Below are 47,690 nucleotides of genomic sequence, written 5' to 3'. Positions count from 1 at the left end.
CGAGACGGCCCGTTGGTCAAGCGGTTAAGACACCGGCCTCTCACGCCGGTAACGCGGGTTCGATTCCCGCACGGGTCACCAGAGGTCATGACCGTCCATGGGGCGGTGGATGATATATACAGAGCCTTTACGGCAGGCGATGCGGAAGGGTACTTCCGTCGGTGAAATATGTCGTTTCCATAGCTGGTATTTATTACGCTGAGGTCCCACCTGTTCCCATCCCGAACACAGCAGTTAAGCTCAGTTGTGCCGACAATACTTGGCGGGTGACTGCCTGGAAAGATAGGTCTTTGCCAGCATAAAAAACTCCGCTGAAAGCGGAGTTTTTTTATTCTCTCCATGTCGAAAATGATAGAAAATTGTTGACACCCTATATATATTATGTTATCATAAGCATAATTTGTTTGAGGAGTGAGGATGATGGAAAACAATGCAGCTAAAAACAAAGGGATAGCCTCTCTGGTACTCGGAATCGTTTCTCTTGTTGTGCTCTGGTTTGGGTATGGTTCACTGATCGCAATGATTTTAAGTATCATTGGAATCGTTTTGGGTGTAGGTGCACGCAAGGAACTGGCCCCTGATCAGGGACGCGGATTGGCTACGGCCGGTATGGTTTGTTCAATTATTGCTCTTATTCTTTCCACGCTTTGGCTGCTTGCATGTGTAGTGTGTATTGGCGCAGTTGCTTCCATGGGAGCTACACTCGGTTAAAATCCTTTGTCTGATTGGTCACGGCGGGTATATAAAGCGGATTTGTCCGTCGGTTTTGTGATTCGATTTGCGATAAGGGATCTATTCAAAACAGGCCGCATAACCGGCCTGTTTTTCTTTTGAGGGAATATGAATGCTGCCATTTATCAGGATCTTTCAATATAACATTCCATCGTATTGGCTGATGTGTATGTTGGGCTTACTTGCCGCTATCATTCTTTTATACGCCAGGCGGGGCCGGTTTCAATTTGCATCAGACGATACTCTGCATATTGTTTTGCTTGGGGCGATCGGCGCAATGATTGGCGCGAAAACGCTCTATTTGATCACAATCATTCCGGAGCTGATACAGTTGGTTCCGCAAATCGATTGGTCATATCGGACGATAGAGCTGCTTTTTTCAGGTGGTTATGTATTTTACGGCGGCTTGATTGGGGGGCTTTTGGCGGCGGCAGCTTATTGCCGCCGTTATCGCCTCAGCCTGCGTACTGCCGCGGACTTTTATGCGCCCGCGCTTCCGCTTTTTCATGCGTTTGGACGTATCGGTTGTTTTTTGGCTGGCTGCTGTTGGGGAGTTGAGACGCCTTGGGGCGTCGCTTTTAAAGAGTCGCTGGCCGCCCCGAACAGTGTACCCTTGTTTCCAGTTCAGCTCGTGGAGGCGCTTTGTAATCTGGCGATCTGTGCGGCCTTACTTTTGTATGAACGCCGTGCCCGCGACCGGCAGCCAACAGGTGGCACTCTGATTCTTTATGCGGCGCTGTATGCCTGTGTCCGATTTATTTTGGAGTTTTGGCGCGGCGATGCCGTGCGAGGACATTTTTTATTCCTCTCAACCTCACAGTGGATTTCCATTTTGTTCCTATTTGGAATCGGTGTTTATTTTTGGAAAATCCTGCGCAGACGGCAGGTATAAAGCTTTCTATGCATTGCGTGCGTCTGCAAAGCATGGTATACTTTATATCGCATGAAAGTTTGTCTGATTTGATAGGAGTTGTATATGATAACAGTCACAAATGTAAGCCTGATGTTCGGCGGAACAAAGCTGTTCGCCAATGCGGATTTAAAGTTTATGCCGGGCAACTGCTATGGCATCATCGGCGCAAATGGTGCAGGAAAATCAACTTTTTTAAAAATTCTGTCCGGGGAGCTCGAACCGACCACCGGCGAAATTTCTATACCAAAAAAATGCCGTATGTCGGTGCTCAAGCAGGACCAATTCCAATATGACGAATATCCGGTCATCGATACCGTTATAATGGGTAATCCGCGTCTGTATGAAGTGATGAAGGAAAAAGACGCGCTTTACGAAAAGCCGGATTTTAACGACGAGGACGGCGCACGCGCCGCCGAGCTGGAAGGCGAGTTCGCCGAAATGAACGGGTGGGATGCGGAAAGCGATTCCGGACGCATTTTGCAGGGGCTTGGCATCGCGCCCGAATTATACGGTACGCCCATGGGCGAACTCAAAGGCGGCGACAAGGTCAAGGTTTTGCTGACGCAGGCATTGTTTGGCCAGCCAGATATTTTGCTGCTTGACGAGCCGACAAATAATCTCGACATCAAATCGATCGATTGGCTTGAGGATTTCCTGCTCGATTTTCCAGGGACCTTGATTGTTGTATCGCACGACCGCCATTTCCTCAACACCATCTGCACGCACATCGTTGATATCGATTTCAATCAGGTGCGTATGTATGTCGGCAACTATGATTTCTGGTATGAGTCGTCCAAGCTGATGCAGCAGATTATGAAGGATCAAAACAAACGCCGCGAGGACCAGATCAAGGATCTGCAAAACTTTATCGCACGCTTTTCAGCGAATAAATCGAAATCGAAACAGGCCACTTCGCGCCGCAAGCTGCTTGACAAGCTGACGGTCGATGAAATGCCGGTTTCGTCGCGGCGGTACCCGTGGGTCGCCTTCAAGCCCGACCGCGAGCCGGGCAAAGAGATCCTTGAGACGGACGGAATCACCATGACGATCGATGGCGTCAAAGTGCTTGACGGGGTGACATTTCGTGTCAACCGCGGAGATAAGATCGCGTTTGTGGGCGAGAACGAACAGGGTCAGACGGCGCTTTTCCGCATCCTGACGGAGGAGCTGAAGCCGGACGCCGGCACCTTTAAATGGGGACAGACAACCTCACAGGCTTATTTTCCAAAAGATAACTCCGCTTTCTTTAATGACAGCGAACTAACAATGCTGCAATGGTTCGCGCAGTATTCGCCCGACGATACGGAAACCTTTATGCGCGGCTTCCTTGGACGGATGCTCTTTTCCGGGGATGATGTATATAAGCCGGTCAAGGTGCTGTCCGGCGGCGAAAAGGTGCGCTGTATGCTTTCGCGCATGATGCTCACCGGCGCGAATGTACTGCTGCTTGACCAGCCGACAAATCACCTCGATCTGGAATCGATCACAGCCGTCAACAATGGTCTGACTGATTTTCCAGGGATTGTGCTGTTTACATCGCAGGACCATCAATTCATTGAGACGATTGCGAACCGGATCATTGAAATCCATATGGACGGAAGTATTACAGATCGTACAATGACATATGATGAATACAGAGAGTGGAAAAAAGAACAGGAGAATGTGAAATGAAACGATTGCTGACAGCTTTCATGGCCGCCTGCCTGTTCCTGACGGCAGGGTGCGGGGCAGGCACGGCGCCTGCGCCGTCCGAGGCCGCGCCGTCCGCCGCGGCTTCCAGTATGGGTGAAACCGCTTCCTCAGGCGCTGTGGACGCCGCTTCGCAGCCAGCCGGTGCGGAGGATACTCTTCCGGACGTGGGCACTACGATTGAGATCGATGATTCCCAGGCCCCGGCGGCATCCTGGCAGACGCAGACCTTTACAAGTGGCCCGTTCACCTTTGAGATTCCGGCCGGCTGGAAGGAATACGGCGAAATGGGTTCGTATACCGCCATGTTCTTTACGGATGCGTCCGCGGATATCGCGTCGCAGCCGTCAAATGTGGTTGTTGAGATCATGCCGACCGAGCCGCAGGAGGGCGTCGATTATGCCGACCCTGCTGTCCAGGACAGCTTTTTTGAATATATCGAAGCGGACTATTTGCCGCCGCGCAGCCCCGAAAACGTGGCCTACTCCGTTTGGAATGGAGCGGCCAGCACAACTTATGTCGTTTCATTTGACCGCACCGCGGACGATGGACGCACTGCGCATCAGACGGCATACTTTCTCATGGGGCTGCGTTTCCCGGTGATTGTCTATGCAACGGATTTTGGCGAGGGGATGACGCCTTCCGTCGACGATATTGCCCGCCGGGTCGCTGCGACCTTCCGCATTGACGAGAGCTTTACACTGCCGCAGGCATAGAGGCAGGCCGATTCATAAAAATAGCCCCGCGCCGCCGCATTTGCGGCGGCGCGGGGCTATGCTGTCAAAAAAGCGAACTCACAGGCAATGAACCTGCCAGCCGCCGTCCGGGCCGATGCTGCGCATGGCTTCAGCGACGGCGTCGAGATCTGCGAGGGAAAAACGGACGGAAATGCCGCAGGAGGCCGTTATGGAACGCGGCGTGGGCATCATCGCGATGGGGAAAGCTTCCCGCAGGCGGCGTTCGGCCTGCATGGCCAGATGTGTCGATTCAAAAGCGATGACGCCGTAGCCGGTCACAGGGAGATCACCTTGCCGGCCTGCTTCATACGCTCGACGATCTCATACATGTTGCTGACTGTGCCGACCTGGAGCTGTTCGGCAAGATGGTAGAAATTCAGGCAGGTACCGCATACAAGGATTTCAACGCCTTTGGTCAACAGCTCCCGCAGGTGCTCCACAATCTGCTCGTTGTGCACGGGAAGCTTTACGCCGCCGTTCATAAACAGGATAGAGGCGGGCAGATCGGCCGACTGTGTGAGCGTGTAAAAAAACATCTTCATAAGCGAGGCGCCAAGCTCCGGGTCGCCGTCGCCAATGATCTCGCGCCCGACAAATACGGACCACTTTCCCGAAGGCAGCCCCTGGCTGATCACTGCGTCGGCCGCAGCGCACGGCTCGCAGGGAGCCTTTGTAAAATCGATGGAAAAGACGCCGCCGCCGCTTTGCACAGTGGTCCGAAACCCCTGGCTGTCCGCCAGCCGCTGAAGGTTTTCAACGGCGGTCGCGTTGTCCACTTCGATGGTAAAGGCGGTCAGGCCGCCGTCGATCTCCTTTTTGGCCATAACGACCGGAATCGGGCAGTTTTTTCCTTTGGCGTCAATGATTCGATTCATATTCATTATCTCCATTTCACCGCCGCGCGCACGGATTTTATCAGACTTTTACATTCCCGCCGCCCGCGCGTTTGATCCGGCGGCGGGGCCGGGCGATTCTGGTTCCTATTGTACCCCAACGGGCGCGGATTTTCAACCGCTGCATACAAAGAGCGCCATTTTCCCCTATGCAACACCAGGGAAATGGTGTATACTTGGTCTGTTGGAAACGTAGTCCCGCAGGGGGCTTTTACAAGGAGCGATCCAGATGAATATACTTGTTGTGGGATGCGGCAAGGTCGGCTCGCAGCTTTCAAATATTTTATCAAGCATGGGGCACGATACTGCTGTCATCGATCCGGACTCCGCAAGCTTTGAGCGGCTGTCCGATGATTTCAGAGGCTATACCGTGGCCGGCGTGCCGATCGACCAGACGGTGCTGCGCAGGGGCGGTATTGAGGCGTGCGACGCGGTAGCCGCGGTTACGGAGGACGACAATACAAATGTGATGGTCTGTCAGCTTGCGCGTGAGGTATTCCATGTGCCGCGCGTGCTGGCGCGCGTTTTTGACCCAAAGCGCGGCGATGTGTTTTCACAGTTCGGACTGCCGACCGTCTGCCCGACAAACCTGTCGGTTGACGCAATTTATGCGATGCTGACAGGCCAGGATCAGATTAAAAATGTATATCTTGATTCGGCCACCGTCTCTTTTGACGCCAGGCAGCCGGAGGCTAAACAGGTGGGTATGACGCTTGGAGCGCTTTGCAGCGCCGGCGATGCGCGCCATGTTCTGTTCGGGCTGCTGCATGAGGACGGAAATCTCACATTGGCGTATGCGCGGTCGCAGGAGCCGGTCGGGCCACATGACCGGCTCCTGTACGCAAGGGTAATCGACTGACAGGGAGGCGTGTTTTTGGATGCAAATCATTGTTGTGGGCGGCGGCAAGGTGGGTTACTATCTCTCCAAGACGCTGCTGGAGCATGGCCACAGGCCGCACATCATTGAGAAAAACCGCGCTCTGTGCACGCGGATCGCTGACGATCTGGACGTTGCGGTGATTTGCGGCGACGGCAGCACGCTCGACGTGTTGGAAAGCGCCGGCGCCAAGGATGCGGACGCGCTGATTGCGGTTACCGGGCGCGACCAGGACAACCTGGTCGCCTGCCAGCTCGCAAAGCAGCTTTTCCATATCCGGCGCACGGTGGCGCGCATCAATAATCCCAAAAACGCGGCGGTCATGAAACAGCTTGGCGTGGATATCCCGATTTCCGCGACGGATAATATCGCGCGCCTTTTGGAGCGCGAGGTGGACGCGGCCGCCATCCGGCAGCTCATGCCGCTCAACCGCGGGGAGGCGTCGCTGTCCGAGCTGCAAATCCCGCCGGATTACCGGCGCAGCGGCGCGCGCCTTTCCGAGCTTGATCTGCCTGAGGAATCGGTGATTGTATCCATTTCACGCGACGGCCGGTTGATCATCCCGCGTGGCAACGCGCAGGTGCTTTCGGGCGACCGCCTGCTTGTCGTCTGTACAGATACGGCGGTGCGCGAATTGATGCACAAATTTGATCTTGAGCAGCCCTCATGAACAGCCGGCTTGAAACGGTCATGCGCGGTATGGCGTTCGACGAATGGGGCGTCTGCCGCTTTCACGATGTGCTGCCGCTGCTTCCCGTGCGCTCAAAAGCGCGTATCCCGCAGGGGGCGCGCAGCGTGATTGTCGTTCTGTTTGGATATTATATAGGCGATTTTCCAGGCCGCAATATATCCTATTATGCAATTGCCGATGATTATCACACCGTCCTGCGCGCCGCGCTGGAGGCGGCCGCGGACAGGCTCCGCGCGCTGTATGCGGGCGAACAGTTCGTGCCGTTTGTCGACGCGTCGCCGGTGGTGGAGGTGCGGGCCGCCTGCCTGGCCGGGCTTGGCGATATCGGGATGAACGGTCAGCTGCTCAACCGGACGTATGCGAGCCGGTGTTTTATCGGTGAAATCGTAACAACAGCGGCGCTTGAGCCGTCCCGGCGCGCAGCGCCGCTCTGTACGCGCTGCGGCCGCTGTATCGCGGCCTGTCCGACGGGCGCGCTGCGCCCGGACGGCTTTGACCGGGCGCTTTGCCGCTCGCACATCACGCAAAAAAAGGGCGTGCTGACCGATTGGGAGCGCGCGCAGATCCGCGACGGCGGTTTTGTATGGGGCTGCGACCGGTGCACCGACGCGTGTCCGGTAAACCGTCAGGCTCAGAAAAGCCGTGTGCCCGCGTTTTATGAGCATCCCGAACCGGTTGTGCACGCCGGCAACGCGGCCCGCCTGTGCAGGGAAAAGGCGTATGGCTGGCGCGGGACGCCGGTGCTCCTGCGCAATTTAAAGATTATTTGCGGAGAGGAACAGGACGGCATAGACACAGGCGCCCGGGCCGCCCTGCGGGCAGACGTAAACAAACAGGGTGAGGACGGCCGCTGTCAGAAAGGTTGAAACAATATGGAGATTTTGACGCCGGAGCAGTACGGCGAGTTTGAAGCGTTTGTATCAGCGCATCCGCAGGGATGCTTTACACAAAGCGTCAATTGGCAGAAGGTAAAAAACAATTGGGGGTATGAGGCGGTTGTATCGCGCGCGGCCGACGGGACAATCCAGGGCGCCGTATCCGTGCTGGTACAGAAAATCCCGCTGATCGGCACGTCGTTTCTGTACGCGCCGCGCGGACCTGTGTGCGACCTGCATGACCGGGCTGTGCTGGCCGATCTGAAGGCCGGCGTCGATGCGCTCGCGAAAAAGCATAAGGCCCATGCGTTTAAAATGGACCCGGATGTTTTAATGGGCGATGAGCAGTTTATCAGGATCGCAAAGGACATGGGGTTTGTGCAGAGCTATGGCCCGGACGGCTTCGAAGGCATTCAGGCGCGCTTTAATTACCGGCTGTATCTGAACGGGCGCACAGAGGACGAGCTGTTTGCAAATCTGACGCAGGGGACGCGGCGCAAGGTGCGCATCGCAATCAAAAATGACGTGCAGGTGCGTCCGGTAGGGCCGGAATACCTCGATGAATTTGTACGCATTATGCGCGTAACCGGCGCGCGCGACGGCTTTAATGTGCGTCCCCAGGCGTATTTTGAACGGATGCTTGACGCGCTCGGGGAGCATGTGCGGCTGTATATGGGCTTTTATCAGGGAACGCCCGTCTGCGGCGCTGTGACGACGAATTATGCGGGAAAATGCTGCTATGTATACGGCGCGTCGGACAACGTCCACCGCGACGTTATGCCAAATTACCTGATGCAGTGGGAAATGATCAAATGGGCTGTTCAGACAGGCTGTGAGGTATATGATTTCCAGGGCGTTTCGGGCGATTTGGAGGGCGGACATATGGCGGGGCTTTATCAGTTTAAACGCGGCTTTAACGGTCAGCTCGACGAATTGGCCGGCGAATTCGATTACACGTATAAACCAGTCAAAGCAAAACTGGTCGATCATGCAATCAACCTGAACGGCAAACTTGGGCTGCTCAAAAAGAAGCTGCGCCGCTCATGAATACGCCGCTGTACGACGCCGTGCGGCTGTATATTGAGCAGGACCGCACACGCTTTCACATGCCCGGACATAAGGGACAGGGATTCCCGCCGTTTTCAGAAATCCTGCCCTGGGATATCACCGAGGTAGCGGGCGCGGACAGCCTGTTTCACGCCGACGGTGCGATCGATGCGTTTGAACGCATTGCCGCGCAGGTTTACGGTGCACGGCGCACGCTGCTTTGCGCGGGCGGTGCGACGCTCTGTATCCAGACGATGCTGGCGCTTGCGTGTGGCGCCGGCGGGACTGTGGTCATGGGCAGAAACCTGCACCGCGCCGCAATCAACGCGGCGGCCCTGCTCGATCTGGCGCCGGTATGGGTTATGCCTGACAACAGCGCCGGGGCCTGGTTTTCCGGGCGGTATACGCCCCAGGCGATTGAAACGGCTTTGGCCGCGCACCCGGAGGCTGCGGCCGTTTATATCACGTCGCCCGACTACTTTGGCGTTATGAGCGATGTGGCTGCAATTTCAGCGGTGTGTCGTGCGCGCGGCGTACCGCTGTTGGTGGACAATGCACATGGGGCGCATCTGCGCTTTTTGCCGGAGCGATACGGAAACATGCATCCGATCGAGTGCGGCGCTTCGATGTGCGCCGACAGCCTGCATAAGACGCTGCCGGCGATGACAGGCGGCGCGCTGCTGCATATCTCACAGGAGCAGTTTGCCGGGGACGCAAAGCGCATGATGTCGGTGTTTGGATCGACAAGCCCAAGCTATCCGATTATGCTTTCCTGTGAACGGGCCGTGGCTTATGCGGCTGACGGCGCGGCCGGGGAAGGATTTGAACGGACGGCGCGCGCTTTTGACGCGCTGCGCTGTTTTGCGCTGCAAAAGGGGTTTGCTTTACCGCTCGGCCTATCCGATCCGGCAAAGCTGTCGCTCTGTTTCGGGGCGCGCGGCGATCAGGCCGGGGAATTCGGCGCGCATCTGCGTTCCTATGGCGTGGAGCCGGAATATATCAGTGAGAACGCCTGCGTATTGATGGCGAATGGAGAGAATACCGCCCGCGATTTTGAGCGGCTGCGCGCCGCTCTTGACGGCCTGCGGCCGCCGGTGGGACGCGCCGCGCCGCCTGCGGCGCCAAAGCTGCCCGAACGGGCGCTTTCGGTGCGCGCGGCGCTGTTTTCCCCACACGAACAGGTTCCTGTGGAAAACTGTGCGGGCCGCATCGCTGCATGCGATTGCTCCCCCTGCCCGCCCGGCGTCCCGGTCGTTATGCCGGGCGAGCGCATCGACGGCGATATCGCCGCGGCCCTGCGGCGCTACGGCGCCCGCACCGTCCGCGTCCTCCCGCTTTTTTGAAACTTACCTTTTTTGAAAAAAAGGTAAGCCAAAAAACTTTCCGGCCTTTTTGAAAAAAGGCCTCGGCGAAAAACTTCCCACCTTTTTTGAAAAAAAGGTGGGCCAAAAAACTTTAGTCGGCTGTGCCGCGAACAGTGGGGCAGGTTTCAGTATTTTTACAGGCTGTGCCGCGAACAGTGGGGCAGGTTTCAGTATTTTTACAGGCTGCGCCGCGAACAGTGGGGCGGGCGCTGCGTTTATACAGGCTGCGCCGCGAACGGCGGTGTGGGCGGTTCCTGCTTTGATCTAATCTGAATGCGCTTTTGACAAGTCCTGCTTGACGACGCAAAAGGGTTGGATTTCGACGCGGCTTATGCTATAATAACCGCAGAGCGGTTATTATACGTTTTATGGCCAGGGCGATACGCGGGCGTGGCCCGCTGCCGCCCCGATGGCCAATTATACCATGCCGCTTTGCGGACATGCTATAATATGCGCAGTGCAAACGGAAAAGCCGTTTGCGGCCGCCGGACGGCGGCAACCACCCGCGCCATATGCGGCGGGCCGATCGATTGGAGGGCGACTGTATGAAGTTGATTTTTGCGATCGTTTCAAACGATGATAGTTCGCGTGTATCCAAGGAACTGACAAAAAATAAATACTCGGTCACAAAGCTGGCGACAACCGGCGGCTTTTTGATGGCGGGCAATACGACATTTTTGATCGGTACCGACGACGACCGTGTCGACGATGTGATCCGTATCATTGGGATGCATTCCAAAAAGCGCACGCAGATGGTGCCGTCCTCGGCTTCGTACGGCGTGGGCATGTACACCTCGTTCCCAGTGGAGGTACAAGTCGGCGGCGCGACGGTTTTTGTAACAAATATTGAACGGTTTGAAAAGCTCTGATGCAAAAGTTGCTTTATAACCGTCGGGCCAACGCCGTGCTGTCCGGGCTGGCGGCTGGCGGCCGGTTTCCGCACGCGCTGCTGCTTGAAGGGCCGGCTGGCTGCGGCAAAAAAACAGCCGCTGCTCTGATCGCGCAGGAACGGCTGTGTACCGGCGCGCCGCGCCCGTGCGGCGTCTGTCCCGGCTGTGTAAAGGTTGAGAAAAGCGTTCATCCGGACGTGCGCTTTTATACCGTGCCGGAGGGGAAAAAGGAATTCCCCGTCGAGCTTGCGCGCGATATCCGTCAGGATGCATATATCGCGCCAAATGAGGGCGCGTGCAAGCTTTATATTGTCGACCAGGCGCATACGATGAATGCTTCGGCGCAAAACGCGCTTTTAAAGATCATTGAGGAGCCGCCTGCCGGCGTTTACTTTATCTTGCTGTGTGAAAACCGGGCGCAGATGCTTCCGACCATTCTGTCGCGCGTTGTATCGGTTGAGCTTGAAACGCCCTCGCCCGACGAATGCGCCGAGGCGCTCGCCGTGCTTGAGCCTGACGTACCCGAGCAGCAGCGGCGCGCGGCTGCTGCTGGAGCTGCCGGGAATATCGGGCAGGCGCGCGCGCTTTTAAAAACAGCAAAGCCCTCGAAGGCTGCGGCTGACGCGCGGCTGCTGCGTGAGGCGCTGGTGTTCGGCGACCGCTACGCGGCGCTGCGCATCCTGGCGGCATACGATAAGGATCGCGCCGCGCTCGGCCAGACATTGGCGCTGCTGCGCGAGGAGTTTGCCCAGGTGGCGCTTGGCCGTGAAACGGATGCGCGCTATTTTAACCGCATTTCACTGGGCCAGGCTGTCGCCGCTGCGCAGATCGTACAGACCGCGCGGGTCCGTGCTGAACGCAATACAGGCGTGTCCCTATTGTGCGCGTGTATGATTGAGCAGATCAAATCGACGCTGGGCTGAACCGGCGTCCGGGCCGTTTGGGCACCTATGCGAATAGGTTTTGAAACGGCTTTGAAACTGGAGGAATAGAATGGCTGAAATTATAGGCGTCAGATTTAAAAGCGTGGGCAAGGTCTATTACTTTGATCCCGGGGATCTGACGATTGAAAAGGGCGGGCATGTTATTGTTGAGACGGCGCGCGGCGTGGAATGCGGCGAGGTTGCAATGGGCAACCGCACCATTGGAGACAAAGAGGTGGTCAAGCCGCTCAAGAAGGTGATGCGCATCGCCACGCCGGAGGATTTAAAGTGCGTCAGCGACAATGCAGCGAAGGAAAAGCATGCTTTCAAGGTGTGTGAAGAAAAAATCGCGCGCCACAAGCTGAATATGAAGCTGGTCGATGTGGAATTCACGTTTGACAACAATAAAATTTTGTTTTATTTTACAGCCGATGGACGTGTTGATTTTCGCGAGCTTGTCAAGGATTTGGCGTCTGTGTTCCGCACGCGTATCGAGTTAAGACAGATCGGCGTGCGCGATGAGGCGAAAATGCTCGGCGGCATTGGTATTTGTGGCCGGCCGTTCTGTTGTTCGACCTTTCTCGGCGAATTTCAGCCAGTATCAATTAAAATGGCTAAGGAACAAGGCTTGTCACTCAATCCCACCAAAATTTCCGGTACCTGCGGGCGCTTGATGTGTTGCTTAAAATATGAACAGGCGGCCTATGAGGACCTGCTGCGCACAACGCCGCGTGTCGGCTCCTTTGTGCGCACAAAAGAAGGCCGCGGCACTGTGATCGAGGTAAATCTTTTGACAGGTATGCTCAAGATCGCGCCGGAGAAGGATCAGGCTGCTGCTAAATTTTACCATAAAGACGAAGTACGCATGATCCGTGAGGGCCGTGAACGCGAACAGACAAAGGATCAAACAGAGGAATAAAAACGCAGGCCCTGTTTTTTTGATTTGCCAGAAAACTTTACTTGTATTTTCACTTGCATTTTCGCGGGACTGTGGTAAAATAGGCTTGTAACATCACAGGTTGTGTGCAGTGGTGTTATACGCGCAGCGCGCGTTTGGAAAAAGTATATTTTTTTTGGAGGTGTTCCCCATGGCATATGTTATCGGTGATGCGTGCGTCTCTTGTGGTGCTTGCAAAGACACCTGCCCTGTTGGCGCGATTTCTGAGGGCGACGGCAAGTACGAGATTGATCCGTCTGCCTGCATCGAGTGCGGGGCCTGTGCGGCTGACTGCCCGAGCGAGGCGATCAAGCCCGAATAAGGGACTGACGTACATAAGAAACCAGCCTTCGCTGTTAAAGCGGGGGCTTTTCTTTTTAGGGGGAGCTGTGTGGATACATTTGAACTGTTTGGGACGATCCGGCTGTATGTTTCGGACGTACACAAGGTTGGAACAGACGCGCTGCTGCTTTCAGAATTTGCCGCGCCCCGTACAGGGGAATGGGCATGTGATCTGGGCAGCGGTTGTGGGACAGTCGCGGCACGGTGGTTCTGTGACGAAAAGCCTGCGCCCGCCCGTGTCTACGCAGTGGAATTGCAGGCCGACGCCGTCCGGCTGATGGAGCGGTCGGTTGCGCTCGGCGGCCTGCCCGCGGGCCGTTTTATTCCGGTTCATGCCGATCTGCGCGCCTTACAGGATGTATTGCCGGCCGGAGCATTCGGCCTTGTGACCTGCAACCCGCCTTATAAAGCCGCGGGCTGTGGCCTTTTAAGCGAAGCGACGGGCGCGCGGACCGCGCGCCATGAGATCGACTGCACGCTTGAGGATGTCTGCGCCGCCGCCTGCCGTCTGCTGCGCTACGGCGGCAGGCTGTGCATCTGCCAGCGGCCCGAACGTCTGGCGGATGCGGTCTGTGCGATGCGCGCGCACAGTCTGGAGCCGAAACGCCTGCGTATGGTTCAGCACAGCGCCAGCCACGCGCCCTGGCTTTTTTTGCTGGAAGCGCGCCGCGGCGGCCGCCCTTCCATAACCATCGAACCTCCCAAGCTTTTTTGAAAAAAAGCTTGGCAAAAAACTTCATACCTTTTTTGAAAAAAAGGTATGCCAAAAAACTTTAGTCGGCTGCGCCGCGAACAGTGGGGCAGGTTCCGGTATATTTACAGGCTGCGCCGCGAATAGTGGGGCAGGTTCTAGTATGTTTGCAGGCTGCGCCGCGAACAGTAGGGCAGCGTGTCTGATGAAGTACAAATATGGAAATTGACGCTCAATTGAGGAAACAGGGGGACGGGTATGGCGGGGAAATTATATGTGGTCGGCACGCCGATCGGCAATCTGGGCGATCTGTCGCCGCGCGCGGCGGATACGCTGCGCGCTGTCGATTTTATCGCGGCGGAGGATACGCGGGTGACGCTCAAGCTGCTCAACCGCTTCGAGATCAAAAAGCCAATGGTCAGTTATTATGAGCACAACCTGCGCGAGCGCGGGCGGATGATCCTGACGCGGATTTTGGATGGCGAGGACTGTGCAATCGTGACAGATGCGGGTATGCCGTGTATTTCCGACCCGGGAGAGGATCTTGTCCGGCTGTGCGCTGAAAACGGCGTTGAAACAGTGGTGGTTCCGGGGCCGAGCGCGGCGATCGCAGCGCTGGCGGTTTCAGGGCTTCCGACAGCACGGTTTTCATTCGAGGGCTTTTTGAGCGTCAAGCGTTCAAGCCGTATGGAGCATCTGGAGCAGGCGCGCACGCAGACCGCCACGATGATTTTTTATGAAGCGCCCCATAAGCTGCCCGCAACGCTGCGCGATATGCTGTCCGCTTTTGGCGACCGGCGCGTCACGCTGGCACGCGAATTGACAAAGCTGCACGAGCAGGTACACAGGACGACGCTTGCACAGGCGGCGCAATATTATGAAGAAAATCCGCCGCGCGGTGAATTTGTGCTGATTGTGGAGGGCGCGCGGCCGCCGCGCGATGAGCCGGCCGATTTTGACGAGGCGGTTGACATGCTTCTAAAGCGTGCGCAACAGGGCGCGCCGCTGTCACAGGCCGCGCGCGACATTGCAAAACAGACCGGCCACCCGAAGGGCGCGCTTTATAAAGCGGCGCTCAAACAACGGGGGCCGGCCAACGATGAGGATTTATAAAAGCAGGTAGGCAAGCGCGAGCAAAAGAACATTGTCGGCGTGTTCGTTATAAAGCAAAAACAGCAGGCCGATGATCAACAGGGTTTCACTGTCGAGATTCAGCCCCTCCAGCAGGCCATGCAGCGGATCGCCCGCGTGCGGGGGGGATTGGCTCGGTACAATTTCGGACTGCGCCTCGATGGGCGCGCTTTCCGCGGAAATGGCGGGTGATTCCACCGGAGCGGGCAGGTCGCGGATGTCGGATACAGGTACGTCATAATAGGCGGCTGCCTCACGTGCGCGCGTTTGGAATTCATGCACGCGGTTGACAGCCTCCTGCTGCATACGGATCATGTCCTCCTCGGTATACGTCTTTGTGCTGTTCCATCGCATCATTTCGATCGGTTCCCCCCTGAGAAAAGATTGCCGAGACTGCCGAGCAGGCCGCTGTCACGGACGCTCGGCCATGCGTGGATCAACTGCATGATTCGCACGGCGTCGTCAATTTTGCTGGCGCGCGCTGGTGAAAAATGCGGTTTGAGCGCGCGCAACAGTTCGACGTTCTTATCGCTTTGGTTAAAGGAATTTAAAATTCCCGAAAGCTTTGAAATCGCGCCAAGATCCGGCATAGCGCCTGCACCGGAGGCCGCCGCTGTGCCGCCGTTTCCGGCATTTTGGAAATTTTGCAGGATCGAGGCGATGGCGTTTGGATCGATGCCGCCGCCCTGTCCGCCGGATGGCCCGCCGCTGGCGGGCGGCGCGGCGTTTGCAGCGCCCGCATCCGGCGCGCCTGTGCCCGGTCCGATGCCGAGCGACTGCGCAACTTGGCGCAGCTGTTCCATCTTGGCCGGATCGCCCAGGATGGCGCTAAGTGTCGAATTCAGATCATCCACCGTCTGCATCTCCTTACCCGTGTTGTTCAATTCCCCGCGCGTCCGGTATGGGGCTGCTGACAAATCAAGCCATGCCGGAAACGAGAGCGATTTTTTCGGCAGATAAAACAAAAAACGCAGGCAAGCCTTTGTGGCTTAACAAGTATTTTTGTGAAATATGCCGGTAAAGCGCCGCTGTTTTGGTACGGCAGCTTTGTCAACGGCCCCGGTGTGGCCAGATGGCAAAAGGCTAGAGAAAATCATCAGAAATGGTTGATTTCATTTGCCCATCAGGCCGCGCAGAAGCTGTTGGACCTTTGGATTTTGTACGAGCTGCTGAATCGCCGCCGGATTCTGCATCAGATTTTGGATGCGGTCGCGCTGCTCGGGCGCAAGCCCGCTGAGCACGCCGCTCATATCTCCGCTTTGCATCTGTCTGCGCAGATCCGCTGGATCAATCCCCATTTTCTTACTGGCCATAGATAAAAGAGCGTCTGTCTGTTCCGGGGAAAGATTAAAATTGTTGTTCAATCAAAGTCACCGCCTGTTTTCTTTCGTTCCATTCTATGTTATATTAATAGCAGATATTCGAAATTGTGTGACTCCGTACAGCGGTTGGCCGGCGGAGATCCACGCCGGGAACGCCTTCCGGATTCTGACAGCGCCCAATCTTTAATACGGGCGGCGGGAGGTCCATCTTTTGATGACGCGAATCATTGTGGTTTCTGATACGCACCGTGATTATAAATCGTTGGAGCGTCTGGTATTGATGCATGAAAAAACAGCGGGGCTGTTTATCCATCTGGGCGACGGCGCGCAGGAGTTGGCTGCTGTGAAAAAGGAATATCCAAGTGTGAATTGGCTACAGACGCCAGGAAATTGCGATTACACTGGAAACGCGGCGTTGGCAGGCTGCTTTACATGCAAAAAAGCGCACATTTTTTATACGCATGGTCATATATACTACGTAAAATACGAATTGGATGCGCTTTTGGCTGCCGGGCAGGAAGTCGGGGCAAATGTGATTCTTTATGGGCATACGCATATTCCGTATGTCAAATATGAAAATGGGGTTTACCTGATGAATCCCGGCAGCCTGGGACAACCGCGCGGCAACGGCCGGACTTATGGCGTGCTTGATGTTTCAGACAGTGAGATCGTCTGCCATATCAGCGAGCTTTAGGCGCAAAAGGAGCGCAATCACAGCTGTTGGCCGGAGAAGGAAGCCGTATGCGGCGCAGTTGGTATCGATGCCGTATCCTGTCCCGCTGTTTGCGGCGCAGCCTGTATAAGCGCAGTACCACACCCACTATTCGCGGCGCAGCCGACTAAAGTTTTTCGCTGAGGCCTTTTTTCAAAAAGGCCGGAAAGTTTTTTCATTCACGGTTTTGCGCCTTATGGCAGAGTGGTATCGAAATCAAAGCTTGTGAGGGTGACTAGATATGAAAGAGCCAAAACGAATTACTTTGGTACTTTACGGATTATGTGCGGTTATTTGGACGCTCAAAGTGGTATTCAGTGTTGTATATAAAGAATATGACTATTTTATATTGAATGCTCTCATCGCTATAATTTGGATTGCAGCTTTTATCAGGTGGACGATAAGGTACCGTTCCGAAAAAAGCGAACGTAAAAAGAATGTATAATTATTTGCCGGATTTGAGTTTGGAACTGCTGGGAACATGAAGGCGAATTGGGACTTTCAAAAAGGCCGGAAAGGGGAGCTATGTTTGATACGTGCAAGCGGTATCCTGATGCCTGTTTTCAGCCTGCCGTCTCCATACGGGATTGGGACGGTTGGGCAGGCGGCGTATGATTTTGTCGATTTTCTCAGCGAGTGCGGCCAGACATACTGGCAGATTCTTCCCATCGGCCCGACCGGTTATGGCGACAGCCCCTATCAATCGTTTTCAGCTTTCGCGGGCAATCCGTATCTGATCGACCTCGACCTGCTGATTGAGCAAAAGCTTTTGACGCGCGACGAGGCCGCTGCCGCCGACTTTGGGGACAATCCCGACGCCATCGATTATGGAAAACTGTACAAAAACCGTTTCGGCGTTCTGCGGCGCGCGGTGCACCGCCTTGGCGATGCGCCGGCATTTGCGGCCTTCTGCCGTGAGCAGGACGCGTGGCTCGAGGAATACGCCCTGTATATGGCGATCAAAGCCGACTGCGGTATGAACGCCTGGTATGAGTGGCCGTCCACGCTGCGCCGCCGCGAACCGGACGCGCTGGCCAAGGCGCGCGCGCGCCTTGCGGACGACGTGCGTTTTTGGAAGGCCGTGCAGTATCTCTTTTTCAGCCAGTGGGAACGTCTCAAGACGTATGCAAATGCGCATGGCATACTGATTGTCGGCGATCTGCCGATCTATGTGTCGCCTGATTCCTCCGACCTGTGGGCGCATGGAGAGCTTTTTCAGACGGACAGCAACGGGATGCCGGCGGCTGTGGCCGGCGTGCCGCCCGACGCCTTTTCGGCCGATGGACAGCTCTGGGGCAATCCGCTTTACGACTGGAAACGTCATGCCGCCGACGGCTACGCCTGGTGGGTGCGCCGTCTGCGCGCAGCCGCGGGCGTTTATGACGCGGTGCGCATCGATCATTTCCGCGGTTTCTCCGATTATTACGCCATCCCGGCAGGCGCCAAAACGGCGGCCGTCGGCGATTGGAAGCCTGGCCCCGGACTTGCTTTCATCAAAACGATCCGGCGTGAGGTGCCGGGGCTTTCCATCATCGCGGAGGACCTCGGTTATTTGACGCCAGAGGTGCGCCGCCTGTTGGCTGACAGCGGTTTTCCGGGTATGAAGGTGCTTCAATTCGCCTTTGACAGCCGTGAGGAAAGCGATTATCTGCCGCATAATTACACACGCAACAGCGTTGTTTACACCGGAACCCATGACAACACCACCACACGCGACTGGATCGACAGCGCGCCGCCCAATGATGTGGCCTTTGCGCGCGAATACCTGGGCGTCGGCGAAGATGCTGATTTTACGTTAGCCATGGTGCGCGCGGCGCTTGCCAGCGTCTGCGATACGGCCATCATCCCCATGGCCGACTGGCTGCGCCTGGGCGCACAGGGACGTATCAATACACCGTCGACGCTCGGCGGCAATTGGGTGTGGCGTATGCGCGCGGGTGAAGCCGGCGCGGGTTTGCGCGCCGCTATCCGCCGCCTGACGAAAATTTACGGCCGTCTGCCGGGATCTGCCGGCCGGCCGGACGCGCCTGGATATCCCCAGCCGTGTCCCGACCGGACAGCTGCGTCTGTTTGGCGCGCCGGCCGCGTCCGGCCGGCTATACTGCCGCGTTTTTAGAAAACTCACAATCAAGGGATGCACACGCATCGGAGGAAGATTTTTCCTGACAATCCATGCGCTTCCCCCGATATGAATACAGGTTCTCAAATGAAACTTTGCGGACGCGTGCCGCGGCCGCAGCGGGAGGAACGAAATGAAACCCTTCACTGAACAGATCGATGAAATCCTGCGCCTTGAAACGGGTGCGGACGCGCGCGCCGCTTCGCCGAAAGCGCTTTACAGCGCCGTTTCGCGGGCCGCGATGGAGCGGCTGCGGCCGCTGTGGAAGCAGGAACCGGGCAAAAAGCGCGCCTGTTACTTTTCTGCGGAATTTCTTGTCGGGCGGCTTGTACACGCCAATCTATTCAACCTGGGCCTGCTTGAGGAATGCAGCCGCTATCTGCTGGAGCACGGCGTCGATCCCGCTGTTTTTGAACAGATCGAGGACGACGCGCTCGGCAACGGCGGGCTTGGCCGGTTGGCCGCGTGTTTTCTCGATTCGGCCGCTTCGACGGGTGTCCCGCTCGACGGCTACGGTATCCGTTACCGCTACGGATTATTCCGGCAGCACTTTGAAAACGGTTTCCAGATGGAGACGCCCGACAACTGGCTGCGTTTTGGCGATCCATGGAGCGTGCGGCGCGACAGCGAAAGCGTCCTCGTGACCTTTGCCGGTCAAACGGTGCGCGCCGTCCCCTATGATATGCCGGTGATCGGCTACGGCGGCAAAATGGTCAACACGCTGCGTTTGTGGCAGTCGGAAGCGCCCGACGGCGAGGGATTTGATTTCGCGCTCTTTAATGAACAGAAGTACAGTGAGGCTGTGCGCCTGCGTGACGAAGCCGAAGCGATCTCAGCGGTGCTCTATCCGAATGACGACACGCCGGCGGGAAAGCGTTTGCGTCTCAAGCAGCAGTATTTCTTTTCGAGCGCGTCGCTGCAAAGCCTGCTGCGCGATTATACGGCGCGCCATGGCGATGATTTTTCACACTTTGCCGATGAATATGCCATCCAGCTCAACGATACGCACCCCGTCGTATCGATTCCGGAGCTGCTGCGCATCCTGATGAGTGAATACCTGCTCCCGTTTGACGAGGCGTTTGTGATTGTGCAGCGCACATTCGCCTATACAAACCACACCATTATGGCCGAGGCGCTTGAAAAATGGGACACTGGCCTGTTCTGCTCCGTCATCCCGCAGGTGTATCCGTATGCCGTCATGCTTGACGATGCGCTCGGCCGCGCGCTCAAGGCGCGCGGTATCGCCGGCGCGGGACGCGACACATACCGCATCATCGACGGCGGGATGATCCACATGGCGCGTATGGCGATTTTTGCCTCGCATTCTGTCAACGGCGTGGCGAAAATACACACGGAGATTCTTAAAAGTACGGCGCTGCCGGAATGGTACGCGCTCTATCCCGACCGCTTCAACAATAAGACGAACGGTATTACGCCGCGCCGCTGGCTGGCGCTTTGCAATCCGGAATTGTCGTCGCTGATTACGGAGCGTATCGGCGGCGGCTGGATAACCAATCTGGACGCGCTTGAAAAGCTTGCGCCATATGCTGGCGACCCCGCTGCGCTCGACGCGTTTTTGCGTGTCAAGCGCCAAAAAAAGGAGCAGCTCTGCACGTTTATCGAGGCGCGCGAGGGCGTCAGGTTAAGCCCCGATTTCCTGTTTGACGTGCAGATTAAACGCCTGCACGAATATAAGCGCCAGCTTCTCAATGCGTTTTCCATCCTGGACATTTATTTCGGGCTTCAGGATGGCCGTATCCGGGACTTTACGCCGACAGCCTTTCTGTTCGGTGCGAAGGCGGCCCCAGGTTATTACCGCGCCAAAGCGGTCATCAAGTTTATCAATGAGGTCGCGCGGCTGGTAAACAGCGATCCTGACATGCGTGGGCGTATGCAGGTTTTGTTCGTCCAGAATTACAATGTCTCATATGCTGAAAAGCTGATCCCGGCCGCTGACGTTTCCGAACAGATTTCGACCGCCGGCACCGAGGCCAGCGGCACGGGCAATATGAAATTTATGCTCAACGGCGCGGTGACGCTCGGTACGCTTGACGGGGCGAATATCGAAATTGTCGAGCGCGCCGGCATAGAAAACAACTATATCTTCGGCGCGACGGTCGAGGAGATCGCCGCACTGGCCGGGCGCTACAACCCGCGCGCCCTTTATAAGTCGGATATGCGCATCCAGCGTGCCGTCAACACGCTGATCGACGGCACGCTCGACGACGGCCATACAGGCATGTTCCGCGAGCTTTATGCCGCCCTGCTTGAAGGCGCAAGCTGGCATGCGCCCGACCACTATTTCCTGCTGCACGATTTTATACCGTACTGCGACGCGCGCCTGCGCGCCAACCGCGATTATGCGGACCGTGCCGCGTTTGCAGGAAAGTGCCTGCTCAATGTGGCGCACGCCGGATCGTTTTCAAGCGACCGCACAGTAGCGGAATACGCGCGCGACATTTGGGGATGCGTGTGACGCCTGCGGACAGGCCGCATACTTCGTTTGCCCGGCAGATGTCCAGCCGGCCGGCACATGCGGGCGCCGCGCAGCAGATCAAAAAAGGGAAGGGCTGAACGGGGCCCTTCCCTTTTGCGTACATGCGCAGTTGCCGGCGCACAGGCCGGCCGCGGGCGCTTTTGCCGGGAAGGACAAGGCGGCTCAATAGGTGACAGGCAAAGGTCATGTAATCGTTAAAGTTTGTTCATAAAAAATTCATTGATAGGGAAGAACTTTGGCCTGGGAATCGATTATAATGGAAGATGTATTTTTATATATCAGAGGAGCAGTTTGCAGACGCCGAGGGGGCTGCAAACCAAAGCGAGGGGACCGGATTTATGGATCAGGAGATGAAAAAGCAGTTTGACCTCTGGCATGAGGCCGATGAATATCAAAAGATTGTCGAGGCCGTTTTGGCGATAGATGAAAAAGAGCGCGATTATGAGGCGATCTCACAGCTCGCGCGCGCATACAACAATCTGGGCCGGTATCAGAAAGCGGCTGTACAGCTGCTTTCCGTCCAGGAGGAAGGAAAAAACGATTACCTGTGGCATTACCGTCTCGGTTATTCGTACTATTATCTCGACCGCGCCCGCGACGCTGCGCGGTGTTTCCGTCAGTCGCTGGCGCTGCATCCCGGCGATGAGGACTGCGCCGACATGCTGCGCCGGGCCATGCGCCTGTCCGACAAGCAGAACAAGGGACGCGGACGCCAGACGAAATATCTCAAGGAGAACAGCCAGACGGACGACTCCGCGCCGGGCCGCCGTGAAGCCGTGCGTTTTGCGCCCGAGCTGTACAGCCGGGAGGAGCTTGACCGGCTTGAATCGTTTATTGCCCGCCGCTTTGGGCGCTATGAAAGCGTGTTCCACGAGCTGATCTCGCCGGATATCCATGTCGATATTGCGATCATCGCGCCGAATGAGGAACGCAATTATTACACGCTCGTCACGATGGGCATGGGCGCGCATCGGATGAATGTTCCGGACGAGCTGCGCCGCGAGCGGCTGGAGCGCGCGGAGATGGTGATTTGTCTGCCGCCTGACTGGAAGGTGCAGGAGAAGGATGAAAAATGGTACTGGCCCATGCGTTGGCTCAAGGTGATGGCGCGTCTGCCCGGTAATGAAAATTCATGGCTCGGCTGGGGCCATACTGTGCCCAATGGCGGGCCGTTCGCTGAAGGGACGCCCTTCAGCGGGATTCTGCTTGCCACGCCCGGGCCGGACGCCGACGGCAACGAGGTCGCCTGCGAGATGGACGACGGCAGCCGGATCTGTTTTTATCAGATGGTGCCGGTTTATGAAAATGAGATGGAGTTTAAGGTGGCCAATGGCGCCGATCTGCTCATCGAACGGTTTGGCGATGCCTATTCTCCGGTGATGGATGTGACGCGCCCCGATTGCTGCGCCTTTATGAGCCGCAAAAAATGGGCAAAGAGCTCCGACGAGATGAAGGAACTGCTCACAAATTGGGATGGTCCGGACGGCTGCATCGCGACCGACCGGATCACGGTGGACGGCTGTCCGGTTGGTTTTATGTATCGTGAGGAGCCAAACGGCGATGTTCCGGACAGCGGCTGGCGTTTTACCGCTGGTGATGAGGACGACGAGTATATGGACGATCCGGAAAAATCGGGTATTTTTACGCTCAATACCATCTGTAATTATGATCCGGACATCCTGCCATATCTGAATGCGCCGTATGGAACCGCATATTTCCGCAACGACGACGGTGCATTTGAAATCGATGAGGAATGGAAACCGGACGATGATGACTATGAATCTGACGAGCCGTCGGATGATGGCCTGTAGGAATGAACGCCTTAAAATGTGAAAGGGGGCGCGGCCAGTGGGAATCCTGACGGATGAAATGCGCGCGCATATCGAAAAGCTCGACGAGGAATGTTATCTGTATCAGATTGTGGAATACCTCTATGAAGGCGTGCGGGAGCGGCGGTACACACAGCGCGCGCTTGAAAACGACCTCGAAGCAGTGCTCTGGATCGCGTATGTTTACATCAATCTTGATACGTATGAAGGATACCGGCGCGCTGAACAAATCCTGCGCAATGTGGAAAAGCAGGGTGCAGACAGCGGCGTGTGGTGCTACCGCTATTCTGTGGCGCTGACATATCTCGGCCGGTATGAGCAGGCGCTTCAATATGCGCGCCAGGGTACGCAGAGCGACCCGGAGTATCCGTGGGGATGGCTTCAGCTTTCACGTATCAGCTACCACTGCAAGGATCGCGAGGAGGCGATGGCCGCGGCGCGGCGCGGGCTGGAGCTTGTGCCGGGCGACTATGAGTTCACAACGCAGATACGTGAAATCGAGGAGGATGTCGGGCTCTCCCGCATGGTCAGCCACTACATTGACGAGGAGGCCGACCGTGAACGCACCGATATCGACAGTCTGACGCGCATCGCTGCCGAGCGTGAAAAGCGAAACAACAAAGGTAAAACAGAAAAATTTGAGTTTTGATAGCGGCCCGCGTCCGGCAAAAAGGCGAGGACGGGATTGCCGCGTTTTCAGGCAAACAAAGAAAAAACGGCGGACGCTAGGCGTCCGCTGTTTTTTCATGCCCGCCATAGCGGGCGCGGCTTTTCTTCAAAAATTGCAAATAGGGATTGACATTTGAGCAGATCTGTATATAATAATATATGAACAATAATTCATATGAAAGGATGTTTGCATGGACACGGAAATCGAACGCTGTGAATTTATCCACGCGCACGAGGACATTGTAGACAGAGTCAACAGAGAGATGCCGGCCGATGAGATCCTCTATGATCTGGCCGAGCTGTTCAAAATTTTTGGCGACAGCACGCGCATCAAGATTTTGTATGTTCTGTTTGAGTCGGAGATGTGCGTCTGCGATATCGCGCAGCTTCTCAATATGACGCAGTCGGCGATTTCACACCAACTGCGCGCGCTCAAGCAGAGCAAGCTTGTCAAGTACCGGCGCGAGGGCAAAACAGTATTTTATTCACTGGCCGACGGGCATGTGCGCACGATTCTCGGCCAGGGGATGGAGCACGTTGCGGAATAAATTTGTAAAAAATAAAACGATAAAGGGAGACTGGAACATGAAAAAGCAATTCAAATTGGCTGATCTCGACTGCGCCAACTGCGCCGCGAAAATGGAGGAGGCGATCAAGCGGATCGATGGCGTCAATGACGCGTCCGTCAGCTTTATGACGCAGAAGATGACCGTTGACGCGGACGACGCGCGCTTTGACGACATTATGAAGCAGGTCGTCAAGACCTGCCGCAAGATCGAACCCGACTGCACAATCCTCCAGCCTTTTTGAAAAAAGGCCCCCCGCTTTTTTGAAAAAAAGCTTGGCAAAAAACTTCATACCTTTTTTGAAAAAAAGGTATGCCAAAAAACTTTAGTCGGCTGCGCTCCAGCCTTTTTGAAAAAAGGCTTCGGCGAAAAACTTTAGTCGGCTGCGCCGCGAACAGTGGGGCAGATCCCGGCATTTTTACAGGCTGCGCCGCGAACAGTGGGGCAGATCCCGGTATTTTTACAGGCTGCGCCGCAAACATCGGGGCAGGCGCTGTCTTTTCCGATCTTTCAGGGCAGGCGCGTTCAGGCGGGCATGCGCACATTGCAGTCGGAGGATGTGGGAATACTGCCTTTAAACAGGCGATTCATATAGGGGGATTATAAGCCATGAGCAAAAAACAGAAAAAAATGCTTATGAGGATAGGAGCCGGCACAGTATTGTTTGTGCTTGCGCTGCTGCTGCCGCTGGAGGGCGCGCTGCGGCTCGCGGCGTTTATCGTTCCATATGCGGTTGTCGGCTGGGACGTACTCTGGCGCGCCGTCCGAAACATCACGCGCGGACAGGTATTCGACGAGAACTTTTTGATGGCGCTCGCAACGGTCGGTGCATTTGCGACCGGCGAATACCCGGAGGGCGTCGCCGTTATATTGTTCTATCAGGTGGGCGAATGGTTCCAAAGCTATGCTGTCGGGCGCTCGCGCCAGTCGATTGCGTCGCTGATGGATATCCGCCCGGATTATGCCAATATTGAACGCGACGGCAAGCTCCAGCGTGTTGATCCCGACAATGTGGCCGTTGGTGATGTGATCGTCGTAAAGGCAGGCGAAAAAATCCCGCTTGACGGCGTTGTGCTGGAAGGCGCGTCCGCTGTCGATACCGCGGCGCTGACAGGCGAATCGCTCCCGCGCGACGTGCAGCCCGGCGACGGCGTCATCAGTGGATGTATCAATAAAAGCGGCCTGTTGCGCGTGCGTGTGACAAAGGCGTTCGGTGAATCAACTGTCGCAAAAATTTTGGATCTTGTTGAAAATTCGAGCAGCAAGAAAGCCCGTGCTGAAAATTTCATTACGCGGTTTGCGCGTTATTATACGCCGGCTGTCGTGATCGCGGCTGCGCTGCTGGCCATCGTGCCGCCGCTGGCGCTCGGATATGTGTGGAGCGAATGGATTCACCGTGCGCTGATATTCCTGGTCATCTCGTGCCCATGCGCGCTTGTGATCTCAGTGCCGCTGAGCTTTTTTGGCGGAATCGGCGGCGCTTCAAAGCGCGGCGTGCTTGTCAAGGGAAGCAACTACCTTGAGGTGCTGGCCGATGCGGAAATCGTCGTATTCGATAAAACCGGTACGCTGACCAAAGGTGTTTTCAATGTAACAGCCGTCCATCCCGACAAGGTGAGCGAAGCGCGCCTGCTGGAGCTTGCGGCCCTGGCGGAGAGCTATTCCGATCATCCGATTTCGCGCTCTTTGCGCGAAGCGTACGGCAAGGAGCTTGAAACAGCGCAGGTATCCGATGTTGAAGAACTGTCCGGCCGCGGTGTGCGCGCCAAAATCGATGGGCATATCGTTTGCGCAGGCAATGATAAACTGATGGAGGAGGACGGCGTGCAGTGGCGCCCATGCCACCGTGTCGGTACGACTGTACATGTATCGCTTGACGGTGAGTATGCAGGCCATATAGTGATCTCGGATGAACTGAAACCGGACGCGGCTGAAGCAATCGCGCAGCTCAAGCGGCGGGGCGTGCGCAAGACTGTTATGCTCACAGGTGACGCTAAAGCCGTGGGTGAAAGCGTTGCCGGACAGCTTGGCATCGACGAGGTGCACGCACAGCTCTTACCGGGCGACAAGGTGGACCGTGTCGAGGCGCTTTTGAAGGAAAAATCGCTGCGCGGAAAGCTGGCGTTTGTGGGCGACGGTATCAACGACGCGCCGGTGCTTTCACGGGCCGATATCGGCATTGCAATGGGCGCGCTTGGGTCGGACGCGGCGATTGAGGCCGCCGATATTGTGCTGATGGACGACAAGCCCTCGAAAATTGCCGTTGCCATGAGCATTGCGAAAAAAACGCTGCGCATTGTGCGTCAGAACATTGTGTTTGCACTTGGTGTCAAGGCGCTTGTGCTGCTACTTGGCGCGGCCGGTATGGCAAACATGTGGGAGGCCGTGTTCGCGGACGTGGGCGTTTCGTTCATCGCGATCCTCAATGCGTCGCGCGCGTTGAAAACCGACAAATTATAGATAATAGAAAACAACAGGGGCGTTTCCCGCTTTGAGCGGGAAACGCCCCTGTTGTTTTCCGGCGCCTTCGGCTCAGAACCTGTATTCACAGCCGGAAGCTGCCGGGCAGATAAGGCGTTTTGTATCCGATCAAGACAAATTTTGCAGGCGGGCTGTCGCCCGGCAAGAAAATTTAACGCCAAACGGGGGCAAAAGGCCCGCCTGGACGGCGCTTGACGGCTGTGAACACAGGTTCTCAGGTCTGCCGGTTCCGGTTAAGATCGCGCAGCAGAGCTGTGACATGGGCAAGTTCGTCGCCGGGAAGTTTTCGCAGCTCGGCGATGGCCTCGCGCAGGAGGACCGGCGCGTCGAGCGTGTCGTTAAAAAATTCGGCGGGTGTAACGCCCAGAAATTCACAGATAGCAAAAAAGCTGGACATTGACGGCAGGGCCTTTCGGTTTTCGATGCGGTTGATATAGCCGGGGCTTTGGCCCAAAGAAAGGCTCATGTCGCGCGCGGACACTTTTTTCTGTGTGCGCAGCTTACAAAGCCTATCCGAAAATTCAGTTTCCCACACAAAAAAACCTCTCATGATTAAAATTTAAAGTCATTATAGTCGATAAAGTAATATAATTATTTCATTTAATGTGATGAAATACTTGATTTATATATTTTAATGTGATATTATGGGTTCGATATCTCATTTTATGTGACACACGGGAAATGAGATAAAAATTTTTTTAAACCGCAAAAGCGGAAAAGCAGAAAGGAGAGGTAGCCAATGAAAAGAGCACTATCTCTGGTGCTCGCGGTGGTCATGGTGTTCAGCCTGGCGATCACGATTGTTGCGGCCGATGAAATTACGGTGACGTATAACGGCAACGGTGGAACGCTGGTTCTGGAGGGTCCGAACGGCGTTGTCGATTCTGGGCCGGCTGTGGCTGCAACGTACGACTCAGGGTATGAGCTGGCAAAGAGCGACGCGCCCAATGTGACGCCGCCCGATGGAAAGACGTTCCTGTATTGGAGCGAAACACAGAACAACGGGTCGGAATATACATTCGGCACTGCGCTCACAAGCAACCTGACCCTCTACGCACAGTATGAGGGCGGGGAAGGCGTGTACACCATTACGTTCGATCTGAACTATAATGGAGCGCCAGCCGCGCAGACAGCCAAGACGGACGCCGACGGAAAGGTCACATATGCTGACCCGATTCGTGAGGAGTACACGTTTGAGGGCTGGAACACAAGTGCTGACGGCACTGGCGATGCAATTGATCTGGCAAGCAAGGTGTTCACGGCGGACGCAACACTCTACGCACAGTGGAAGGAAGCTCCAGTTGAGCCGGTTGCAGAAGTGACCGTCACATTCGATCTGAACTATGAGGGCGCGCCTGCCGCCGCTCAGGTCAAAGCGGATAAAAATGGCAGGGTCACATATGCCGACCCGATCCGTGAGGGATATGAATTCCGCGGCTGGTATGCAAATGCCAATGGTACTGGCGACCCGATCGATCTGTCCACTGCAACGTTTACAGTGGACACGACACTCTACGCACAGTGGATGGAAACAAAGGAGATTCCCGTAGAGCCGGCTCCTGATACGGGCCTTAAAGAAGGCGACGTTCAGGTGGAAGCAGGTAAAGATGTAGCGGACGAAATCGGCGACGCCACGCTGAATATCAGCGTTGGCACAACATCGAAAGAAGATGTTGCGACCGCCGCTGCGGAGAATCTTCCTGACAGCGTCGAAGTGGCCGAGAATACAGACGTTGTCGTCTATGACATCACACTGACTGGCGATGACGGCACAGAAATTACGGAAATCGAAAGCGGTAAAATCCGGATTACACTGCCGGTTCCTGAATCCCTGAAGGATGGAAAAGTTGGCGGCCTGCACTTCCATGATGACAGCGTGATTGTCCTGACCGTCGATGTCCGGGATGGCAAAATGTCGTTTACAACAGACAAATTCAGCGATTTTGCGTTCTTTAACATCGAGGAGAAAGCTGTTGATCCTGATCCCGGTCCCGGCCCTGATCCCGATCCGGTCCGTCCGGGCGGCGGCGGTTCGTCCGGCAGCGGCGGCAGCGGCGGCGGTTCGCGCCTGAGCAATAAGAACGGCGCAGCTACGACCCCGGTCAAGGGCGGCAATAACGTCATCAAGGCGGCCGATCTGACGAACAAGGTCAAGAAGAATGTCGGCGACGTGGTGACATCCGTCAAAGGCCAGGGCGGTATGTCCGGAACAGCCTACACGGTCTATTCAAACGTCCCGTCCATTTCGCCTGAACTGCTCAAGACCGCCAATGACGCGGCTGCGCAGGCTTCTGCGGGCAGCGGCGTAACAGTCAAGTCGATCCTCTGCTTTGACACCGTGCGCGGCGGCCAGATCATTGGACGCATGTATCTGAACCCGGCGCTGAACACACTTGCAGCCGATATCAGGACCGGCATCACCGTTGGTAACGCGTCGGTTGAGGCATTGTTTACCAAGTGGTTCCAAAATAACATTGTTGTGATCGATCTGGCGCACCAAGGTTCGTTCGGGATGCCGGTTGAGGCCGCCGTCAAGGCGGATCTGTCGGCATCCAATACGAATACGCTGCGCTTCTACAATTATGACGCTTCAACCAACGTCTATACGCTGATTGAAAACCCGTTGTACTTTATCGATACAAACGGGTACCTGCACTTTACCACAACGGTCGGCGGTCCGGTTATCGTGACCGACGCGCCGCTCACGCTGCGGTAAGCATTCCTTCGCCAAAATACACTCTCTTTTGCCGGCGCCCTGGCGGCCTTCCACATTTACGGCCGCCGGGGCGCTGGTGTTTTTCATTGCGGACAGATAGAAAGTGTGATATCATATGCGCAGAACAAATGGCGCGCCATTTGCCGCCGCCATCCGGCGGCTGATGCGGGGCGGCCGGGTGCGTATGGGCGCCGCAGCCAAAACCGGCTTTGCCGGTTTTGCCGCCGCTTAGCGGCGGGCAGGCCACTTTGGGCCTGCTGCTGCGGCGCCCCGGACGAAGGACGAACCAGCAGAGGAAACGGTATTATCTGCCGAATGAAAAACAGATCACTGTGTTTTTTATCAAGGCGCGCAAGCGCATGACGGCTGGGGGAAACAGACTCCCCGGCAACCTATAAAAACCCCCGGCTCGCCTCTGCGGGCCGGGGGTTTTTATAGGTTGCCCTGCGGCCATTTTGCAATGCTTCTGCATCGCAAAATGGCCGCTCGCGTGAAGCTTTACGCTTTCTTTTTGATATGCCCAAACGCTGTGAGGTCGTGCCCCTTGAGCGCCGCCTCCAAAAGCTGCGGCAAAAGCTGCGGCGTACAGGCAAAGCAGGGAATTCCAAGCGCGCTGACACGCTGCGCCATATGCGCGCTGTAATACGGGCTGCCGCTGTCCGACACGGCCAGCAGGCTGATCACTGTGACGCCGGACGCTTTCATGTCCTCCAGACGGCGCAGCAGGCCAGCCTGGTTGCCGCCTTCGTCCAGATCGCTGATCAGGAAAAAAAGCGTTTTGGCCGGCTGCTCAATGAACTGCTGGCAATAGGCGACCGAACGGTTGATATCGGTGCCGCCGCCGAGCTGAATGCCATAGAGCAGATCAACAGGATCGTCGCTTTTTTCAGTCAGGTCGGTGACGGACGTATCAAAGGCCACGATACGCGTTTTGATCGCGTTCATGCTGGCGAGGATACACGCCATGATCGATGAAAAGATCACCGATTCGCCCATGGAGCCGCTTTGGTCGATGTCAAGGATGACCGTCCAGTTGTTTGTACGGTTGGAGCGGTCAAAGAAAAAGAAACGTTCCGGAAGAATGGTCTTTAAATCGGGATTATAATTTTTCAGGTTTCGTTCAATCGTCATCTTATAATCGAGCGCGGCGGCCGAGGGCAGCGGCGAATGTGCACGCCGGTTGAGCGCCGCTGTTACAGCGCGGCGGATATCGTTTTCCAGCATACGGTTGATTTCTTCCACGATTTTTTTGATGAATGCACGCACGCTCTCTTTTGACCGTTTCGGGATCTGGTCGCGCAGTGTCATCAGCGTGGAGGCCAAGCCAATGTCCGGCTCCAGGTTTTGCAATAGCTCCGGTTCAAACAAAAGCTGCCGCAGCCCGCGCCGCTCGATGGCGTCGCTCTGGATCACGGTGACGATTTCACGGTCGAACAGGGCGCGCACATCGCCGAGCCACTTGGAGATGCGCGGGCTTGACGGGCCGCTGCCCGCGCCGCGTCCGCCGAGCGCGTCGGCTCCAGCGCCGCCGCCATAGATGGCGCCGAGCGCCTGGTCCATCAAAAGCTGTTCCTCAGTCAGCCCGCACGCGCCCATGCGCTCCAGGCGCTCCTGCGCCTGTGCACCCAAAATCAGCCGCCAGCGCGCGAGACGCTGCGCGGGATCGATTGCGGTATTCATGGCAAACACCTCACAAATCGTCAAAATCGAATTCATCCAGCGCGTCCAAAGCCGCCTGCTCCGGTTGTGTCAGAGCAGCGCCGAGCGCCTCGCCGGCGCTGCGTGCGTCGACGCCCCACACTTCGCCCAGGTTTTCTGCGATATCGGTTCGCTCTTTGGGGGAGAAATCGGCAAAGGCGCGCCGCAGAAAGACGAGCGCGCGCTTAAATTCCGTCTCATCAAGCGTATCAATATATGCGCCAAGCTGTTCCCAAAGGCTCAGACGGGCGATCAGGGCATAGCGGTTTTTCATGGAAAGCCCCTCGAACCAGCCCGCGCCAAGCTCCGCGGGGACGCCCGGCGAAAGACGGCGGCGTACCTCAGCGGAAAGCAGCTCGTTCGTGATCTTCCCGCGCTCCAGAAGGATTGCCGTCGCAAAGCCGGAGAGCTTTGTGTTCAGATCGTCACGGTCGGACAGGTCGGTCAGGACAGAGAGCCAGCGCGCCTCGTCGATGCAGTCTGCATGATTGAGCGCGACGGTGTTGAGCGCGCCGATCGCATCGGCAAGCGCGCCGGCCGCGCTGTTGTCGCAGGCGCAGCTTCCCGGGAGAATGAGGCACGCGCGCAGAAAGAGCTGGCTTAAAATCGGCAGGAGCGGCGCAGGGTCGAGCCGGCGGATGCTGCCGAATCGGACAGCCGCCGAAAGGCTTTCGGCCGTGGCCGCGATCTCCTGCACGGCGGCTGTATCGACGGCCAGCCCTTGCAGGGCTCCGGTGGCCAGCACGACGGTCCGCGGCATACCGCACAAAAACGCGTCCTCCAAAATAGAGGCGGTCTCGCTGATGGACTGGGCGGCTTCCAACCGCTCCTTGAAGGCGAAAGCGGCCGCCAGCTCGATCGTCTCGCCGCGCAGGGCTGATTCGACAAGCTCAATCTCGGCCTCGGGCGACCATTGCAGCGTCCAGTTTTCCGCCCAGGTGGCGCGGTCCTGCCGGGAGACGCCCGCCGTGCCGAACCGGACGCCAAGCACGCGCAGACGGTGCAGGAAAAACGACCGGTTCAAATCGAGAAAGGCCGACTGTTCCGACTTGACGCGTGTGTTTTCACGCAGGTCCAATTCGAGCAGTTGCGCGGTCAGAGCCTTGTATTTTTCGAGTTTTAGTTCCCGCAGGCAGCGGTAAAAATCAGCCTGGATCGATGTGCGGCTCACACCGTCGGGCAGGCTGCCGATGCGGGACCCGATTTCCGTGTCGGCTGCGGCCTGAGCGACTTCGGAAAAATGGCCGTGCCCCATGCAGGCGACGGCCGCGTCGCGCAGGTCCTGTAGGACGGGAAGGGCCGGGCCGCGCATTCCGGCGAGCGCGCCGGCCAGACGGATGGCCTCGATCACCTCGGCGGAGGAGGTGATCGCGCCGTGCGCGCGCATATACGCGGCCAACCGCGTCAAATAAGCATAGCCGGCCGCGCCGGGGTCGCCGCTCCGGCGGATCGCGTCCCAAAGCAGCTCGTAATAGGCGGGGGCGCGGTTGCCCGCGCCGTAGCCCGACAGAGACGACAGCCGGTAGTAAGAGTACGGCATCAATGTGCTCTGCGCGGGCAGCGACGGCAGCGCGGCCGTCTCGCTGTCGGAGAGCGGCGCGCAGCGCTCAAGCCCCGCGATATGGTACGCGCCGGTGACGACAACGATCCGCTCATCGTCAAAACCCTCCGCAAGCGCCTCGTTGATGCGGCGCTTCATATACGCCTCGCGCACATCGTTTTCGGCCGTTTCATAGCGGGTATGCGCCGCCGTCTCCCGAAGCTGACGGCCGTAAGCCGCCGCGCCCAGCAGATACGCGCCGTCCGAGAGGTTATGCTCAAACCGCCGCTCCCAGTACGCCTCCTGGTCCGGCTCGCCGGCCAGACGCGCGAGCGCGTCGTAAACAGCGCCGGTCGACCGCCCGGCCGGGAGTTCTTCACGGCTGCCCGCACAGTCATCCCCGCTGTCGGTTTCCTCCATGCGCCGTGCGCGCGCGTCAGCCATCGCCAAAAACGTCCCGGACGGCAGATCGATGAAACGGCAGGCTTTCTGGTTGCGGTGCGCCCACAGGATGGCCTGATATTCCGGGGAATAGACGGCGAACGGGTAAAGGATGCTGCGCACGGGGACCGTTTCGCTGTAGGCCATGATGGCGACGGGCGGCTTCACGCCGTTGAGGCAGAGCTGCGGGATCAGCCCGGAAAGGTCGCTCGGCCCTTCGATCAGTACCAGGTCGGGCCGGCGCGCATCGAGCAGGCGCAGCAGATGGTGCGCGCCGCCCGGCGACAGGTGGCGCACGCCGAACAGGATGGGCATTATGCGTTCAGCTCCTTGCAGGCCTGATAGAGCGCGCGCAGCTTGGCGCCGCGCTTTTTCATGACGTTTTCAAGATATTCTTTCCAGGCGACGGCGTCCTTCTCCTCATCCTTGACGACAGCGCCCTGAAGCGCGGCGGCAAGGTCGCTGTCGCGGATGACGCCGTCGCCGAAGCTGGCCGCGAGCGCCATGCCGTTTGCCAGAAGCGAAATCGCTTCGGCGGTGGAGAGCACGCCGCTGGTCGTTTTGAGCTTTTGCGATTTGTCGAGCGTCACGCCGCCGCGCAGCTCGCGGAAGATCGTGACGACATTTTCGACAAGCTCTGCGCCCGGCGCCTGTGCGCGCAGGCCAAGCGAACCGGAAAGCTGCTCCACGCGCGTGCGCACAATTTCGATTTCTGTTTCAATATCGGCCGGCGCGGGCAGCACGACAATATTAAAGCGGCGCTTGAGCGCGGCCGACATCTCGTTGACGCCCTTGTCGCGCGTGTTGGCGGTGGCAATGACAGAGAAGCCCTTTTTGGCGGGCAGCTCAAACGCAAGCTCCGGCACGGAGACGCGCTTTTCTGACAGAATGGAGATCAGCGCGTCCTGCACCTCGGAGGCGCAGCGTGAGATTTCCTCCATACGGGCGATGGTGCCCGTTTCCATCGCGCGGTAAATCGGGCTTTTGATCATCGCCTCGCGCGAGGGCCCCTGTGCGATCAGCATTGCATAGTTCCAGGAATAGCGGATCTGTTCCTCGGTCGTACCGGCGGTACCCTGGATAACCTTGGTCGAATCGCCGTTGATCGCCGCGCACAGATGCTCCGACAGCCACGATTTGGCGGTGCCGGGTTCCCCGATCAGCAGCAGGGCGCGGTCGGTGACGAGCGTTGCGATCGCGATTTCCACCAGGCGGCGGTTGCCCATGTATTTCGGCGTGATCGTCACGCCCTTGGCGGCGCCGCCGGTGATATAGGTGAGCACCGAGCGCGGCGACATGCGCCAGCCGGTGGGAACAGGGTCCTGCTCGGCGGCAATCAGCGCGTCAAGCTCGGTCTGATAAAGCTCCTCCGCGGGGAGGCGCTGGAATTCTGTATTGGCCATGCGTGGGTTCGTCCTTTCTGTTTTTTTGGATTGCACGCGGCGCAGATTGTTCACCGGCGCGCCCATTCCGCCTGAAGCCGCGTCAGTTCCGCCTGCTTTGTCTGCTCCGGCATGGGGAATTCGTCGTACTGAGCGGCGGCAGTATACCGCCTAACCCTGCGCCGCTCCGCGTCGCTGAGCGCCTTGAGCGTCCGCGGGATCAGGCCGCTGAAATCCTGCTGCCCACAGTGGCGCAGGTCATAGAGCGTTTCAAAGCCCGCGCCGCTTTTTCCAACCCGGTCGAGCAGATACGACCGCAGCAGCGCGCAGCTTTCGGCGTCATGCGGATTGACAATGCGGGAAAACCAGCTTGGAACCATATTACTGCGGCCGGAGTACGGTTGGCCAAGCGCCTGGCTCCAGTGGCCGTATTTTAAAATCATGCGCAGCCAGCGGATACCAAGCGAATCGGTGAAGGTGCGCAGGCTGGTTTCAACCGCCATGCCGATGCGTCCTGTTTCGCTGTTATAATAAAGGGTCCGCATCACCCACAGCAGCGGTTCCGACTGCCCGGGATCGCCAAAGAACGGTTCGAAGGCGTCATAAGCCGCGTCGGTGTCGGTCAGAAGCGCCGCCGCAAAACCGGCGATCCGGTATGGCTCGCCGCAGCGGCTGTAAAGCGCCTGCACAGGGCCGGCCGCCGCCGGATCGGCCAGCATTGTCTGTATCAGGCGAAAGTTGACGGACATCAGCGGCGTGAATGGGGCGGGCGGCAGATTGGCGGCGCCGAACATGCCGTGTATGATCCGGCTCATGTATTCGGCGCTGATATATCCGCCGCCGCGCATGGCCGGCGATGCGCCGAACCGCTTGAGCGCCGCGAACAGCTCAGGCGAGGTTTTATGTACGATGGCGCGCAGCAGGCTGTGCACATATGCTTCACGTTCCTGAGGGCATGGCTGCGGGCCGGCGGCGTCCGCCTCATCGGCCAAGCGGACGAGCAGTTTTGCCACGGCGTCCGAGACAAGATCCGAATTCGTCTCATACACCAGATCAAGGGTATCGGCCGATACATTGGCGTCTGTCAGGCGGCCAAGCCAGAAAGCGTCGGCCTGATCCCCGCGCATCTGGGAAAGCGCCTCAAGCGCCGCGGAACGAACGCCGCCCTTTCCCTTGCCGGCATATGCGATCAGAAGCGGGATATTATCCGGGTCGTGGCGCAGCGCGCGCACGGCGGCTTCCCGGATGGCGGTCGAGCCTTCCTCGGCCAGACGCAGGTAAAGCGTGTTTTCACGCGCTCCGGCTGCCGCCTGAATGATGTCGATGCGGCGGACCATGTCCTTTTTCTTGCTTGCCGGGTCCAGCCCGCGCTTGAGCAAAGGCACGGCCTGCGGCATGTCGGAAAGAACCCGCGCGGCCAGGTCGGCGATCTCGCTGTAGCTGTCGCCGAGCGCGCCGGCGAGCGCCTCCATCAGACGAAAGTCGCGCAGCGCGGGGAGGTTTTCTTCAAGAGCCGTGCGGAGGATTTCATAGCGGCCGCTGCCGCGCGTAGTCAGGGCGGTGTAAAGCGCCGACAGCTCGCTGTAGCGCGCGCCTGAATCGACGCCGGGACAGTTGACGGCGATCGGTTCCAGCTCGCCCTGTACGCCGCAGCCGGCCTGCGTCAGCACGACGGCGTCGACAAGCGTGATCGCGTCGAGCAGCGCGGACGCCTTGCCGTCACAGGCCGGATCGGCCAGCGGCGCGGCGAGCTGATAGATGCGCGCGAGCACAGGCGAGGACGCCTGTGCCTGCGCGAGCTGCTCGAGCGCCCGCGTCAGGCGGAAATCCTCGCCGATGACGTTTAACCCGGCAATGGCGCACGCGTGCAGGCGTTCCTGCAATTCCTTCAAAAGGGACAAAGCCATTTCATATACACTCCTTCCTCAAAGGCTCAACCGCACAATCCGGTCGCCGCAGACAATGGAAAGCGGCTCGAGCAGGATACGCCCGCGCTTGGCGTCGTAAAAAAACCTGCCGGCAAGCACCTGGTTTTCCAGCAGACCGGCGTCGGGCAGACAGTCCAGACAGGCCGTGGCGGACGGGGAACCGCGCCCGCACAGCTCGATCGTAGCACCGGTACGGTCGCGCAGCGCGCAGACGCCCTGCGTCTGGCCAATCTGCTCATAGGCGATCAGACAGACAGCCGTCTTTTCAGACAGAGCGTTTTTGATCTGGTTTTTGACCTCCTTGACCGCGGCGGCCAGATCGGTCCGGGCCGCCGCGCGGATGGCCGCGCAGTCGGCCGGCGTGAGCGGCCGCGATGTGAACGATTCCCAGCGCACGCGGCGGTTTAATTCGCCCGGATAAAGATACAGACGCGGAATTTGCAGGCATTGCAACACCGTGTCATCCTGTTTGATGTACTTGATTGCCTTGAGCGGCCGCAGATTTTCCTTTTTATAGACGGCGCCTGTCGCAAGCTCGACCCAATAGCCCGTGTCTATGTATTCGGCGCGCGCCGTGTCAAATTCAATCGTGAAGGAAAGCTGCACCAGAGCGGCATTGTCGTGGTAAAGGCCAAGCTCGTCGAGCTGCGAAAGCTGCCAGATATAGCCGATGCGGTCGTACAGCGTCGAATCCTCCATACTGACGGCGCCGCCCTCGACCTTTCCCTGCAAAAAAGCGCGGGCTTTTTTGGTGGTGGCGTGTAATTGGACAAGAATTTCGATGGTCCGGCGGCGGCTGTCCTCCTCGCGCGCGGGATCGTCCTGCAACGCCTCCAGTTCCAGCAGGATGGCGTTGATAAGCGCCTGCGGGCCGGGCAGATAATAGTCGCCCATCTGCTTGGCCAGCGAACGATAGGTTTGTATGGAACCGCCCGAAAGCGCCGCCAGGCCGCTGGTCATCACATCGCTTACAAATCGGTCGGCAAGCGCAAGCCCTTCGAGCTGTTTTTGCATTTTTTTGGCGAGCGCGGCCGCATTTGTCTTTTTCGGCGCGGATTTGGTGTCCGTACCGGCGGCCTTGGCCGCTTTGCGCTGCTCCAGCCTGCCGCGCTTGGCCAAAATATCATCCGGAATTTCGCATGGCTCAAATGTCCGGCCGCCGAGCGCCTCCATCAGCAGGGCGAGCGCATGCTTGCAGGGAATCTGACGGCTTGGGCAGCTGCACCGGAGCACCGGCGCAGCCGGATCAATAAAATCGGCCGAGGTGTGGTATGGGTTTTTGCCGCTGCCTTTGCAGTCGCCGCATAAAAATGTACCGTCCTCCGACTTGCTGAGATTGATAAAATCGCCGTGCGCCGCGATTTTTTTGGCGTTACCGAGCGCGGCCGCATTTGGCGCGAGCGCATGGATCAGCTCCTCCGTTATCTGCATATCAGGTCCTCCTGTTTTTGTACAGTCATTTCATTGCACGCCTGCGAGCCGTTTAACAGCTTCGTCAGCGGTGGCGGTGAAAAAAATATCGTTTCCGCGGTTGCTTTCACGGATAAAATCGCGCAGGGGCTTGCTGGTATATTCTGAAAAGTCGCCGTAAACAGCGAGCTTGGCATGGTAGTTGATAAATTTTTGAAGGACCTCGCCTGCAAGGCAGGTGCTCAGGATGAAAAACGATTCAGAAAGCGCCTGCCGGTTGAGCGCAATCCGGTCTGCGCCGGTTTCATAGCGGACGTCCGCCAGCAGCCCAAGCGCGGAGGCGGCGTCCGTGATCAACGGCTGGTCGCTGTCAATCAGCGCGATGACCCGACCGTTTTGCTCAAAAGTTTTCAAATGCATGGCTTTAGATAGCTCCCCTCCCATATCGGCCAGATTTTTGAGCCTGTATTCATATCGGAAAGTGGCGGCCTGGCGAGCATTTTTTTCACCAGACAAGCGGATTGCCTGCAGGAATATGCGTGTATTTCAAAAGGAATCCACGCGGTATGGCGGGAAAATAGCCGCCAAGACGGCGTTTTCCGGTGTGAATACAGGTTCTTTGTACAAAGGACGGCCGCAAACAGATGCTTGCGGCCGCCCGGCGTTCATGCCCTGATCCGGCTTTCGGTTTTGGCCATGTGTGATACCGTGTCCCGCAAAAAAGGAGGACGGCGCCTGTTTATGCCAAGAGTGCGTCCTTTTTTTCAAGGATTTGCGCGACAATCGCGCAGGCGGGACAATCGCAATACCGTGCGCCGGCAGCCTTGATCTGTTTTGCGTGTTCAAGGATTTGAGCGGCCTTTTCCGCGCCGAAATAGGACGCGCCGGCCTCGGACCCGGCGAAGCCGATCAAATTGTCAATCGGCATAATATCCGCTTCCAGCTCCTTGATATACGCTTGCGTTTCCGCTTTTTCCGCGTCCGTCCCAACAGCGTCCAGCCATTTCTGCGCGGCCGCTTTTGTTTCAGCGCTGCAAGTCGGGGCATTCATCAGCTCACGCGTTTTTGCGGCAATTTCATTCAATACGTTCTGATTCATCAGCTATTCGCCAGCTTTCTTTTCATTCTTTTGCCACCATCCCGGTGGGTTGCCGGACAGGCGGCGGCTATATAATAATTTTACCATATTGGGGCGGCGGGTACAAGGCTATGCCGCGCAAAAACGGGCAAAGCCCCAAGATATGATAACCGATCCCGGCGCAGGGGATATTTTTGTCCGCCCAATGTCAATAAAGATCATTTTATAAAGCTTGGGAGAGGGTTTTCTTTTTCGATCTTTTTTGCTATAATTTGTATGATAAAAATTTTATGAGCGAGATGATCAGATGGATAATCTTTGTTTTGTAATTATGCCCTTTGGAGATCTCTTTGATGAACTCTACAAGAGGGTTTATGCGCCGGCGATCGAAGCGATGGGCCTGGAGCCTTTGCGGGCGGATGAGATTTATAATAACCGGCCGATTATAGATGACATCAACCAATCCATTTATCATGCAGCAATCGTGCTGGCGGATGTCACCGGAAGAAACCCAAATGTCAATTATGAATTGGGCATCGCTCATGCGCTGAAAAAAGAGGTGGTTATTCTGACTGCCGAACCGGACGACGTTCCCTCTGATTACAGGCATATAAGATATATTCGATACAACCGCACAGCTATTGATTGGAATCGAAAATTATCCGAGGATATTCAAAAAACATTGCGTCAGGTCCTTCTCCGGCTGAAGGATCAGAGCGCTGCGCAGGAAGGGCTGTTTGAAACAGACGACACAAACGAATGGAACAGCGAGGAAGAAGAGACGATCGCCAGAGCGATGAATTTAGGCATGAAGTTTCAACTGGATCCCCGCTCCCCGTCTCACGCTTTGATGAGCTGCATGGGCTGCCATGTCATGTTGGACTCCCTAAACGGCCCTGTTACCGAATTGGAGGCCGCGATGGCCTGCCTGTTAAATGAAAAGGTCCATGCGCTGATAAGCGAACGGCAAAAAGGCCACTGCCTGCGGATGCGCAGCGTTTTTTTCGGCACATATGCCTCGCACGCATTTTATGTTGATTATCTTTATGATCGGAATGTTCTCCCCATGTATACACAGCAGGAACTGTACCGTTATTTGAGCGATGAGTTCTGCGGGTGGTGTTTTGAACCTCACATCCGCTATATACAGGAAAATTTTGACCACGACCGGTTTAATGTGGACCAGGATGAATACTATTCCTTAGGTAGCCTGCCCCAGGAACAAAATCCAGTCTGTTTCAGGGAAAATTTCTATGTGGCGGATATCTCGGGCGTGTATTACAGCGAGAAAAGAGGCGAGCATTATTATCATATCGACGGGCTTTTGCCTTCCTCGCTTTTGGGTGCGGAACCAATTCCCAAGGAAAATCATTGGCTGGCGGATTGGGGGCAGAAGCGGCAGCGGTTCCGGATAGGGGATACTGTAAAATTTAAGGTGGAGAAAGTGTATAAACGCAAAGATTATAATCATACAAACAACGCTAGGGATATCACTTTTTCACAGCTGGAGGTCATATACAGGGCCAGAGCCTGAGACAGATGCGTTCTCGTGCAAAAAAATAAGGAACAAAAAAAGCTGCGTTTTGACTTGGATTCCCAAGTTGAAACGCAGCTTTTAAACTTGGAAAGCCTGCCCAGTTTGGAACCACCCCGGACGCGGGCATTTGCTTTGGACATAAGAAAAAGCCTGGAGCGCGAAACGGCTCCAGGCCCTTGCCTGGTGGCGCGCCTGAGGGGATTCGAACCTCCGACCTACCGCTTAGGAGTTTGGCGTTTCTTTTGGTACGATATACCCATCATAACTTCCCATTACTTTTGATTCGCTATGACATTGTGTGGTTACTGGTCAATCTGCACAAAATTTCGTAAAATGCCGCCTTGTTACGGCCTGTTCAGAATGTCAAATTAGCAAATTCTTAGCACGGATGATGGCAGAAAGCCCCTTCGCCACAAGGAAAACCAGATAGGCATAGTCAAAATGCCTACGAAAAATGGGAGGCCAAAATTATGAGTACATCGCAGGAAAAGAAGCTGCCGAGCAACAGAACCTACACCGTGGATGATATTGCCGCAATCCTTGGAATTGCAAAATCCACTGCATACCGTCTGGTGAACTCTGGAGAGTTCAAAACAATTCGCATCGGCTATGCGATCCGCATTTCCAGAAAGTCGTTTGAGGACTGGCTGGCGATGGAGGAACTGGGAAGCGAAACTAAATAACTGATAGTGCGAGCCATAAACTGCAAATCTATGGCTCGCACTATTTAAAGAACATTAAAGACAAAGAATGGCCTTATCAAAAGATGTGTATCCTGAATAATGAAGCGGCTGTAAATCAGAAAATATTGACGGATATTCTTCTGGGTAGAAGTTTGCAAAAATAAATTTAATGAAAGTGTTAAAGCACACTGGTCTCTTTGCACTAATTCTACATTCTGCATGCTGAATATGAACATGTGTTGCAGGATGCTGCTCGCTAATATTTGATGAATCAAAATCGTATCTGAAGGGACTTCGCATGGCAACTTTACTATTTAACATATCAATATCTGAAAAATACATATTTACTGCTTCACGGATTCCTAACTCATCGACATCTTCTTCAGGAATTAGAATAGGGGAAGGCCAGTACAATAAGCTTTCTTGTAATAATATGTTTTTCCGAAACTTGAAGAATACTCGAATAATTGATCCGTCAAAGAGAATACAGTGATAGGCTCCAGTCTCATAAATTGAAATATATTGGTTCAATGTTGTAAACGACTTGCCAGCATTATGTCTCCCCGGAACATGGTTATCCCAAGTTAAAATTTCCGTATCCTGATTACAGACGACGGCTATATCTTTTGTTATCCTTGATAGACCACATTCATGCAAAATCTGTAAAGTGTTAATTATTTGATCGCGAGTGTCTTCTACATGTTTATTCATCCTCTTCATCGACGTTATCACCATCTGACTTACTACTTAAAAACAATTTCACAAGAGAACTCAGTTCTGGAATTTGGGATGCATCCAAATCACCTTGATTTACTAGTTCAAGAAGGGTGCGAACGCCCTTTTGTGCTTCTTCGATTTTCTTAGTGTCAGACGCTGAACGCTCTCTATTTATAGTTCTTAACCTAGCCATTTCAGTTTTTGTTGGTATTTTAAATTCAAGAACATAGTTCTTAGTAATAAATTTGTTTATTTCCTCAATGAGTCCATCCATAGCGTAGCCAACGCCACATATTCTAACCCAAGCACGAGAACGTGTAATGGCTGTAAAAAGTGTATTCCTCAGTTTAATTAATTCAATACCGTCGTAACAAAAGTCTGCATTTACAATATAAACCATTGGCGCTTCGTTTCCTTTGGCTCTGTATATTGCAGAACAAGAAATACTCCCTGGAACTCGAAAGATATCACGATCATTGGTTACACCAGCGAGCATTGAAGATATTGAATATCTCGCAAGATGCTGTGCAAATCTTTGATACTGACTTTTAGCGGAAATAACGGAAGGGAAAATCACCAGAATATCATCCGGATCAAGTTCATCTTCAGTAATATTTTTCTTAATTTGTTGCGCAACATAGTCATACTGCATGTCTACATCTTCAAAACGCTTTGTTATAATTACATCCTTAGGGTCTAATAAGTCATTAAAATAAGGAGGTGTTGCATCCTGCTTTCTTGATAGTGTCACTTTCTTACCAAAAGACAGAGAGCCTTTATCCTTTTTGTAACCAATATCTTCCCATAGATTCAGCGTATCAAAATGCTGAACCAATTGCTCTCTATATATACCAAATCCTAAAGAATGTGCTAAAGCAAGTGCCCACGGCGGATTTCGATAGCAAACAGGTAAAATGATATCCTGCATCGGCTCATCTTGCTCATTTTTCAATTCAACTAAAGATTTTCCGTTTTCGTCGGTACCAAACATATCTTCAATGGAAGGCATAATCGAAGAACTCAAATTTTGCAATTCATCATATGCCCATACGATACGCTTGGGCTTTTTAACACATTTATATACCAGCTTAAAGAAAGAAGCGGGCAGATCTTGTGCCTCATCAATCAATAATAAATCATATAGAGGAGTATAGTTATCCGGTAAAATATGATTCAACTCGTCACATATACCTGAAAAAGCCTTCTCTCGTCCGTACTTTAATTTCGCATTTGCAAAATTAACAGGAACCTGCCCAATGGAACGAGCTATTTCAGAATAAATCCCCTGTTCAGATTGTGAACCCCAAGCATGAAACAAATGCAATTTATCCCAATTAGGCTCATCTCGAGAAAATTCAAACACAAATTTTGTGATTAAGTCTCGATATTGTTGCCATAAAGCTCTCGTATAGTAAGTTACGACAATATCCCACTCTGGAAATTGTGAATGCAAATATGCCGCTTTTAAAGCCAAAACAATAGTTTTTCCAGAACCAGCCAAACCTCTAATTCTTTGAGGTCCATCTACAATTTCTAACGCAGCTTTTTTCTGCCAATGATCTAAGTTAGCAATCTCCTTTTCTATTTTTTTAATAATATCTCCTTTTGACCCCGAGTTTTTGACATTTTCGCGTTTTTTCCTAGGTTTTATGCTAGCTATTCTTTGTAACGACTCAACTAAAACTTTATAATACTTTGTGTCGAATGTTGGAATTTCATCAATCGCATTTGGCAAATCATCAAATGTGGAAAGGATATATCCATCTTCTAATTCGCCGTCCATCTGCGCAGGCACAATTGAAATAACATGGGGATCTACAGCTAATGAACGTCCTTTTCTTAAGTTCGGATACTGTGTTAAAGTGTTTGTTAATTGGAAATATAGTTCGCCTTGTTCCTCAATAATTTCATCTAAATTTTCTAACTTAGTAAATATAAAGGCAACAATACCAATTTTATTACTGACAAATAAAGCATCAACAGTAACAGTGTTTTCTGCATTAGCGGAAAGCGGATATCCCAAATACAGCGTTGCATCATTTTGGGCATTTAATTTCTCAATGATTGGTATGAGTTCTTTAGTGGCCATTACATTGGAAATCCGTCCGCGCACAATATCCAAAGGCATATTATCCCTCCATTTTAGAAATTGATTTCAATACAATCTTCTCTAAATTTATTGTTATTATGGCCACAGAAAAGAGTCTGTGGTCATAATTTTTATTCTAAATTCTGTGGCTTAGTATAATCAACATGGTTCAATGAAATTTTAAACGGAATTCCTCCATCACGAATTGATTGACGTACAAAGATGTTAAATGCCGTGGACAAATTCATCCCGAGTTCTGCAAATAGTTCGTCAGCTTGTGCTTTCAATTCAGAGTCCATTCGGATGCTAATATTAGTAGTAGAATTACCCATAAGCCCAGCCTCCTTTTACTACACAGTATATGTTAAAAGTAGGACAAAAGCAATATGCAGCACGAAAATGTGCTGAAATAGAGTTAATATCCAGCGTTTATTCTTCTCTAAAACTACTGAAAAGGCTGCCGCCTATGGAGGCTCCCCTCCGGGCTATCCGGGCGGCGTAGAGGCCGTATTTTCCTCGAAAATAAACACTTTTCCTAACCGCCGAAAGGAGGTGATAACATGGCGGTATTTCGCATTGAGAAAACCCGCGACTATACAGTGATGTCCAACCACCACCTACGCAACGTGGGGCTGTCGCTGAAATCCAAAGGGCTGCTCTCCATGATGCTGTCCTTGCCGGAGGACTGGAACTACACCACCAGGGGCCTGGCTAAAATCTGCAAGGAGGGTACGGACAGCATTGGCTCCGCCCTGAAGGAGCTGGAGCGAGCCGGATACATAGTCCGCAACCGTCTGCGGGACAGCAAGGGCAAGATTGTGGATGTGGAGTATGTTATCTACGAGACACCCCATTCCCCGGACACGGGCCAGCCGTGTGAGGGCGAGCCGGATACGGCTTGTCCAGATACGGAAAACCCGGATAAGGATAACCCATGTCTGGAAAGCCGGCCGCAATTAAATAAAGAGAAAAGAAATCCTGAAGAACAAAATACTGATTCACCAAGTACGGAAGGATCAAATCCTATCCAATCAAGCCCCCAAACCCCCGCAGGGGCCAAACGGATCGGACCGGACTGGATGCGGGAGCGAGAGAGCTATCGGGAACTGATTTTGGAGAACATCGAGTATGACATCCTCGCACAGAACGAGCACATGGACCGTGACCGTCTGGACGAGCTGGTGGAGCTCATGGTGGACACCGTCTGTTCCCGCAGAGAGACGATCCGCATTGCCGGGGACGACTATCCGGCGGAGGTAGTTAAATCCCGGTTCCTGAAGCTGAACAGTTCCCACATCGAGTATGTGCTGGACCGTATGCGGGAGAACACCACCTATGTCCGCAACATCAAGAAATATCTGCTGGCTGCCCTGTATAACGCCCCGGCCACCATCGACAGCTACTATGCGTCCCTGGTGAACCACGACCTGTACGGCGGCGGAGAAAGGAGATGATGACTCATGCAGGAAGAAGTCACCCAGCGCACCGTTGCCCTCTGTGTGGAGGTCACCAAGCTCTCCGCCGGGATGCTGCAACAGGCCATGAAAAAGGTACTGGACGAGATGCAGAAAGGCGTGACCGGCCATAAGACCAAGCTGCACCACGGAAAGCAGACCCTCCGGCAGCTTATGAAGCACAACACCGGCGTTTCCAACATCGAGATCACCGACCAGAACATCCGGGCCTTTTCCGCCACGGCCAAGAAGTACGGCATTGACTTTGCTCTGAAAAAAGACACCAGCGGCGAGATACCGCGCTACCTGGTGTTTTTCAAGGGCCGGGATGCCGACGTTATCACGGCGGCCTTTCGGGAGTTCTCCGCAAAGAACCTAGAGAAAGAGAAAAAGCCCTCCATCCGCAAGGAGCTGGACCAGGCGAAGCAGCAGGCCAAAGCCCAGCACCGCCAGCGGGAGAAGGTCAAGACCAAAGACCGGGGTGTGGAATTATGACGGTTGACTTGAAAAAGGCTCTCATCCTCAATCTCCCGTATCTGTTGTTTGTCTATCTCTTTGATAAGCTCTGCCAGGCGGTGCGCCTTGCGCCCGGCCTTGACGCCTCTGAAAAGTTTCTGCATTTGAGCCAGGGCTTTACAGAGGCGTTTTCTTATGCAACGCCAAGCCTGCATCCCCTGGACCTGCTGGTGGGCATCGCCGGGGCGGTCATCGTCCGGTTGGCGGTGTACTCCAAAGGGAAAAATGCCCGCAAATACCGCAAGGGTATTGAGTACGGCAGCGCCCGGTGGGGCACGGCGGCGGATATTGCCCCCTATGTCGATCCGGTCCCCGACTGGAACATCCCTCTGACTCAGACGGAAAAGCTCACCATGTCCAGCCGCCCGAAAAATCCCAAGTATGCCCGGAACAAAAACATCCTGGTCATCGGCGGCAGCGGCAGCGGCAAGACCCGGTTCTTCGTCAAACCCTCCCTCATGCAGATGCACAGCTCCTATGTGGTCACCGATCCCAAAGGACAGCTTTTGTCCGAGGTGGGGACCATGCTGCGGCGGGGTGCCCCCAAGCTGGACGAGAACGGAAAGCCCATGCGGGACGCCCGTGGGAAGGTCATCTATGAGCCGTACCGAATCAAGGTTCTCAATACCATCAACTTCAAAAAGAGCATGAAATACAACCCGTTTCGGTATCTGCACTCGGAAAAAGACGTGTTGAAGCTGGTAAACACCTTGATCTGCAACACTAAGGGCGAGGGCGAAAAAAGCGCGGAAGATTTTTGGGTGAAATCGGAACGGCTGTTCTACACGGCCCTGATCGGCTATATCTGGCAGGAAGCGCCGGAGGAAGAAATGAACTTCACGACGCTGCTTGAAATGATAAATGCCAGCGAAGCCCGCGAGGACGACCCGGAATTTCAATCGCCGGTGGATATGATGTTTGAGCGATTGGAGGAACGCGACCCCGACCATTTTGCCGTCCGGCAGTATAAAAAATTCCTGCTTTCGGCGGGCAAGACACGTTCCTCTATCCTTATCAGCGCGGGCGCGAGAATGGCCCCGTTTGACATCCGCGAGGTGCGGGAGCTGATGGAGGACGACGAACTGGAACTTGACACCATCGGGGACGAGAAAACGGCGCTGTTCCTGATTATGTCGGACACGGACACCACCTTTAATTTCATTCTGGCAATGGTACAAAGCCAGCTTATCAACCTGCTTTGTGACCGGGCCGATGATAAATACGGCGGGCGGCTGCCTGTTCATGTAAGGATGATTCTGGACGAGTTTGCSAACRGTGCGACACGTTCCTAACTGAAAAGGTTAGGCGTGAAGCTGAGAAAAATATATGAAAATTGAAAGGAGTTTCGAGAACAAATCAGTTTCATAGAACTGATATTCCGACAGGTGGAATGACGGGGTAACGCCCTGAAACGCCTGCCCTAAGACTGCGCCGGGCATGGTGCAAGCGCAAAGACGCACTGTGTCCGAGAGCGCGCAGAAGTCGGCGGAAGTCTGCCCTAACGGGTCAAGCCGAGGAAAGCGTCCCAGCGGTGGGGTGTGCAGATGATACGCCGGGGGTCTATAAAATGCCCA

Annotated in this window: 44 protein-coding genes, 1 tRNA gene, 1 rRNA gene and 2 pseudogenes; 31 read left to right on the top strand and 17 right to left on the bottom strand. The window is 55.3% G+C overall.

From position 1 onward, the window contains the following. Positions 1-6: 6 nt before the first annotated feature. The 6 genes from FMM72_RS10340 (at position 7) to FMM72_RS10315 (ending at position 4,050) form a co-directional block, all read left to right on the top strand. A tRNA-Glu gene (locus tag FMM72_RS10340) sits at positions 7-81 on the top strand. A gap of 101 nt (positions 82-182) precedes the next feature. Then, positions 183-299 (top strand): 5S ribosomal RNA (gene rrf, locus FMM72_RS10335). Positions 300-417: 118 nt separating this feature from the next. Then, positions 418-711: a DUF4190 domain-containing protein gene (locus tag FMM72_RS10330; protein ID WP_160209926.1), complete on the top strand. Its 294-nt coding sequence runs from the start codon at positions 418-420 to the stop codon at positions 709-711. 133 nt (positions 712-844) lie between these two features. Next, positions 845-1,624 carry a prolipoprotein diacylglyceryl transferase gene (locus FMM72_RS10325; RefSeq protein WP_162221382.1) on the top strand — a complete coding sequence of 260 codons (780 nt, stop codon included), beginning with the start codon at positions 845-847 and terminating at the stop codon, positions 1,622-1,624. A gap of 84 nt (positions 1,625-1,708) precedes the next feature. Then, the gene (locus tag FMM72_RS10320; RefSeq protein ID WP_162221381.1) at positions 1,709-3,316 is read left to right on the top strand and encodes an ABC-F family ATP-binding cassette domain-containing protein; all 1,608 of its coding nucleotides are present in this window, start codon (positions 1,709-1,711) and stop codon (positions 3,314-3,316) included. Next, positions 3,313-4,050 (top strand): hypothetical protein, encoded by a 738-nt coding sequence (locus FMM72_RS10315; protein ID WP_162221380.1) that lies wholly within the window; start codon positions 3,313-3,315, stop codon positions 4,048-4,050. The genes FMM72_RS10320 and FMM72_RS10315 overlap by 4 nt, the downstream gene beginning before the upstream one ends. A gap of 78 nt (positions 4,051-4,128) precedes the next feature. Here the strand turns inward: FMM72_RS10315 and FMM72_RS10310 are convergent, their stop codons facing one another. Both FMM72_RS10310 and yedF read right to left on the bottom strand, forming a co-directional pair. Then, positions 4,129-4,350, bottom strand: a complete 222-nt coding sequence (locus FMM72_RS10310) for a DUF3343 domain-containing protein (RefSeq protein WP_162221379.1) — start codon at positions 4,348-4,350, stop codon at positions 4,129-4,131. Continuing rightward, complete coding sequence (yedF, locus tag FMM72_RS10305) at positions 4,347-4,946, bottom strand: sulfurtransferase-like selenium metabolism protein YedF (protein WP_162221378.1); 600 nt, start codon at positions 4,944-4,946, stop codon at positions 4,347-4,349. The genes FMM72_RS10310 and yedF overlap by 4 nt, the downstream gene beginning before the upstream one ends. 247 nt (positions 4,947-5,193) lie before the next feature. Here yedF and FMM72_RS10300 point away from each other — a divergent pair, with 247 nt between their 5' ends. The 11 genes from FMM72_RS10300 (at position 5,194) to rsmI (ending at position 14,714) form a co-directional block, all read left to right on the top strand. Next, a complete protein-coding gene (locus FMM72_RS10300) occupies positions 5,194-5,823 on the top strand; it encodes a potassium channel family protein (RefSeq protein ID WP_160209920.1) in 630 nt (209 codons plus the stop codon). Between the two features lie 19 nt (positions 5,824-5,842). Further along, positions 5,843-6,511: an NAD-binding protein gene (locus FMM72_RS10295; protein ID WP_160209919.1), complete on the top strand. Its 669-nt coding sequence runs from the start codon at positions 5,843-5,845 to the stop codon at positions 6,509-6,511. Further along, positions 6,508-7,398 (top strand): epoxyqueuosine reductase, encoded by an 891-nt coding sequence (locus FMM72_RS10290; protein WP_162221377.1) that lies wholly within the window; start codon positions 6,508-6,510, stop codon positions 7,396-7,398. Before FMM72_RS10295 ends, FMM72_RS10290 begins: the two co-directional genes overlap by 4 nt. A 6-nt stretch (positions 7,399-7,404) precedes the next feature. Continuing rightward, complete coding sequence (locus FMM72_RS10285; protein WP_160209917.1) at positions 7,405-8,454, top strand: lipid II:glycine glycyltransferase FemX; 1,050 nt, start codon at positions 7,405-7,407, stop codon at positions 8,452-8,454. Next, on the top strand, positions 8,451-9,797 hold the full coding sequence (locus tag FMM72_RS10280) for an aminotransferase class I/II-fold pyridoxal phosphate-dependent enzyme (protein WP_162221376.1): 1,347 nt from the start codon (positions 8,451-8,453) through the stop codon (positions 9,795-9,797). Before FMM72_RS10285 ends, FMM72_RS10280 begins: the two co-directional genes overlap by 4 nt. 566 nt (positions 9,798-10,363) lie before the next feature. Then, a complete protein-coding gene (locus FMM72_RS10275) occupies positions 10,364-10,687 on the top strand; it encodes a cyclic-di-AMP receptor (protein ID WP_160209906.1) in 324 nt (107 codons plus the stop codon). Then, positions 10,687-11,631 (top strand): ATP-binding protein, encoded by a 945-nt coding sequence (locus FMM72_RS10270; protein ID WP_162221375.1) that lies wholly within the window; start codon positions 10,687-10,689, stop codon positions 11,629-11,631. Before FMM72_RS10275 ends, FMM72_RS10270 begins: the two co-directional genes overlap by 1 nt. A gap of 70 nt (positions 11,632-11,701) precedes the next feature. Then, positions 11,702-12,550, top strand: a complete 849-nt coding sequence (locus FMM72_RS10265) for a PSP1 domain-containing protein (protein ID WP_160209904.1) — start codon at positions 11,702-11,704, stop codon at positions 12,548-12,550. A 169-nt stretch (positions 12,551-12,719) separates the two neighbouring features. Continuing rightward, positions 12,720-12,890: a DUF362 domain-containing protein gene (locus tag FMM72_RS10260; protein ID WP_024731402.1), complete on the top strand. Its 171-nt coding sequence runs from the start codon at positions 12,720-12,722 to the stop codon at positions 12,888-12,890. A gap of 69 nt (positions 12,891-12,959) precedes the next feature. Continuing rightward, positions 12,960-13,625 carry a tRNA1(Val) (adenine(37)-N6)-methyltransferase gene (locus FMM72_RS10255; protein WP_162221374.1) on the top strand — a complete coding sequence of 222 codons (666 nt, stop codon included), beginning with the start codon at positions 12,960-12,962 and terminating at the stop codon, positions 13,623-13,625. A 234-nt stretch (positions 13,626-13,859) separates the two neighbouring features. Then, positions 13,860-14,714 (top strand): 16S rRNA (cytidine(1402)-2'-O)-methyltransferase, encoded by an 855-nt coding sequence (gene rsmI / locus FMM72_RS10250; RefSeq protein ID WP_162221373.1) that lies wholly within the window; start codon positions 13,860-13,862, stop codon positions 14,712-14,714. On the opposite strand, the gene FMM72_RS10245 is transcribed toward rsmI, so the two are convergent. From FMM72_RS10245 to FMM72_RS10235, 3 genes are all read right to left on the bottom strand, one after another. Further along, positions 14,709-15,089 carry a hypothetical protein gene (locus FMM72_RS10245; RefSeq protein WP_160209901.1) on the bottom strand — a complete coding sequence of 127 codons (381 nt, stop codon included), beginning with the start codon at positions 15,087-15,089 and terminating at the stop codon, positions 14,709-14,711. The genes rsmI and FMM72_RS10245 overlap by 6 nt on opposite strands. Next, positions 15,086-15,586 (bottom strand): hypothetical protein, encoded by a 501-nt coding sequence (locus FMM72_RS10240; protein WP_162221372.1) that lies wholly within the window; start codon positions 15,584-15,586, stop codon positions 15,086-15,088. Before FMM72_RS10240 ends, FMM72_RS10245 begins: the two co-directional genes overlap by 4 nt. Positions 15,587-15,844: 258 nt before the next feature. Beyond that, positions 15,845-16,096, bottom strand: a complete 252-nt coding sequence (locus FMM72_RS10235; RefSeq protein ID WP_160209899.1) for a hypothetical protein — start codon at positions 16,094-16,096, stop codon at positions 15,845-15,847. Positions 16,097-16,268: 172 nt separating this feature from the next. Between FMM72_RS10235 and FMM72_RS10230 the strand changes: the two genes are divergently transcribed. The 8 genes from FMM72_RS10230 (at position 16,269) to FMM72_RS10195 (ending at position 26,906) form a co-directional block, all read left to right on the top strand. After that, on the top strand, positions 16,269-16,748 hold the full coding sequence (locus FMM72_RS10230; RefSeq protein ID WP_162221371.1) for a metallophosphoesterase family protein: 480 nt from the start codon (positions 16,269-16,271) through the stop codon (positions 16,746-16,748). Positions 16,749-17,298: 550 nt separating this feature from the next. Then, positions 17,299-18,882: a 4-alpha-glucanotransferase gene (malQ, locus tag FMM72_RS10225; RefSeq protein ID WP_162221384.1), complete on the top strand. Its 1,584-nt coding sequence runs from the start codon at positions 17,299-17,301 to the stop codon at positions 18,880-18,882. Between the two features lie 136 nt (positions 18,883-19,018). Continuing rightward, on the top strand, positions 19,019-21,361 hold the full coding sequence (locus FMM72_RS10220; RefSeq protein ID WP_162221370.1) for a glycogen/starch/alpha-glucan phosphorylase: 2,343 nt from the start codon (positions 19,019-19,021) through the stop codon (positions 21,359-21,361). Positions 21,362-21,720: 359 nt separating this feature from the next. Continuing rightward, positions 21,721-23,193 (top strand): immunity protein Imm33 domain-containing protein, encoded by a 1,473-nt coding sequence (locus FMM72_RS10215; protein WP_162221369.1) that lies wholly within the window; start codon positions 21,721-21,723, stop codon positions 23,191-23,193. A 37-nt stretch (positions 23,194-23,230) separates the two neighbouring features. After that, complete coding sequence (locus tag FMM72_RS10210) at positions 23,231-23,860, top strand: tetratricopeptide repeat protein (RefSeq protein WP_162221368.1); 630 nt, start codon at positions 23,231-23,233, stop codon at positions 23,858-23,860. 211 nt (positions 23,861-24,071) lie between these two features. Beyond that, positions 24,072-24,428, top strand: coding sequence for an ArsR/SmtB family transcription factor (locus FMM72_RS10205; RefSeq protein ID WP_160209894.1), 357 nt, complete (start codon positions 24,072-24,074; stop codon positions 24,426-24,428). Positions 24,429-24,465: 37 nt separating this feature from the next. Next, positions 24,466-24,690, top strand: a complete 225-nt coding sequence (locus FMM72_RS10200) for a cation transporter (protein ID WP_160209893.1) — start codon at positions 24,466-24,468, stop codon at positions 24,688-24,690. A gap of 365 nt (positions 24,691-25,055) precedes the next feature. Continuing rightward, positions 25,056-26,906 carry a heavy metal translocating P-type ATPase gene (locus FMM72_RS10195; RefSeq protein ID WP_162221367.1) on the top strand — a complete coding sequence of 617 codons (1,851 nt, stop codon included), beginning with the start codon at positions 25,056-25,058 and terminating at the stop codon, positions 26,904-26,906. A gap of 235 nt (positions 26,907-27,141) precedes the next feature. Here the strand turns inward: FMM72_RS10195 and FMM72_RS10190 are convergent, their stop codons facing one another. Further along, positions 27,142-27,462, bottom strand: a complete 321-nt coding sequence (locus FMM72_RS10190; protein WP_257432227.1) for a helix-turn-helix domain-containing protein — start codon at positions 27,460-27,462, stop codon at positions 27,142-27,144. Between the two features lie 204 nt (positions 27,463-27,666). On the opposite strand from FMM72_RS10190, the gene FMM72_RS10185 reads away from it, so the two are divergent. Then, positions 27,667-29,643: an InlB B-repeat-containing protein gene (locus FMM72_RS10185; protein ID WP_162221366.1), complete on the top strand. Its 1,977-nt coding sequence runs from the start codon at positions 27,667-27,669 to the stop codon at positions 29,641-29,643. Between the two features lie 498 nt (positions 29,644-30,141). On the opposite strand, the gene FMM72_RS10180 is transcribed toward FMM72_RS10185, so the two are convergent. The 7 genes from FMM72_RS10180 to FMM72_RS10150 form a co-directional block, all read right to left on the bottom strand. Then, a complete protein-coding gene (locus FMM72_RS10180; protein WP_207710340.1) occupies positions 30,142-31,359 on the bottom strand; it encodes a VWA domain-containing protein in 1,218 nt (405 codons plus the stop codon). After that, the gene (locus tag FMM72_RS10175; protein WP_162221365.1) at positions 31,334-33,637 is read right to left on the bottom strand and encodes a DUF5682 family protein; all 2,304 of its coding nucleotides are present in this window, start codon (positions 33,635-33,637) and stop codon (positions 31,334-31,336) included. The genes FMM72_RS10180 and FMM72_RS10175 overlap by 26 nt, the downstream gene beginning before the upstream one ends. After that, entirely contained in the window at positions 33,637-34,725 is a 1,089-nt protein-coding gene (locus FMM72_RS10170; protein ID WP_160209888.1) for an AAA family ATPase, read from the bottom strand. Before FMM72_RS10170 ends, FMM72_RS10175 begins: the two co-directional genes overlap by 1 nt. 50 nt (positions 34,726-34,775) lie before the next feature. Continuing rightward, a complete protein-coding gene (locus FMM72_RS10165; RefSeq protein WP_162221364.1) occupies positions 34,776-36,611 on the bottom strand; it encodes a HEAT repeat domain-containing protein in 1,836 nt (611 codons plus the stop codon). 18 nt (positions 36,612-36,629) lie between these two features. Further along, positions 36,630-38,063 carry an SWIM zinc finger family protein gene (locus tag FMM72_RS10160; RefSeq protein WP_162221363.1) on the bottom strand — a complete coding sequence of 478 codons (1,434 nt, stop codon included), beginning with the start codon at positions 38,061-38,063 and terminating at the stop codon, positions 36,630-36,632. Positions 38,064-38,093: 30 nt separating this feature from the next. Further along, positions 38,094-38,462 (bottom strand): DUF4180 domain-containing protein, encoded by a 369-nt coding sequence (locus FMM72_RS10155; RefSeq protein ID WP_160209885.1) that lies wholly within the window; start codon positions 38,460-38,462, stop codon positions 38,094-38,096. Positions 38,463-38,781: 319 nt separating this feature from the next. Next, a complete protein-coding gene (locus FMM72_RS10150; RefSeq protein WP_162221362.1) occupies positions 38,782-39,141 on the bottom strand; it encodes a molecular chaperone Hsp90 in 360 nt (119 codons plus the stop codon). A gap of 286 nt (positions 39,142-39,427) precedes the next feature. Here FMM72_RS10150 and FMM72_RS10145 point away from each other — a divergent pair, with 286 nt between their 5' ends. Both FMM72_RS10145 and FMM72_RS10140 read left to right on the top strand, forming a co-directional pair. Continuing rightward, on the top strand, positions 39,428-40,654 hold the full coding sequence (locus FMM72_RS10145) for a hypothetical protein (protein ID WP_162221361.1): 1,227 nt from the start codon (positions 39,428-39,430) through the stop codon (positions 40,652-40,654). Between the two features lie 473 nt (positions 40,655-41,127). Next, positions 41,128-41,340 carry a helix-turn-helix domain-containing protein gene (locus FMM72_RS10140; protein WP_162221360.1) on the top strand — a complete coding sequence of 71 codons (213 nt, stop codon included), beginning with the start codon at positions 41,128-41,130 and terminating at the stop codon, positions 41,338-41,340. Between the two features lie 54 nt (positions 41,341-41,394). On the opposite strand, the gene FMM72_RS10135 is transcribed toward FMM72_RS10140, so the two are convergent. From FMM72_RS10135 to FMM72_RS10125, 3 genes and pseudogenes are all read right to left on the bottom strand, one after another. Next, positions 41,395-42,051: a DUF2290 domain-containing protein gene (locus FMM72_RS10135; protein WP_162221359.1), complete on the bottom strand. Its 657-nt coding sequence runs from the start codon at positions 42,049-42,051 to the stop codon at positions 41,395-41,397. Beyond that, complete coding sequence (locus FMM72_RS10130; RefSeq protein ID WP_162221358.1) at positions 42,044-44,185, bottom strand: DEAD/DEAH box helicase; 2,142 nt, start codon at positions 44,183-44,185, stop codon at positions 42,044-42,046. The genes FMM72_RS10135 and FMM72_RS10130 overlap by 8 nt, the downstream gene beginning before the upstream one ends. 131 nt (positions 44,186-44,316) lie before the next feature. Next, positions 44,317-44,478, bottom strand: a pseudogene (locus FMM72_RS10125) (type II toxin-antitoxin system RelB/DinJ family antitoxin); the annotation flags it as partial. A gap of 228 nt (positions 44,479-44,706) precedes the next feature. Between FMM72_RS10125 and FMM72_RS10120 the strand changes: the two are divergent. From FMM72_RS10120 to FMM72_RS10110, 3 genes and pseudogenes are all read left to right on the top strand, one after another. Further along, positions 44,707-45,600 (top strand): DUF6017 domain-containing protein, encoded by an 894-nt coding sequence (locus tag FMM72_RS10120; RefSeq protein WP_162221356.1) that lies wholly within the window; start codon positions 44,707-44,709, stop codon positions 45,598-45,600. Positions 45,601-45,606: 6 nt separating this feature from the next. Then, positions 45,607-46,095, top strand: coding sequence for a PcfB family protein (locus FMM72_RS10115; protein WP_162221355.1), 489 nt, complete (start codon positions 45,607-45,609; stop codon positions 46,093-46,095). Beyond that, positions 46,092-47,390 (top strand): annotated as a pseudogene (locus FMM72_RS10110) (VirD4-like conjugal transfer protein, CD1115 family); the annotation flags it as partial. The gene FMM72_RS10115 and the pseudogene FMM72_RS10110, both read left to right, overlap by 4 nt. 27 nt (positions 47,391-47,417) lie before the next feature. Here FMM72_RS10110 and FMM72_RS17045 read toward each other — a convergent pair. Continuing rightward, the coding region (locus tag FMM72_RS17045; RefSeq protein ID WP_207710339.1) for a hypothetical protein at positions 47,418-47,690 on the bottom strand (273 nt) is incomplete at its 5' end.

Source organism: Anaerotruncus colihominis, assembly GCF_010206195.1.
In the GTDB taxonomy this organism is placed as follows: Bacteria; Bacillota; Clostridia; order Oscillospirales; family Ruminococcaceae; genus Anaerotruncus; species Anaerotruncus colihominis_A.
This window is presented reverse-complemented; position numbering and strand designations above follow the sequence as displayed.

What these genes read in the sequence shown, in the direction of transcription:
- FMM72_RS10330 (WP_160209926.1), top strand. Translation starts at nt 418, where the DNA reads ATGATGGAAAACAATGCAGCTAAAAACAAAGGGATAGCCTCTCTGGTA.
- FMM72_RS10325 (WP_162221382.1), top strand. Translation starts at nt 845, where the DNA reads ATGCTGCCATTTATCAGGATCTTTCAATATAACATTCCATCGTATTGG.
- FMM72_RS10320 (WP_162221381.1), top strand. Translation starts at nt 1,709, where the DNA reads ATGATAACAGTCACAAATGTAAGCCTGATGTTCGGCGGAACAAAGCTG.
- FMM72_RS10315 (WP_162221380.1), top strand. Translation starts at nt 3,313, where the DNA reads ATGAAACGATTGCTGACAGCTTTCATGGCCGCCTGCCTGTTCCTGACG.
- yedF (WP_162221378.1), bottom strand. Translation starts at nt 4,946, where the DNA reads ATGAATCGAATCATTGACGCCAAAGGAAAAAACTGCCCGATTCCGGTC.
- FMM72_RS10300 (WP_160209920.1), top strand. Translation starts at nt 5,194, where the DNA reads ATGAATATACTTGTTGTGGGATGCGGCAAGGTCGGCTCGCAGCTTTCA.
- FMM72_RS10295 (WP_160209919.1), top strand. Translation starts at nt 5,843, where the DNA reads ATGCAAATCATTGTTGTGGGCGGCGGCAAGGTGGGTTACTATCTCTCC.
- FMM72_RS10290 (WP_162221377.1), top strand. Translation starts at nt 6,508, where the DNA reads ATGAACAGCCGGCTTGAAACGGTCATGCGCGGTATGGCGTTCGACGAA.
- FMM72_RS10285 (WP_160209917.1), top strand. Translation starts at nt 7,405, where the DNA reads ATGGAGATTTTGACGCCGGAGCAGTACGGCGAGTTTGAAGCGTTTGTA.
- FMM72_RS10280 (WP_162221376.1), top strand. Translation starts at nt 8,451, where the DNA reads ATGAATACGCCGCTGTACGACGCCGTGCGGCTGTATATTGAGCAGGAC.
- FMM72_RS10275 (WP_160209906.1), top strand. Translation starts at nt 10,364, where the DNA reads ATGAAGTTGATTTTTGCGATCGTTTCAAACGATGATAGTTCGCGTGTA.
- FMM72_RS10270 (WP_162221375.1), top strand. Translation starts at nt 10,687, where the DNA reads ATGCAAAAGTTGCTTTATAACCGTCGGGCCAACGCCGTGCTGTCCGGG.
- FMM72_RS10265 (WP_160209904.1), top strand. Translation starts at nt 11,702, where the DNA reads ATGGCTGAAATTATAGGCGTCAGATTTAAAAGCGTGGGCAAGGTCTAT.
- FMM72_RS10260 (WP_024731402.1), top strand. Translation starts at nt 12,720, where the DNA reads ATGGCATATGTTATCGGTGATGCGTGCGTCTCTTGTGGTGCTTGCAAA.
- rsmI (WP_162221373.1), top strand. Translation starts at nt 13,860, where the DNA reads ATGGCGGGGAAATTATATGTGGTCGGCACGCCGATCGGCAATCTGGGC.
- FMM72_RS10245 (WP_160209901.1), bottom strand. Translation starts at nt 15,089, where the DNA reads ATGATGCGATGGAACAGCACAAAGACGTATACCGAGGAGGACATGATC.
- FMM72_RS10230 (WP_162221371.1), top strand. Translation starts at nt 16,269, where the DNA reads ATGACGCGAATCATTGTGGTTTCTGATACGCACCGTGATTATAAATCG.
- FMM72_RS10220 (WP_162221370.1), top strand. Translation starts at nt 19,019, where the DNA reads ATGAAACCCTTCACTGAACAGATCGATGAAATCCTGCGCCTTGAAACG.
- FMM72_RS10215 (WP_162221369.1), top strand. Translation starts at nt 21,721, where the DNA reads ATGGATCAGGAGATGAAAAAGCAGTTTGACCTCTGGCATGAGGCCGAT.
- FMM72_RS10205 (WP_160209894.1), top strand. Translation starts at nt 24,072, where the DNA reads ATGGACACGGAAATCGAACGCTGTGAATTTATCCACGCGCACGAGGAC.
- FMM72_RS10200 (WP_160209893.1), top strand. Translation starts at nt 24,466, where the DNA reads ATGAAAAAGCAATTCAAATTGGCTGATCTCGACTGCGCCAACTGCGCC.
- FMM72_RS10195 (WP_162221367.1), top strand. Translation starts at nt 25,056, where the DNA reads ATGAGCAAAAAACAGAAAAAAATGCTTATGAGGATAGGAGCCGGCACA.
- FMM72_RS10185 (WP_162221366.1), top strand. Translation starts at nt 27,667, where the DNA reads ATGAAAAGAGCACTATCTCTGGTGCTCGCGGTGGTCATGGTGTTCAGC.
- FMM72_RS10180 (WP_207710340.1), bottom strand. Translation starts at nt 31,359, where the DNA reads ATGAATTCGATTTTGACGATTTGTGAGGTGTTTGCCATGAATACCGCA.
- FMM72_RS10175 (WP_162221365.1), bottom strand. Translation starts at nt 33,637, where the DNA reads ATGCCCATCCTGTTCGGCGTGCGCCACCTGTCGCCGGGCGGCGCGCAC.
- FMM72_RS10170 (WP_160209888.1), bottom strand. Translation starts at nt 34,725, where the DNA reads ATGGCCAATACAGAATTCCAGCGCCTCCCCGCGGAGGAGCTTTATCAG.
- FMM72_RS10165 (WP_162221364.1), bottom strand. Translation starts at nt 36,611, where the DNA reads ATGGCTTTGTCCCTTTTGAAGGAATTGCAGGAACGCCTGCACGCGTGC.
- FMM72_RS10160 (WP_162221363.1), bottom strand. Translation starts at nt 38,063, where the DNA reads ATGCAGATAACGGAGGAGCTGATCCATGCGCTCGCGCCAAATGCGGCC.
- FMM72_RS10155 (WP_160209885.1), bottom strand. Translation starts at nt 38,462, where the DNA reads ATGCATTTGAAAACTTTTGAGCAAAACGGTCGGGTCATCGCGCTGATT.
- FMM72_RS10150 (WP_162221362.1), bottom strand. Translation starts at nt 39,141, where the DNA reads ATGAATCAGAACGTATTGAATGAAATTGCCGCAAAAACGCGTGAGCTG.
- FMM72_RS10145 (WP_162221361.1), top strand. Translation starts at nt 39,428, where the DNA reads ATGGATAATCTTTGTTTTGTAATTATGCCCTTTGGAGATCTCTTTGAT.
- FMM72_RS10140 (WP_162221360.1), top strand. Translation starts at nt 41,128, where the DNA reads ATGAGTACATCGCAGGAAAAGAAGCTGCCGAGCAACAGAACCTACACC.
- FMM72_RS10135 (WP_162221359.1), bottom strand. Translation starts at nt 42,051, where the DNA reads ATGAATAAACATGTAGAAGACACTCGCGATCAAATAATTAACACTTTA.
- FMM72_RS10130 (WP_162221358.1), bottom strand. Translation starts at nt 44,185, where the DNA reads ATGCCTTTGGATATTGTGCGCGGACGGATTTCCAATGTAATGGCCACT.
- FMM72_RS10120 (WP_162221356.1), top strand. Translation starts at nt 44,707, where the DNA reads ATGGCGGTATTTCGCATTGAGAAAACCCGCGACTATACAGTGATGTCC.
- FMM72_RS10115 (WP_162221355.1), top strand. Translation starts at nt 45,607, where the DNA reads ATGCAGGAAGAAGTCACCCAGCGCACCGTTGCCCTCTGTGTGGAGGTC.